This window comes from Pseudomonas sp. GW821-FHT07B01, assembly GCF_059419065.1.
In genome coordinates, this window is the sequence record NZ_JBWKRA010000016.1 from 79,578 (window position 1) to 135,145 (window position 55,568).

At 60.7% G+C, this 55,568-nt stretch carries 47 protein-coding genes; 20 read left to right on the forward strand and 27 right to left on the reverse strand.

Features of this window, described 5'->3' with window-relative positions; all coding sequences use genetic code 11:
- Positions 1–336 precede the first annotated feature (336 nt).
- Positions 337–1,263 (forward strand): transaldolase, encoded by a 927-nt coding sequence (gene tal / locus AC07S6_RS18375; RefSeq protein WP_019818234.1) that lies wholly within the window; start codon positions 337–339, stop codon positions 1,261–1,263.
- A 196-nt stretch (positions 1,264–1,459) separates the two neighbouring features.
- Here tal and rssC read toward each other — a convergent pair whose 3' ends face one another.
- Positions 1,460–1,942 carry an anti-sigma factor antagonist RssC gene (rssC, locus tag AC07S6_RS18380; RefSeq protein ID WP_003172602.1) on the reverse strand — a complete coding sequence of 161 codons (483 nt, stop codon included), beginning with the start codon at positions 1,940–1,942 and terminating at the stop codon, positions 1,460–1,462.
- The gene (gene rssB / locus AC07S6_RS18385) at positions 1,942–3,123 is read right to left on the reverse strand and encodes a two-component system response regulator RssB (protein WP_014717527.1); all 1,182 of its coding nucleotides are present in this window, start codon (positions 3,121–3,123) and stop codon (positions 1,942–1,944) included. The genes rssC and rssB overlap by 1 nt, the downstream gene beginning before the upstream one ends.
- A gap of 276 nt (positions 3,124–3,399) precedes the next feature.
- On the opposite strand from rssB, the gene AC07S6_RS18390 reads away from it, so the two are divergent.
- Positions 3,400–3,696 (forward strand): PilZ domain-containing protein, encoded by a 297-nt coding sequence (locus AC07S6_RS18390; RefSeq protein ID WP_106111564.1) that lies wholly within the window; start codon positions 3,400–3,402, stop codon positions 3,694–3,696.
- Positions 3,697–3,831: 135 nt separating this feature from the next.
- On the opposite strand, the gene AC07S6_RS18395 is transcribed toward AC07S6_RS18390, so the two are convergent.
- Positions 3,832–4,521: an MlaA family lipoprotein gene (locus AC07S6_RS18395; protein WP_003189688.1), complete on the reverse strand. Its 690-nt coding sequence runs from the start codon at positions 4,519–4,521 to the stop codon at positions 3,832–3,834.
- 195 nt (positions 4,522–4,716) lie between these two features.
- On the opposite strand from AC07S6_RS18395, the gene pcrP reads away from it, so the two are divergent.
- Together pcrP and AC07S6_RS18405 are read left to right on the forward strand one after the other, a co-directional pair.
- Positions 4,717–5,325, forward strand: coding sequence for an HAD superfamily inactivated hydrolase PcrP (pcrP, locus tag AC07S6_RS18400; protein WP_003189687.1), 609 nt, complete (start codon positions 4,717–4,719; stop codon positions 5,323–5,325).
- Between the two features lie 111 nt (positions 5,326–5,436).
- Positions 5,437–5,703 carry a DUF4404 family protein gene (locus AC07S6_RS18405; RefSeq protein ID WP_014717525.1) on the forward strand — a complete coding sequence of 89 codons (267 nt, stop codon included), beginning with the start codon at positions 5,437–5,439 and terminating at the stop codon, positions 5,701–5,703.
- 135 nt (positions 5,704–5,838) lie between these two features.
- On the opposite strand, the gene queF is transcribed toward AC07S6_RS18405, so the two are convergent.
- A complete protein-coding gene (gene queF / locus AC07S6_RS18410; protein WP_020302903.1) occupies positions 5,839–6,669 on the reverse strand; it encodes an NADPH-dependent 7-cyano-7-deazaguanine reductase QueF in 831 nt (276 codons plus the stop codon).
- Positions 6,670–6,735: 66 nt separating this feature from the next.
- Entirely contained in the window at positions 6,736–7,257 is a 522-nt protein-coding gene (gene copI, locus AC07S6_RS18415; RefSeq protein ID WP_003189683.1) for a copper-resistant cuproprotein CopI, read from the reverse strand.
- A gap of 156 nt (positions 7,258–7,413) precedes the next feature.
- Here copI and AC07S6_RS18420 point away from each other — a divergent pair, with 156 nt between their 5' ends.
- On the forward strand, positions 7,414–8,094 hold the full coding sequence (locus tag AC07S6_RS18420; RefSeq protein WP_019818238.1) for a heavy metal response regulator transcription factor: 681 nt from the start codon (positions 7,414–7,416) through the stop codon (positions 8,092–8,094).
- Complete coding sequence (locus AC07S6_RS18425) at positions 8,091–9,440, forward strand: heavy metal sensor histidine kinase (protein WP_495112750.1); 1,350 nt, start codon at positions 8,091–8,093, stop codon at positions 9,438–9,440. Before AC07S6_RS18420 ends, AC07S6_RS18425 begins: the two co-directional genes overlap by 4 nt.
- Positions 9,441–9,548: 108 nt before the next feature.
- Here AC07S6_RS18425 and AC07S6_RS18430 read toward each other — a convergent pair whose 3' ends face one another.
- Genes AC07S6_RS18430 through AC07S6_RS18440 form a run of 3 tightly spaced genes read right to left on the reverse strand, consistent with a single transcriptional unit; the run spans position 9,549 to position 12,795 of the window.
- On the reverse strand, positions 9,549–10,793 hold the full coding sequence (locus AC07S6_RS18430) for a lipoprotein-releasing ABC transporter permease subunit (protein ID WP_014717521.1): 1,245 nt from the start codon (positions 10,791–10,793) through the stop codon (positions 9,549–9,551).
- A gap of 60 nt (positions 10,794–10,853) precedes the next feature.
- On the reverse strand, positions 10,854–11,537 hold the full coding sequence (lolD, locus tag AC07S6_RS18435; RefSeq protein ID WP_019818240.1) for a lipoprotein-releasing ABC transporter ATP-binding protein LolD: 684 nt from the start codon (positions 11,535–11,537) through the stop codon (positions 10,854–10,856).
- Positions 11,538–11,544: 7 nt separating this feature from the next.
- Positions 11,545–12,795 carry a lipoprotein-releasing ABC transporter permease subunit gene (locus tag AC07S6_RS18440; RefSeq protein ID WP_003189676.1) on the reverse strand — a complete coding sequence of 417 codons (1,251 nt, stop codon included), beginning with the start codon at positions 12,793–12,795 and terminating at the stop codon, positions 11,545–11,547.
- A 94-nt stretch (positions 12,796–12,889) separates the two neighbouring features.
- Between AC07S6_RS18440 and AC07S6_RS18445 the strand changes: the two genes are divergently transcribed.
- Positions 12,890–13,468 carry a PilZ domain-containing protein gene (locus AC07S6_RS18445; protein WP_197881586.1) on the forward strand — a complete coding sequence of 193 codons (579 nt, stop codon included), beginning with the start codon at positions 12,890–12,892 and terminating at the stop codon, positions 13,466–13,468.
- Positions 13,469–13,512: 44 nt separating this feature from the next.
- Positions 13,513–14,235 carry a glycerophosphodiester phosphodiesterase gene (locus tag AC07S6_RS18450; RefSeq protein ID WP_198714783.1) on the forward strand — a complete coding sequence of 241 codons (723 nt, stop codon included), beginning with the start codon at positions 13,513–13,515 and terminating at the stop codon, positions 14,233–14,235.
- A 42-nt stretch (positions 14,236–14,277) separates the two neighbouring features.
- On the opposite strand, the gene sthA is transcribed toward AC07S6_RS18450, so the two are convergent.
- Positions 14,278–15,672 carry a Si-specific NAD(P)(+) transhydrogenase gene (gene sthA / locus AC07S6_RS18455; protein ID WP_495112751.1) on the reverse strand — a complete coding sequence of 465 codons (1,395 nt, stop codon included), beginning with the start codon at positions 15,670–15,672 and terminating at the stop codon, positions 14,278–14,280.
- A gap of 214 nt (positions 15,673–15,886) precedes the next feature.
- Here sthA and AC07S6_RS18460 point away from each other — a divergent pair, with 214 nt between their 5' ends.
- Positions 15,887–16,420 (forward strand): chalcone isomerase family protein, encoded by a 534-nt coding sequence (locus AC07S6_RS18460; RefSeq protein ID WP_495112752.1) that lies wholly within the window; start codon positions 15,887–15,889, stop codon positions 16,418–16,420.
- A 171-nt stretch (positions 16,421–16,591) separates the two neighbouring features.
- Here the strand turns inward: AC07S6_RS18460 and AC07S6_RS18465 are convergent, their stop codons facing one another.
- A complete protein-coding gene (locus AC07S6_RS18465) occupies positions 16,592–18,055 on the reverse strand; it encodes a glyceraldehyde-3-phosphate dehydrogenase (protein WP_032873405.1) in 1,464 nt (487 codons plus the stop codon).
- 340 nt (positions 18,056–18,395) lie between these two features.
- Between AC07S6_RS18465 and mfd the strand changes: the two genes are divergently transcribed.
- From mfd to AC07S6_RS18480, 3 genes are read left to right on the forward strand one after another with little or no spacing between them, the layout of a single operon-like run.
- Positions 18,396–21,845 carry a transcription-repair coupling factor gene (gene mfd, locus AC07S6_RS18470; RefSeq protein WP_032892840.1) on the forward strand — a complete coding sequence of 1,150 codons (3,450 nt, stop codon included), beginning with the start codon at positions 18,396–18,398 and terminating at the stop codon, positions 21,843–21,845.
- Between the two features lie 10 nt (positions 21,846–21,855).
- A complete protein-coding gene (locus AC07S6_RS18475) occupies positions 21,856–22,422 on the forward strand; it encodes a CsiV family protein (RefSeq protein ID WP_495112753.1) in 567 nt (188 codons plus the stop codon).
- A gap of 9 nt (positions 22,423–22,431) precedes the next feature.
- Positions 22,432–25,122 (forward strand): DEAD/DEAH box helicase, encoded by a 2,691-nt coding sequence (locus tag AC07S6_RS18480; RefSeq protein ID WP_034135100.1) that lies wholly within the window; start codon positions 22,432–22,434, stop codon positions 25,120–25,122.
- Between the two features lie 101 nt (positions 25,123–25,223).
- On the opposite strand, the gene nagZ is transcribed toward AC07S6_RS18480, so the two are convergent.
- Together nagZ and AC07S6_RS18490 are read right to left on the reverse strand one after the other, a co-directional pair.
- Positions 25,224–26,234, reverse strand: coding sequence for a beta-N-acetylhexosaminidase (gene nagZ / locus AC07S6_RS18485; RefSeq protein WP_197881590.1), 1,011 nt, complete (start codon positions 26,232–26,234; stop codon positions 25,224–25,226).
- Positions 26,235–26,369: 135 nt separating this feature from the next.
- Positions 26,370–27,077, reverse strand: a complete 708-nt coding sequence (locus tag AC07S6_RS18490; RefSeq protein WP_034126647.1) for a TetR/AcrR family transcriptional regulator — start codon at positions 27,075–27,077, stop codon at positions 26,370–26,372.
- A 263-nt stretch (positions 27,078–27,340) separates the two neighbouring features.
- Here AC07S6_RS18490 and lexA point away from each other — a divergent pair, with 263 nt between their 5' ends.
- Together lexA and sulA are read left to right on the forward strand one after the other, a co-directional pair.
- On the forward strand, positions 27,341–27,949 hold the full coding sequence (gene lexA, locus AC07S6_RS18495; protein ID WP_003172575.1) for a transcriptional repressor LexA: 609 nt from the start codon (positions 27,341–27,343) through the stop codon (positions 27,947–27,949).
- Positions 27,950–27,959: 10 nt separating this feature from the next.
- On the forward strand, positions 27,960–28,433 hold the full coding sequence (gene sulA / locus AC07S6_RS18500; protein ID WP_020302896.1) for an SOS-induced cell division inhibitor SulA: 474 nt from the start codon (positions 27,960–27,962) through the stop codon (positions 28,431–28,433).
- A 37-nt stretch (positions 28,434–28,470) separates the two neighbouring features.
- Here sulA and AC07S6_RS18505 read toward each other — a convergent pair whose 3' ends face one another.
- The 8 genes from AC07S6_RS18505 to AC07S6_RS18540 all read right to left on the reverse strand — a co-directional run bounded on the left by AC07S6_RS18505 (position 28,471) and on the right by AC07S6_RS18540 (position 37,579).
- Positions 28,471–28,704, reverse strand: a complete 234-nt coding sequence (locus tag AC07S6_RS18505) for a hypothetical protein (protein ID WP_003189656.1) — start codon at positions 28,702–28,704, stop codon at positions 28,471–28,473.
- A gap of 714 nt (positions 28,705–29,418) precedes the next feature.
- On the reverse strand, positions 29,419–29,940 hold the full coding sequence (locus AC07S6_RS18510; RefSeq protein WP_003189653.1) for a DUF6586 family protein: 522 nt from the start codon (positions 29,938–29,940) through the stop codon (positions 29,419–29,421).
- 219 nt (positions 29,941–30,159) lie between these two features.
- Positions 30,160–32,781: a type I DNA topoisomerase gene (gene topA / locus AC07S6_RS18515; protein WP_019818246.1), complete on the reverse strand. Its 2,622-nt coding sequence runs from the start codon at positions 32,779–32,781 to the stop codon at positions 30,160–30,162.
- A 114-nt stretch (positions 32,782–32,895) separates the two neighbouring features.
- The gene (locus tag AC07S6_RS18520; protein ID WP_003189651.1) at positions 32,896–33,132 is read right to left on the reverse strand and encodes a DUF1653 domain-containing protein; all 237 of its coding nucleotides are present in this window, start codon (positions 33,130–33,132) and stop codon (positions 32,896–32,898) included.
- A 98-nt stretch (positions 33,133–33,230) separates the two neighbouring features.
- Positions 33,231–34,406, reverse strand: coding sequence for an acetyl-CoA C-acyltransferase FadA (fadA, locus tag AC07S6_RS18525; protein ID WP_003189650.1), 1,176 nt, complete (start codon positions 34,404–34,406; stop codon positions 33,231–33,233).
- A gap of 29 nt (positions 34,407–34,435) precedes the next feature.
- Entirely contained in the window at positions 34,436–36,583 is a 2,148-nt protein-coding gene (gene fadB, locus AC07S6_RS18530; RefSeq protein ID WP_005786151.1) for a fatty acid oxidation complex subunit alpha FadB, read from the reverse strand.
- A 365-nt stretch (positions 36,584–36,948) separates the two neighbouring features.
- Positions 36,949–37,119, reverse strand: a complete 171-nt coding sequence (locus tag AC07S6_RS18535; RefSeq protein ID WP_169918853.1) for a hypothetical protein — start codon at positions 37,117–37,119, stop codon at positions 36,949–36,951.
- 22 nt (positions 37,120–37,141) lie between these two features.
- Entirely contained in the window at positions 37,142–37,579 is a 438-nt protein-coding gene (locus AC07S6_RS18540; RefSeq protein WP_054898793.1) for a hypothetical protein, read from the reverse strand.
- 105 nt (positions 37,580–37,684) lie between these two features.
- On the opposite strand from AC07S6_RS18540, the gene AC07S6_RS18545 reads away from it, so the two are divergent.
- Positions 37,685–38,125 (forward strand): universal stress protein, encoded by a 441-nt coding sequence (locus AC07S6_RS18545; protein WP_014717508.1) that lies wholly within the window; start codon positions 37,685–37,687, stop codon positions 38,123–38,125.
- 182 nt (positions 38,126–38,307) lie between these two features.
- Here AC07S6_RS18545 and AC07S6_RS18550 read toward each other — a convergent pair whose 3' ends face one another.
- Complete coding sequence (locus AC07S6_RS18550) at positions 38,308–40,230, reverse strand: ATP-binding cassette domain-containing protein (RefSeq protein WP_020302894.1); 1,923 nt, start codon at positions 40,228–40,230, stop codon at positions 38,308–38,310.
- 212 nt (positions 40,231–40,442) lie between these two features.
- On the opposite strand from AC07S6_RS18550, the gene AC07S6_RS18555 reads away from it, so the two are divergent.
- Positions 40,443–42,371, forward strand: coding sequence for a transglycosylase SLT domain-containing protein (locus AC07S6_RS18555; RefSeq protein WP_014717506.1), 1,929 nt, complete (start codon positions 40,443–40,445; stop codon positions 42,369–42,371).
- A gap of 65 nt (positions 42,372–42,436) precedes the next feature.
- On the opposite strand, the gene AC07S6_RS18560 is transcribed toward AC07S6_RS18555, so the two are convergent.
- The gene (locus tag AC07S6_RS18560) at positions 42,437–44,263 is read right to left on the reverse strand and encodes an ABC transporter ATP-binding protein/permease (protein ID WP_495112759.1); all 1,827 of its coding nucleotides are present in this window, start codon (positions 44,261–44,263) and stop codon (positions 42,437–42,439) included.
- A 214-nt stretch (positions 44,264–44,477) separates the two neighbouring features.
- Between AC07S6_RS18560 and AC07S6_RS18565 the strand changes: the two genes are divergently transcribed.
- Entirely contained in the window at positions 44,478–44,651 is a 174-nt protein-coding gene (locus tag AC07S6_RS18565; RefSeq protein ID WP_014717504.1) for a PA1571 family protein, read from the forward strand.
- Between the two features lie 141 nt (positions 44,652–44,792).
- On the opposite strand, the gene pdxB is transcribed toward AC07S6_RS18565, so the two are convergent.
- The gene (pdxB, locus tag AC07S6_RS18570) at positions 44,793–45,935 is read right to left on the reverse strand and encodes a 4-phosphoerythronate dehydrogenase PdxB (RefSeq protein ID WP_495112754.1); all 1,143 of its coding nucleotides are present in this window, start codon (positions 45,933–45,935) and stop codon (positions 44,793–44,795) included.
- Positions 45,936–46,185: 250 nt separating this feature from the next.
- Here pdxB and AC07S6_RS18575 point away from each other — a divergent pair, with 250 nt between their 5' ends.
- Positions 46,186–47,580 (forward strand): MATE family efflux transporter, encoded by a 1,395-nt coding sequence (locus AC07S6_RS18575; protein WP_495112755.1) that lies wholly within the window; start codon positions 46,186–46,188, stop codon positions 47,578–47,580.
- Here the strand turns inward: AC07S6_RS18575 and tusA are convergent.
- Both tusA and rlmM read right to left on the reverse strand, forming a co-directional pair.
- Entirely contained in the window at positions 47,577–47,822 is a 246-nt protein-coding gene (tusA, locus tag AC07S6_RS18580; RefSeq protein WP_020302891.1) for a sulfurtransferase TusA, read from the reverse strand. The two genes, AC07S6_RS18575 and tusA, sit on opposite strands and share 4 nt — an antisense overlap.
- Before the next feature lie 129 nt (positions 47,823–47,951).
- Positions 47,952–49,028, reverse strand: coding sequence for a 23S rRNA (cytidine(2498)-2'-O)-methyltransferase RlmM (gene rlmM / locus AC07S6_RS18585; RefSeq protein WP_495112756.1), 1,077 nt, complete (start codon positions 49,026–49,028; stop codon positions 47,952–47,954).
- Between the two features lie 196 nt (positions 49,029–49,224).
- On the opposite strand from rlmM, the gene acnA reads away from it, so the two are divergent.
- Positions 49,225–51,966 (forward strand): aconitate hydratase AcnA, encoded by a 2,742-nt coding sequence (gene acnA, locus AC07S6_RS18590; protein ID WP_495112757.1) that lies wholly within the window; start codon positions 49,225–49,227, stop codon positions 51,964–51,966.
- A gap of 177 nt (positions 51,967–52,143) precedes the next feature.
- Here the strand turns inward: acnA and AC07S6_RS18595 are convergent, their stop codons facing one another.
- Both AC07S6_RS18595 and cysK read right to left on the reverse strand, forming a co-directional pair.
- Positions 52,144–53,082 (reverse strand): aspartyl/asparaginyl beta-hydroxylase domain-containing protein, encoded by a 939-nt coding sequence (locus AC07S6_RS18595; RefSeq protein WP_005786126.1) that lies wholly within the window; start codon positions 53,080–53,082, stop codon positions 52,144–52,146.
- A gap of 243 nt (positions 53,083–53,325) precedes the next feature.
- Entirely contained in the window at positions 53,326–54,300 is a 975-nt protein-coding gene (gene cysK / locus AC07S6_RS18600) for a cysteine synthase A (RefSeq protein WP_014717498.1), read from the reverse strand.
- A gap of 127 nt (positions 54,301–54,427) precedes the next feature.
- Here cysK and AC07S6_RS18605 point away from each other — a divergent pair, with 127 nt between their 5' ends.
- Positions 54,428–55,504 (forward strand): DUF748 domain-containing protein, encoded by a 1,077-nt coding sequence (locus AC07S6_RS18605; RefSeq protein WP_019818252.1) that lies wholly within the window; start codon positions 54,428–54,430, stop codon positions 55,502–55,504.
- The last annotated feature ends 64 nt before the right edge of the window (positions 55,505–55,568 follow it).

The following is a 55,568-nucleotide window of genomic DNA, read 5'->3' on the forward strand; positions in this document are numbered from 1 at the left end:
CAGTTTGACCGATGGGGGCTAGGTGAATCTCAGTGGCTGGGCTGGCGTCATCGCAGGCAAGCCAGCTCCCACAGTTTGACCGATGGGGGCTAGGTGAATCTCAGTGGCTGGGCTGGCGTCATCGCAGGCAAGCCAGCTCCCACAGTTTGATCGGAGGACATCGAGCAGTTGGGGGGAACCTGTCGGCGATTCTGGCCTCCTAGTTAGCACCACTGCCGATGATTCAAACGGCCGTTTCCAGGTTATTGCCCTCGCAAACGACCTAACGCATTTGCGCCCTTGAGCGCCTGCCAGCGCTCGGGTAATGTCACTAGACCCACAGGACAGAGCACGCCCATGACTTCCAAGCTGGAACAACTCAAGCAATTCACCACCGTCGTAGCCGATACCGGCGATTTTTCCACCCTCGCCAAGCTCAAGCCGCAAGACGCGACCACCAACCCTTCCCTGCTGCTCAAGGCTGCGTCGATTCCTGGCTATGCCAAGCTGCTGGATGAGTGTGTGCAGGATTGCAACGGCGATGTGGGCCTGGCCAGTGACCGCTTTGCGGTGGCGGTGGGTCAAGAGATTCTCAAAGTCGTGCCGGGCCGTATTTCCACTGAGGTGGATGCGCGTCTGTCGTTCGACGAGGCCGCGATTCTCAAGCGTGCGCACCGTCTGATCGACCTGTACGACAAGGCTGGGGTTGGCCGTGACCGCGTGCTGATCAAGATCGCCTCCACCTGGGAAGGCATCCGTGCCGCCGAGAAGCTGGAAAAAGAAGGCATCCAGACCAACCTGACGCTGCTGTTCTCGTTTGCCCAGGCCGTGGCTTGTGCCGAAGCGGGTGTGTTTTTGATTTCGCCGTTCGTGGGCCGTATCTACGACTGGTACAAGAAGGCCAACGGCAACGACTATACCGGCTCCGATGACCCGGGCGTGCAGTCGGTGACGCGCATCTACAACTACTACAAGGCTAACGGCTACAAGACCGTGGTGATGGGTGCGAGCTTCCGTAACCTCAGCCAGATCGAAGAGCTGGCCGGGTGTGATCGCCTGACCATCAGCCCGGACCTGTTGGAGAAGCTGGCAGCCGATGAAGGCAAGCTGGAGCGCAAGTTGGCGCCAGGCCATGCCGGTGAGGCCCGTGTGCATATGACTGAAGCGCAGTTCCGTTGGGAATCCAACGAGGACGCGATGGCGACTGAGAAGCTGGCGGAGGGGATTCGTCAGTTTGCTCGGGACCAAGAGAAGCTGGAGGCGTTGTTGTCGGCCAAGCTGTAAAGGCAGATAGCGGCAAAAAGGGCGGCACCTGTGAGGGTGTCGCCCTTTTTTGTGCGTCGGTGTCACCGCCGTACAGTGTGGGAGCTGGCTTGCCTGCGATAGCGGTGGGCCAGCCAACACTTCATCGACTGACAGTGCGCAATCGCAGGCAAGCCAGCTCCCACATTGGACTGTGTGTGTTTGAGCAGGGAGGCCGTCAGTGCCGCTCGAGGGCGTTGACGAGGTCGTGGAAGGCTTCGCGGTTGGACTCATTCAAGCCCATCAGGATTTTGTGCGCTTCCAGCACCTTGACCCGCACCACTTCCTCGGACTGGTCCTGGGACGGCAGGTCGGTGAGGCATTCCGGGCAGGGGATTGGGCGATCAACGATGTTGAATACCTGGTCAAAACCCATGGACTGCAACAGACGGGTGATGTCTTCGTGGGTGGTGACCACGGTCGGCAACAGGCCGACCTTCTGCCGCGACAGAATGGACAACTTGGCCAACAGGCCCAGGGTGGTGCTATCGATGCTGCGCGTTTCGGTCAGGTCGATCACGATCGCCGAGAAGTTCAGCGCGGTGAAGATCCGCTCGATCGTCGCATCCAGGGCCGAACACAAGGTCAGGCGCACTTCACCGACAAACTTCAGGACGAAGGTCCCGTCTTGCTCGGCGAATTGGATTCTTCCGGTACTCATCAAAGATTCCTGCTCAACACCAATAGGGCGATATCATCCGGCATCTCCCCTAGCGTGGCCAATCCAAAAACCTGCCGCAGGCCATCCAGGCTGCCGCCCGCCGACTTGACCTTTTGGGGCAAGGCGGCTTCTTTCTCTTTGAGTGTAGGCTCTGGCAAAAGGTCCAGGATGCCGTCGGACATCAGCGTCAGGCTGAAGGTCGGCGGCAGTTCCAGGATGTGGTCTTCGTAGGTGGCTTCGTTAAACAAGCCTACGGGCAGGCCACGCCCTTCCAGGTAGCGCACACTGTCAGGAGTGTACAAAACAGGCATCGGCAGGTGACCGCCAATGCTGTAGGTCAAAAGACCGGTTTCTTCGTCGATCACGCCGCCGACCATCGTCACGTGCTTGCCCAGCTTGCAGCTGATCAGGCCCCGGTTGATGTGGCCCAGCACCTCGGAGGGGGTGAACTCCGGCAAGGTGCCATTGCGCTTGGACTCGAACAACAGCCGTGTGGTCATGAACTTCAACAACACGGTGACAAAAGCCGAAGACGCGCCGTGGCCCGAAACGTCGGCCAGGTAGAACGCCACGCGGCGCTCATCGACGCGGAAATAGTCGACGAAATCACCCGACAGGTACAACGACGGGATGATCTGGTGGGCAAACTTGAATTCGTCAATCGTCCAGGGGCTCACCGGCAGCATGTTCATCTGCACCTGGCGACCGGCGTTCTGGTCTTCCTGCAGCAGGTTCAGGCTGGCTTCGAGCTCGCGGTTGGCGGTCTCGAGCTTTTCGCGGTAGCGCTGGTTTTCCAAAAGCAGGCGTGCACGGTCCAGGGCGCGGCGCACCGAGTGCTCCAGCACAGCCAGGTCTTCCAGGGGCTTGATCAGGTAATCGGCAGCGCCCAGGCGCAGGGCTTCGACGGCGTCGTTCATGACCCCGGCACCGGACACGACAATCACCGGCGTTTGCGGGGCAAGGTCGGTCACCTGGCGAATCAGCTCCAGCCCGCCCATCTGGGGCATGCGCAGGTCGCAGATCACAAGGTCGGGCTTGTCGCGCTCGAATACCTGGAGACCCTGTTGGCCATTACTGGCCTGCAGGACGCTGAAGCCACTGTCTTCCAAGTAGGCCGCGAGGCTCGCGCGCACTACTTCGTCGTCATCGATTATCAGCAGCGTGGCACTGGTTTTTTGCATGTGGGCAAACGGCGCCAGAATTAGGTTGGCGTAGGCGGCTCGGCAATGGCCGGGCTCACGTACTGGATTCGCTTTCTAGCCTCTCTGTCCTACAAAGCATTGGGATTTGGCCCATGCACAACGGTAAAGCAGAGGTGCCCTTCTAAGGCGCAGACGGTACTCCCATCCGTGAGGGGTTTCAAGCTCATGCCGATGGTCGCCGGGCGTCTTTACACCGCAAATCACCGGGAGTTATAAGAACCCTCACAACCACAACGCAAAGTAAGGATGGATGCTGTGAGCGAACACGAGCGCGACTACGCCGAAAAACGCGATTTCATCCGCATGCGAATAGATGCCGATGTGTCTTTGATCCATGCCGGGCAGGAGATTGCCGGTACCTGCGTGGACCTCTCCAGTTCCGGCATGCAGGTGCAGGCACCTCGCCAGTTCACGGTGGGTGACCTGCTGACCGTGCGCATTGATTCAGAACACGCTGCCCTCAAAGGCCTTGAGGCCGATACAGAGGTGGTGTGGACCAAGGCGGTAGGCGATGACCAGCATCTGGGCCTCAAGATTCTGAAAATGCGCTAACGCAGCATCCAGCCCCTGCGCAAGGGTGACGCGGAGCGTCACGGGATGCGTTCCCACGCGGAACGTGGGGAACGATCAGCGCGCACAAAAAAGGCGACCCTAAAGGTCGCCTTTTTCATTTCAAAACGTCACAGCTTAAAAGTCGTCAACGACCTTGCCGTCCTTGACCTTGAACTCGCGGTTCTGCAGGTAAGCGTTACGAATGAAGGTGTACTTGTCGCCGCTGATCAGCTTTTCGCTGTCGAGCAGGCTGGCGCGCACGTCGACCACGTTGAGGCCGAAGGTGCTGTTACGCCAGCCGATGTCGTTCATGTAGCGGTACGGTTGGGTGTAGCTGTCGACGTATTTGGACGGCGCATCACGCAAGGTGCTTGGGCCCAGCAACGGGATCATCACGTACGGGCCGCTGCCCACGCCCCAGTAGCCCAGGGTCTGGCCGAAGTCTTCATCGCTGCGCTGCAGCCCCATTTTGGTGCCGACGTCAATAAAGCCCAGAACGCCAAATGTGGTGTTGACCAACAAGCGGGCGGTGTCGACGCCTGCATTGTGCGGCTTGAGTTGCAGCACGTTGTTGGCCAGGTTGCCGACATCACCGATGTTGCGGAAGAAGTTGTGAACGCCGTCCTGCACAAATTGTGGGGTGACGAACTGATAGCCCTGGGCGATTGGCTTGAGGGCATAGGTGTCAACGGTGTCGTTGAAGGTGAAGATGGGGCGGTTGACGCTTTCCCACGGGTCATCTTCCGAGGCCGCTTGGGCAGCGAAAGGCGCCAACAGGATGGTGGCACACACCGATAGCTGAGCGAAGTACTGGCTCCAGCGCATAGCTTTTGCTCCTTGAATGGTCTGTCATGGGCGCTATGCCCTGAATAAGGCTGTCAGTATATGACGGAAGTGCCGACTTAGGCAGCTACCTAGAATCGTCTTAGGGAAAATGCACAAAATTCCTACAAATATCGACAGTGTCATCCCCTTGTCATGCCACCCCGATAGCGTGGCAGCTATTTCAGGGACGTTCAGATGCCACACGCCGAGATTGCCGTCGCCGCCGCCCCCTCATTGACCGCCGTGTTATTTGGCCTGAGTGGCTGCCTGGTGGATTTTGGTTCCCTGGCGCGCACCGACTCACCTTGCGCCGACGCCGAGGCCACGCCAGGCGCGTTGAAAATCCTGCGCAGTCTCAAAGAACAAGGCGTGCCCTGCGCCTGGCTGGACGAACTGCCTCCCGCCGTGACCACGCCACTCTGCGCCGGCCTGCCTGGCTGGCTCAAGGCGGCCTCGCCCTCCTCCATTCGCTGGCCCGCGCCCCACGCTTGCTGGCAAGCCCTGATGGAGTTGAACATCGAACGCCTGGAAGGCTGCGTACTGGTCAGCGGCGAGCCGCGTCTGCTGCAATCGGGCCTGAATGCCGGTTTGTGGACCATCGGCCTGGCCTCCTGCGGTTCGCTCTGCGGCCTGTCGCCCCAGCAATGGCAGGCGCTGACCGAGCAGCAACGCGAACACAAGCGCGGCAAGGCCACGGTGGCGCTCTATGGCCTGGGTGTGCATTCGGTGATCGACCACCTCGGCGAACTCGGCACCTGCCTGGCCGACATCCGCCTGCGCCAGCTCAAGGGCGAGAAGCCCTGATCGAGATCATGCACAGTTGGCCGCAGTGGATTAATCTACAGGTCAGCCCGTAGACCTTTCACGGCGTGCCGCGGTCTATGCCAGTGCCTATCGATAAAAGGAAAGAACGTCATGCCTGATCGCGAGAAGTTACAACAGCAGGCCGATATTGTGCGTGAGCAACTGGAGAACCATCCCGAGTTGCCCGCCGAGAAACGTCAAGCATTGGAAGAGTTGATCGCCAAATTCGAAGTCCAGTTGGAAATGGAACCGGCCACCCAGACGCCCAGCATCGCTGACGATGTGAACCGGGCAGTGGAAGGTTTTGAACTGGACCATCCAGGCATTGCCGGGACGTTGCGCAATATCGTGCTGACCCTTGGCAATATCGGCATCTAACACGAGCCCAAGCCAAACACAAAACCAAATGTGGGAGCTGGCTTGCCTGCGATAGCGGTGTATCAGTCACTTGATGAATGACTGAAAGATCGCAATCGCAGGCAAGCCAGCTCCCACAGTTTTTTGTATGAAGGCTTACTGACGCGCCAGCCGCACGTTCAGGAACTGGGTGTTCTCAGTGCTGCGATACGGGTTGATATCCAACCCACCCCGGCGCACATAGCGTGCATACACCGTCAACTTCTCCGGCTTGAGCAAGCGCTGCAAGTCCAGAAAGATCCGCTCCACACACTGCTCATGAAAGTCCGAGTGCTGGCGAAAGCTGACGATATATTCCAGCAGGCTGGCGTGATCCAGCGCCGCACCACGGTATTCCACCACCACACTGCCCCAGTCAGGCTGGCTGGTCACCGGGCAGTTGGATTTGAGCAGGTGGCTGTGCACGCTCTCCTCCACCACGCGCGAATCATCGCAACGCAGCAGTTCCGGGCGCGGGTGTTCGTAGCTGCTGACGTTGATATCCAGGCCGTCAATGCACACGCCCGGCAACGCCATCACGCCTTCGGCCTCGATGTCGGCCAGGCTGCGAATGCGCACGTTCACGGGCTTGCCGGCCGCAGCGCTGAGGTCGGTGCGCAGGGTGGCTTCAAGGCTGGACGTATCGGCAAACGCGGTCTGGTTCAGCGAGTTGAGGTACAGCTTGAACGACTTGGACTCGATGATGTTTGGCGAGTCGGCCGGAATGCTGAATTCACCGATGGCTACCACCGGCTTGCCCGAGGGCAACAGCCAGGACAGTTCGAAGCAGTTCCAGAAATCCACGCCCTTGTACGGCAGGGTCTCGGCGCTCAGGCCCAGCTCGGCCCACTTGGCGGCGCGTGGAATCGGGAACAACAACGAAGGCGTGTAAGTGCTGATGTATTCACTGGACTTGCCCAGCGGCGAATGTTCGGCTGCGGGATGCATGGCGGAAACCTGGCTAAATAAACCGCGCCAGTCTACCAGCCTTTGCTCCCGCCCTTAACAAACGCCTCACTCAACGGTCAGTTTGCCGACCATGCCCGCCTGGTAATGCCCAGGCAGGTTGCAGGCGAACTCAAGGCCTGTGGCCTGCTTGAACGTCCAGGTCAGTTCGGCCGTCTTGCCCGGCTCCACCAACACACTGTTGGGATCGTCGTGCTTCATGCCGCCCATGTCGCCGTGGCCCATGGCGCTGTGATCCATCTTGCCCATGCCGGTGGCGGTGAGCATGCCACTGGCTTGCATCTGCAACATCTCTTTCTGGTGGGCGGCATGCATGGCCGCGTCACCCAGGTTGAACTCATGCAGCAACTGGCCTTTGTTGACCAGCACGAAGCGCACGGTTTCACCGGCCTTGACGTCCAGGGACTTGGGCTCAAAGGCAATGTCCCGCAGCGTGACTTCAACGGTGCGCGTGGCTTTATCCGCCGGGGCCGGCTGGCCGAACGCGTAGGTGTGAGTCGCATCCGCCAGTGCATTGAAACTCAACGCCAACAGGCAGCCCGCCAATAACTGGGGTGTACGCAACGCCATCTTTCACTCTCCAAAATAGGTATCCAGCTTGGGCAACACTTTAAGATGGCCTCGCTGCCAGCCAGCTGACTGCTAGATTACAACTTTGTCAGCTTGCGCCCATACCCCGGAGCCCAGGGTATAAAGGCCGGCGTCCACCTTGACCAAGAGCCCTACATGAAACTGCTGATCGTCGAAGACCAACCCAAAACCGGTCATTACCTGCGTCAGGGCCTGGCCGAAGCGGGCTTTACCACCGAACTGGTGGCCGACGGCACCAGTGGCCAGCACTTGGCGCTAACGGGCGACTATGACTTGTTGATCCTCGATGTGATGCTGCCCGGCCGCGATGGCTGGCAAATCCTGCAGGCGGTGCGCAGTGCCGGCCTGGACATCCCGGTGCTGTTCCTCACCGCTCGCGATGCCGTAGAAGACCGAGTACATGGCCTGGAGCTGGGCGCCGACGATTACCTGGTCAAACCCTTCGCGTTTTCCGAACTGCTGGCGCGGGTGCGCACCTTGTTGCGCCGTGGCAGCAGCATGCCGCAGGAGACCACGCTGCAACTGGCCGACCTGAGCCTGGACTTGATCCGCCGCCGTGTCGAGCGCAGCGGCCAGCGCATCGACCTCACCGCCAAGGAGTTCGCCTTGCTGGAGCTGCTGCTACGCCGCCAGGGCGAAGTGCTGCCCAAGACGCTGATCGCCTCCCAGGTGTGGGACATGAATTTCGACAGCGACACCAACATCATCGAAGTCGCCATTCGCCGCCTGCGCCTGAAAGTCGACGACAATTTCCCCAATAAGCTGATCCACACCGTGCGCGGCATGGGTTACGTGTTGGAGGAACGGTTCACGTGATCAAGCGCCTGTCCCTGACCAGCCGCCTGGCGCTGCTGTTTGCCGCCTGCACGGCGGTGGTCTCGTTGATCGCCGGGGTGTTGTTCAACCGGGCCAGCGAGGCGCATTTCATGGAGCTGGACCAGCAACAGCTCGAAAGCAAACTGGTGGCCCTGCGCAGCACCTTGCAGGGTGTCGCCTCACCGGAAGACCTCGCCCGGCGAACCCCTCAACTGCGCGCCGAACTCGATCACCAGCCCGACCTCGCCTTGCGCATCACCGGAGCTGGGCAACGTTGGCTGGACGGCGCGCCACACCTTCCCTTGCCCCAAGCACCCGGCCTGCACAGCCTGCAATACGCAGGCACCGACTATCGCGTATTCATCGCGCCCTTGACGCCCAGCCAACTGGATTCGCCACAACTGACCCTGATCCTCGACATCACCCACCACCAGCACTTTCTGCAACGCATGCAACGCTTGATCTGGCTGACCGTCGGCCTCTCGGCCCTGGCCACTGCCCTGCTCGGCGCCTGGGCTGCGCGCAGTGGCTTGCGACCGCTGCGGCGCATGGGCGAAGTGGCCGCCAGTGTCTCCGCCCACTCCCTCACGCAACGCTTACCCCAAGAACAAATGCCGGTGGAGCTCGCGGAACTGGCCCAGGCCGTCAACGCCATGCTGGCCCGCCTCGATGATGCGTTCCAGCGCCTGTCCGCCTTCAGCGCAGATATTGCCCACGAACTGCGCACACCGCTGTCTAACTTGCTGACCCAGACCCAAGTCATCCTCACCCAGCCACGCCCGCTGGAGGATTACCGCGAGGCGCTGCACAGCAACCTGGAAGAGCTGCAATGGATGGCGCAACTGGTCAACGACATGCTGTACCTGGCCAAAGCTGACCACGGCTTGCTGATGCCCAGCCGAGAAGCTCTGGATTTGGGCGATGAGGTCGACGCACTGTTGGAGTTCTTTACCCTGCTGGCGGAGGACGCACAGGTGACGCTGGTGCGCGAAGGCACCGCCCAGACGATGGGCGATCGCGGTATGTTGCGTCGGGCCTTGTCGAATCTGCTGGATAACGCGCTGCGGTTTACCCCACCGGGCGGTGAAGTGCGGGTGCGGATCGAGAGTGGCGTGACACTGACGGTTGAGAACAGCGGGGAAGGCATTCCTGCGTCGTTACTGCCGAGGCTGTTTGACCGGTTCTACCGAGCCGACCCGTCGAGGCGCGCAGGCAGCAGTGAACATGCGGGGCTGGGGTTGGCGATTACCCAGTCGATTGTACGGGCGCATGGCGGGAGGATTTATTGTGAGTCGCAGGCGGGCTGGACAAGGTTTGTGATTGAGTTGCCCAAGGGCGACTGCTGATCGTTCCCACGCTCCGCGTGAGAATGCATTCCGGGACGCTCTGCGTCCTAACAGCGGACGCGGAGCGTCCGGTGAGGCGTTCCCACGCAGAGCGTGGGAACGAGCGGGTTACGAATACCTGAGGGCGTGCGCCGGCTCAATCTTCGCCGCCCGATACGCTGGGTAAATCGTCGCCAAGAAGCTCAACACAAACCCCGCCGAGCAAATCAGCAACACATCCCCACCTTGCAGCTCCGAAGGCAGGTTGCTGACAAAGTACACATCCGAGCTGAAGATATGCTGCCCGCTCACCCGCTCCAGCCAGCCCACCAGCTCACTCACGTTCAGCGCCGCAATCACCCCCAGCACGCCGCCGATCAAGGTGCCGACCACACCAATCACGGTACCCTGCACCATGAAGATCGCCATAATCTGCCGAGGTGTGGCGCCGATGGTACGCAGGATGGCGATGTCCGCGCCCTTGTCGTTCACCACCATGATCAAGGTGGCGATGATGTTGAACGCGGCCACGGCGACGATCATCAGCAGCAGCAGGCCGATCATGGTCTTTTCCATTTTCATCGCGCTGAACAGGCTGCCCTGGGTGTGGGTCCAGTCATCCGGCTTGTAAGCCGCGCCCAGGCTGGCGGCGATATCTGCCGAGACTTTGGGCGCTGCATACAGGTCCTTCACCGCCAGGCGCACGCTTTGCACCTGGTTGGGCTGCCAATGCTGGATTTCAGCGGCGTCGGCCATGTGGATCAGGGCCATGGAGCCATCCAGTTCGGCGCCGACCTTGAAGATGCCCACCACATTCAGGCGCTGCATGCGCGGGGTGATACCGCCCGGGGCGCTGCTGAGCTCCGGCACGATCAGGGTCAGCTTGTCGCCCACGTTCAGGCGAAAACGCCGCGCAGTGATATCACCGACCACCACACCGAACTCGCCAGGTTTGAGGTCGTCGAGTTTGCCGCGCACGATGTGCTGGGCCACGATCGACACCTTGCCTTCCTGGGCCGGGTCGACGCCACTGATCTCGATCGGCTGCATCGCGCCCTTATAGGAAAACATGCCATCCATCTGGGTGAAGGGCACAGCGGCGGTGACTTGCGGATTCTTCATCGCGGCCGCGGCCACCGGCTGCCAATCATCAATCGGCTTTACGCCGACGATGGTGGCGTGGGGCACCATGCCGAGGATGCGCGAGCTCATTTCACGCTGAAAGCCGTTCATTACCGAAAGCACCACGATCATCGCCAGTACGCCCAGGGCGAGGCCGATCATCGAGGTCATCGAGATAAACGAGACAAAACGGTTGCGGCGCTTGGCGCGGGTATAGCGCGTGCCGATAAAAATCGATAACGGTCTGAACATTCGCGGGCACCGTTGGAAAAATGAAAAAGCCCGGCCTCAAAAAACCGGGCTTGCAACAGGTCAGATAGCGACCAGATGACCTTCCTGCAAATGCAGTACGCGGTCCATCTGCCGGGCCATGCTCATGTCATGGGTCACCACCAGGAACGCGGTGCGCATCTGGGTGCTCAACTCCAGCATCAAGTCCTTGATGCCCTGGGCGGTGTGGGAGTCGAGGTTGCCGGTCGGCTCGTCGAGCATCACCAGGCCCGGGTTGTTCACCAGGGCACGGGCAATCGCCACGCGCTGGCGCTCACCACCGGACAACTCCGCCGGTTTGTGCTCCAGGCGATGACCCAGGCCGACGCGCTCGAGCAAGGCCGTGGCACGCTGACGCGCTTCAGGAATCGCGGTCTTGCCGATCAACAGCGGCATGCACACGTTTTCCAGGGCGGTGAATTCCGGCAGCAAGTGGTGGAACTGGTACACAAAGCCCAACGAGCGATTGCGCAGTTGGCCGCGGGCCTTTTCATTCAACGCCGACAGTTCTTCACCGGCCAGCCATACGCTGCCCTGGGACGGCGTATCGAGGCCGCCCAGCAGGTTGAGCAAGGTACTCTTGCCGGAACCGGAACTGCCGACGATCGCCACACGCTCGCCAGGGTGCAGTTCAAGCTGCAGGTTGGACAGCACCACCACCGACTCCGGGCCTTCCTCGTAGGATTTGCCCAGGTTGCGGCAGCTCAGGATTGCTTTTTCACTCATGCCCGATTCACTCATAACGTAATGCCTGTGCTGGCTGGGTACGTGCCGCGCGCCAGGCTGGATACAGGGTGGCAAGGAAGCTCAGGACCAACGCAGCGCCGCCCACCATCAGCACGTCCTGGGTTTGCACCTGGGACGGCAAGTAATCGATGAAGTAGACGTCGGCGTTGAGAAACTTGTGGCCGATCACCTTTTCAAGCAGGGCGATGGCGGCGCTGACGTTCAGCGCGGCCAAAATGCCCACCGCCGTGCCGATCAAGGTGCCAACCACGCCGATCACGGTGCCCTGCACCATGAAGATCGCCATGATCTGCCCCGGCGTGGCGCCCAACGTACGCAGGATGGCGATGTCGCCCTTCTTGTCGTTCACCACCATCACCAGCGTGGAGATGATGTTGAAGGCCGCCACGGCGACGATCAGCAACAACAACAGGCCGATCATGGCTTTTTCCATGCGGATGGCCTGATACAGGTTGCCGTGGGTGCGGGTCCAGTCGCGGGCGTAGTACTCGGTCTCACCCAGGTGCTGGGCAATTTCCCAGGCACCGCGCGGCGCATCGAACAGGTCGTTGAATTTCAGGCGCAGGCCCTGCACCTGGTCGGGCTGCCAGCGATGCAGGCGGGCTAGGTCGGTGAGGTTGGTCAGGCCGATGTAACCGTCGATCTCGCCAGCGCCGACGTGGAAGGTGCCCACCACGGTAAAGCGCTTCATGCGCGGGAACATGCCGGCCGGGGTCACGGTGACTTCCGGGGCGACGAAGGTCAGCTTGTCGCCAACCCCCACGCCCAGCTTGGCCGCGGCCTTGTCACCGATGACGATGCCAAAGCTGCCGGGCGCCAGCGCGTCGAGCTTACCTTGCAGCATGAACTTGTCGATGATCGAGACGTTGTGTTCCTGGGCCGGGTCGATGCCGTTGAGCAGGATCTTCTGCACTTTGCCGTCGTTGGTCAGCAACCCCTGCATCTGGGTAAACGGCGCGACCGCCACCACCTTGGGGTTCTGCTGGACCTTGGCGGCCAGGCTTTGCCAGTCGTTGATGGGCGCATCGCCCTCGATGGTCGCGTGGGGCACCATGCCCAGCACGCGGGTGCGCATCTCATGATCGAAGCCGTTCATCACCGACAGCACCACGATCATCACGACCACGCCCAGGGCGAGACCGATCATCGAGGTCAAGGAAATGAACGACACAAAATGATTGCGACGCTTTGCACGGGTATAACGCGTGCCGATAAATACGAAGAGAGGTCTGAACATGTCGGGGCTTGTTCGGAGGAAAAGAAGACGTCCCGGTGGCGGGGTCTGGTCAGCAGCTTTACACTCAGACCATTACCGTTACCTGGGGTTCGCCATGTCGACATTAGATGAAGAAGAGCGCCGCGAATACTACCGTATCGACGACATGATCGCACTTCAAATCAAACCCCTGTCGGGCCCCGACGCGGCGAGCAAGGAAGTGTTGCTGGATGATTCACCGCTGTTCAATCTGCTCAGCGAGCTGCACTTGAGCGAATTCGAAGCCCAGCACCTGCTGCGCCAGATCAGCGAGAAAGACCGCAGCCTGGCGGCCTTCCTCAAAGTGCAGAACAAACGCCTGGATCTGCTCAGCCAGGTCATGGCTCGCGGCTTGCTGAACGAGGTGGGTGCGCCGCAACCGGTGATCCTCTCCGAGGGCGGTGTCGACTTCCAGCACCCGACACCGCTGGCCGCCGACACTCACCTGGCGGTCAAGCTGGTGCTGATGCCCCAGGCGCTTGGCCTGTTGCTGCGCGCGCGGGTGACCCATTGCGACCCCAAGGGCGACGGCTTTGATGTGGGCACGGAGTTCGAGTCCATGACCGATGCTCAGCGCCAACTACTGGCGCGCTATATCCTGCAGAAACAGGCCCAGGAACGCCGCCTGGCGCGAGAACAAAGCGAAGACCTCTGAATGCGTATTCACGACGCCAGCCATCCTGGCGCAAAGGAGCAACTGTGACCCTGATTTACGGCCACCGCGGTGCCAAAGGCGAAGCACCGGAAAATACCCTGACCAGTTTTCAGGAATGTCTCAAGCACGGCGTACGTCGGTGCGAACTGGACCTGCACCTGTCCATGGACGGCGAGCTGATGGTCATCCACGACCCGACCCTCAAGCGCACCGCCGACCGGCGCGGCAAGGTGGTCGAGTACTCGGCGGCCGACCTAGTGAAGATGGACGCGCGCAAAGGCGGCCCAGGCTGGGTAAGCCCCTGCCCGATTCCACGCCTGGAGGAGTTGTTCGAACAGTGCGACTTCGATCACTGGCAACTGGAAGTCAAAAGCGCCTCGCGCACCCGTGCCGCCACCACTGTGCTGGCGATTCGCGAAATGGCTGTGCGCTTTGGCTTGATGGACAAGGTCACGGTCACGTCAAGCTCGCGGGAAGTGCTCAAGGCCGCCGTGGAACTCACCCCGGACCTGTCACGCGGGCTGGTCGCCGAATATGCCTGGCTCGACCCGCTGAAGGTCGCGCAGAACTACGGCTGTGAGTATTTGGCATTGAACTGGACGCTGTGCACCCCCGAGCGGCTGGAAAAAGCCCAGCGCCAGGGCTTGCATGTGTCCGTGTGGACAGTCAACGAACCTGCGCTGATGCGCAGGCTCGCCGACTTCGGCGTAGATAGCCTGATTACAGACTTTCCCGGTTTGGCCACTGCCACCCTCGAGAATTACTGAAATCGGTCTCCCCGGCCGGCTCAGGCCACCGGCCGGAGCCGCTCAAAAAAGCCGGTTGAGGCCGTCGTAGGCCGCTACCCGATAGGCTTCGGCCATGGTCGGGTAGTTGAAGGTGGTGTTGACGAAATACTTGAGGGTATTTTGCTCACCTGGCTGGTTCATGATCGCCTGGCCGATGTGCACGATCTCCGAGGCCTGGTAGCCGAAGCAATGCACGCCGAGTACTTCCAGGGTTTCGCGGTGGAACAGGATTTTCAGCATGCCTTGCGGCTCACCGGCAATCTGCGCACGCGCCATGCTCTTGAAGAACGCCTTGCCCACTTCGTAAGGCACCTTGGCCTTGGTCAGTTCGTGCTCGTTCTTGCCGATCGAGCTGATCTCGGGAATCGTGTAGATCCCGGTCGGCACGTCGTTCACGTAGCGCCAGCTGCCATTGTCGACAATGCTGCCAGCGGCCGAGCGGCCCTGGTCATGGGCGGCACTGGCCAGGCTTGGCCAGCCGATCACGTCACCGGCGCCGTAGATGTTCGGCACGCAGGTGCGGTAGTTCTCATCCACTTCGATCTGGCCACGGCTGTTGACCTTGACCTCGATGTTTTCCATGCCCAGCTTGTCGGTGTTACCGGTACGGCCGTTGCACCACAGCAAGGCGTCGGCCTTGATCTTCTTGCCGGACTTGAGGTGCAGGATCACCCCGTTGTCCAGGCCCTCGACCCGCTCGTACTCTTCGTTATGGCGCACGGTGATGTTGTTGTTGCTGAAGTGGTAGCTCAACGCCTGGGAGATTTCCGAGTCGAGGAAGCTGAGCAACTGGTCACGGTTGTCCACCAGTTCGACCAGTACACCCAGGCCACTGAAGATCGAGGCGTATTCACAGCCGATCACGCCGGCGCCGTAGATGATCAGTTTGCGCGGGGTATGGCCCAGGCTCAGGATGGTATCGCTATCGTAGATACGCGGGTGGTGGAAATCGATATCCGCCGGGCGATACGGGCGCGAACCGGTGGCGATGATGATGTGCTTGGCCACCAGCTTCTCGACCACGCCGTTGGCGCAGACCACTTCGACGGTTTGCTCATCGGCAAAACTGCCGGTGCCGAAGAACAGGTCGACGCGGTTACGGGCGTAGTAGCCGGTACGCGAGGCGACTTGCTTGGAGATGACTTTTTCAGCGCTTTTCAGTACGTCCGGGAAGGAGAACCAGCGCGGCTCACCAATGGCCCGGAACATCGGGTTGGTATTGAACTGCATGATCTGCCGTACCGAGTGACGCAATGCCTTGGACGGGATGGTACCCAGGTGGGTGCAGTTACCGCCGACCTGGCGACGGCTATCGACCATCGCCACCTTGCGCCCTGCTTTGGCAGCGTTCATCGCCGCACCTTCTCCAGCTGGGCCGGAACCCAGTACCACCACGTCGTAGTTGTAGACAGCCATGCGTACTCCTCAGAACAGGCCAGGCGTACGATTGGACGCCGGGCTAAATCATGCCGCGGCCAGCGAGCATGAAGGACAATTTGGCTCAAGTGTGTGAACCGGGGCACAGTCTATAGAAGGCCGAGCGCCGCGAACATTAACCCTTGGTCGCGTCGTAGGCCAGTGTTGCCATACTACAGGACGCACATCAGCGCCGAATTCAGGATGAGCCATTATGCGACAACTATTTTTCTGTTTGATGCTGATGGTGTCGCTCACGGCGCACGCCAACGACGCACAGCGGCTCAAGCAAGCAAGCTTCCCCGCACAGGTCGCGGGGCTGGCCCTGAAAAACCAGGCGGTGTTCAACTATCTCTGGGCGGATGTGTATGCCGCCGCGCTGTATGCACCCGCTGACCTGCCGGCAAAGCAGGCCTGGGACCAGCAGAAGGCTGTGCGCCTGGCGCTGTATTACTTTCGCGACATTGACCGCGATGATGTGATCAAGGCGGCCACCGTCACCTTGGAGCGCCAGCAAGCCAATGCCGGGTTGAACCCAGAGATAGCCAAGCTGCACGCGCGCTTTCGGGATATTCGCAGCGGTGATCGCTATGCCCTGGATTTTCGTCCGGGGCGCGGGTTGAATCTGGAAATTAATGGGCAGGTGGTGTTCAGCAGCCCAGATGCTGAGTTAGCGAAGGCCTACCTGGGTATCTGGCTGGCGTCCAAAGGGCTGTCGGACAGTTTGCGCAACACGCTACTCAAGTGATGGAGGTCTTGACCTTTCCATCGTCATCGCGGGCAAGCCCGCTCCCACAGGTAAATGCATTTCAACTGTGGGAGCTGGCTTGCCTGCGATAAGGCCCTCCCAGACACCACAAAACCCACAGGCATAAAAAAGCCCCGAACCAGTCGGGGCTTTTTCATTCAGCGCACAGGCTTAGCGCGGAAACGCAGGCGGGTTGACCCCAGCCATGTCTTCCATCACGCGAACCACCTGGCAGCTGTAGCCGAACTCGTTGTCATACCACACGTACAGCACAACACGGTTGTCCTGGGTGATGGTCGCTTCGGCGTCCACCACACCGGCGTGGCGCGAGCCAACGAAGTCGGTGGAGACCACTTCCTGAGAATTGACGAAGTCGATCTGCTTATGCAGGTCGGAGTGCAGCGCCATGTAGCGCAGGTACTCGTTCATCTCTTCACGGGTGGCGGCTTTCTCAAGGTTGAGGTTGAGAATGGCCATCGACACGTTCGGCGTCGGTACACGGATCGCGTTACCGGTCAGCTTGCCGGCCAGTTCAGGCAGGGCCTTGGCAGCAGCGGTGGCAGCACCGGTCTCGGTGATCACCATGTTCAACGCGGCGCTACGGCCACGGCGATCGCCCTTGTGGAAGTTGTCGATCAGGTTCTGGTCGTTGGTGTACGAGTGAACGGTTTCAACGTGGCCGTTAACGATGCCGAACTTGTCATTCACCGCCTTGAGCACCGGCACGATGGCGTTGGTGGTGCAGGACGCGGCGGACACGATCTTGTCGTCAGCGGTGATTTCAGCGTGGTTGATGCCGTGCACGATGTTCTTGAGCTTGCCTTTGCCAGGCGCGGTCAGCACAACGCGGTCAACACCCGGGCAAGCCAGGTGCTGGCCCAGGCCCTCGGCATCACGCCATACGCCGGTGTTGTCCACCAGCAGGGCGTTCTGGATGCCGTACTGGGTGTAATCCACCTCGGTCGGGTTCTTCGCGTAGATCACCTGGATCAGGTTACCGTTGGCGGTGATGGTGTTGTTTTCTTCGTCAATGGTGATGGTGCCATTGAACGAGCCGTGTACGGAGTCGCGACGCAGCAGGCTGGCGCGCTTGGTCAGGTCGTTCTCGGCGCCTTTGCGCACCACGATGGCACGCAGGCGCAGGCCGTCGCCGCCACCGGTTTTCTCGATCAGGATGCGCGCCAGCAGGCGGCCGATACGGCCAAAGCCGTACAGCACCACGTCGGTGCCTTTACGGGCGGCAGCGTTTTGCTGGCCAACCACATCGGCCATTTCTTCACGCACGAACTGCTCGGCGGTGCGGCCAGCGCCTTCTTTGCGGAATTTGTAGGCCAACTTGCCCAGGTCTACCGAAGCCGCGCCGAGCTTGAGCTCGCTCATGGCTTTGAGCAGCGGGAATGTTTCGTGGACGGAGAGTTCGCTGTCGTCGGCGGAGCGATGGCGCGCAAAGCGGTGAGCTTTGAGAATCGCGATGACAGACTGGTTGATCAGGCTGCGGCCATAGATCGAGCTCACCACATTGTTATTGCGGTACAGCTGACCGATAAGCGGAATCATCGCTTCAGCGAGTGCTTCACGGTCGATCCATTCACCAAGACACTGGTCGGGCTTCTGAGTCACGGGAACCTTCCACATGTAGGGGCAGAAAAAAGGGGCTACATTATGTCGCCCGACTGAGCGTTGAGCAATGCGCGAAGGGCAACAAAAAGCCCTTGCAAAAAAATACCACCGCGCTACAGCCCAGGAAACACGCGGGTTCCAGAAGGCCACTAGTTTGGTGAGCAGGCCGACTTGTCCGTAACCCTCCTAAACATTCGCGCATTTTGGCACTACATATTGAGTCAAAACCCGCCATTGTTTGTCTTAGCCACTACATTTCCTACAAACCGTAATAGGCACAGTCAGCAACTGACAGGCGGCACCTGGGGCCGTTACAATTACCGACTTTGTCGCAACGCTTGGAGCTCAACCTTCCGTGCCCGTTCTGCGTCTACCGCTACTCCCTGCCGCGGCAGGTAAACAGCACTGGGGCAACCTGCCCGGTGCCGCCCTGAGCCTGGCCATTGCCGAGGCTGCCAGCGCAGCCAAGCGCTTTACCCTGCTGCTCACCGCCGACAGCCAAAGTGCCGAACGGTTGGAGCAGGAGCTGAGCTTCTTCGCTCCGGATTTGCCGGTGCTGCATTTTCCCGACTGGGAAACCCTGCCTTACGATCTGTTCTCGCCGCACCAGGACATCATCTCCCAGCGCATCGCCAGCCTGTACCGCTTGCCGGAACTGGCCCACGGCGTGCTGGTGGTGCCGATCACCACCGCCCTGCACCGCCTGGCGCCGACCAAGTTCCTGCTCGGTAGCAGCCTGGTGCTGGACGTGGGCCAGAAGCTCGACGTCGAGCAGATGCGCACGCGCCTGGAAGCCAGCGGCTACCGCTGCGTCGACACGGTGTACGAGCACGGTGAGTTTGCGGTGCGCGGCGCCTTGATCGACCTGTTCCCGATGGGCAGCAAGTTGCCGTACCGCATCGACCTGTTCGATGACGAAATCGAGACGCTGCGCACCTTCGATCCGGAGAACCAGCGTTCTATCGACAAGGTCGACTCGATCAAGCTGCTGCCGGCGCGGGAGTTTCCGCTGCAAAAAGACGCGGTAACACGCTTCAAGGCGCGCTTTCGTGAGCGCTTCGATGTGGATTTCCGTCGCTGCCCGATCTTCCAGGACTTGAGCAGCGGGATTACACCTGCCGGTATCGAGTACTACCTGCCGTTGTTCTTCGACGAGACCTCCACCCTCTTCGACTACCTGCCCCAGGACACCCAGGTGTTCTCGCTGCCGGGTATCGAACAGGCGGCGGAAAACTTCTGGAACGATGTGCGCAACCGCTACGAAGAACGTCGCGTCGATCCATCCCGGCCTTTATTGCCGCCCGCTGAACTGTTCCTGCCAGTTGAAGACTGCTTCGCGCGCCTGAAAAACTGGCCGCGTGTAGTAGCCAGCCAGCAGGACGTGGACGCCGGCAGTGGCCGCGAGCGTTTCCCAGCGAGCGCGTTGCCCGATTTGGCGATCCAGGCCAAAGCCACGCAACCGCTGGAGGCGCTGTCGAACTTCCTCGGCGACTTCCCGGGCCGCGTGCTGTTTACCGCCGAATCCGCCGGGCGTCGCGAAGTGCTGCTGGAGCTGTTGGAACGCCTGAAGCTGCGACCAAAAACCGTCGACAGCTGGCCTGACTTTGTCGCCAGCAAAGAGCGCCTGGCGATCACCATCGCGCCGCTGGACGAAGGGCTGCGGTTGGATGACCCGGCGCTGGCCTTGATCGCCGAAAGCCCGCTGTTCGGCCAGCGCGTGATGCAGCGCAGGCGCCGGGAAAAACGCGCCGATGCCAACAACGACGCGGTGATCAAGAACCTCACCGAGCTGCGCGAAGGCGCGCCGGTGGTGCATATCGACCATGGCGTGGGCCGCTACCTGGGCTTGCAGACCCTGGAGATCGACAACCAGGCCGCCGAATTCCTCACCATGGAATACGCCGAGGGCGCCAAGCTCTACGTGCCGGTGGCCAACCTGCACCTGATCGCCCGCTATACCGGCAGCGACGACGCCTTGGCGCCGTTGCATCGCCTGGGCTCCGAGACCTGGCAGAAAGCCAAGCGCAAGGCCGCCGAACAGGTGCGCGACGTGGCCGCCGAACTGCTCGACATCTATGCCCGCCGTGCTGCCCGCGAAGGTTATGCCTTCGCTGACCCCAAAGCCGATTACGCCACCTTCAGTGCGGGCTTCGCCTTCGAGGAAACCCCGGACCAGCAAACCACCATCGAAGCGGTGCGCGCCGACATGCTCGCGCCCAAGCCGATGGATCGCCTGGTGTGCGGCGACGTGGGCTTCGGCAAGACCGAAGTGGCCATGCGTGCAGCCTTTATTGCGGTACACGGCGGTCGCCAGGTGGCGATCCTGGTGCCAACCACCCTGCTCGCCCAGCAGCACTACAACAGCTTCCGCGACCGCTTTGCCGACTGGCCCGTGACCGTAGAGGTGATGAGCCGCTTCAAGTCCGCCAAGGAAGTGAACGCCGCCGTTGCCGACTTGGCCGAGGGCAAGATCGACATCGTCATCGGTACTCACAAGCTGCTGTCGGACGATGTGAAGATCAAGAACCTGGGCCTGGTGATCATCGACGAAGAACACCGCTTTGGCGTGCGCCAGAAAGAACAGCTCAAGGCCCTGCGCAGTGAAGTCGACATCCTCACCCTCACCGCCACGCCAATTCCGCGCACGCTGAACATGGCGGTGTCGGGCATGCGCGACCTGTCGATCATCGCCACGCCACCGGCGCGTCGCCTGTCGGTGCGCACCTTCGTGATGGAGCAGAACAAGAGCACGGTCAAGGAAGCCCTGCTGCGCGAACTGCTGCGCGGCGGCCAGGTGTATTACCTGCACAACGATGTGAAAACCATCGAGAAATGCGCCGCCGACCTCGCCGAACTGGTACCTGAGGCCCGTATCGCCATCGGCCACGGGCAGATGCGCGAGCGCGAACTCGAACAGGTGATGAGCGACTTCTACCACAAGCGCTTCAACGTGCTGATCGCCTCGACCATCATCGAGACCGGCATCGACGTGCCGAGCGCCAACACCATCATCATCGAGCGTGCCGACAAGTTCGGCCTGGCGCAGCTGCACCAACTGCGCGGTCGCGTCGGGCGCAGTCACCACCAGGCCTATGCCTACCTGCTCACACCGCCGCGCCAGCAGATCACTTCCGATGCGGAAAAACGCCTGGAAGCGATCGCCAATACCCAAGACCTCGGGGCCGGCTTTGTATTGGCCACCAATGACCTGGAAATCCGGGGTGCCGGTGAATTGCTCGGCGACGGCCAGAGCGGGCAGATCCAGGCGGTGGGTTTCACGTTGTATATGGAGATGCTCGAACGCGCGGTAAAAGCCATCCGCAAAGGCGAACAACCGAACCTCGACCAACCCTTGGGCGGCGGCCCGGAGATCAACCTGCGCTTGCCGGCGTTGATTCCCGAAGACTACCTGCCGGATGTGCATGCACGGTTGATCCTGTACAAGCGCATTGCCTCGGCGGCCGACGAAGAAGGCCTCAAGGACTTGCAGGTAGAGATGATCGACCGTTTCGGCCTGCTGCCGGAACCGACCAAGAACCTGGTGCGCCTGACCCTGCTCAAGTTGCAGGCCGAGCAGTTGGGCATCAAGAAAGTCGACGCCGGGCCCCAAGGCGGGCGTATCGAATTCGAAGCGCAGACGCCGGTCGACCCGTTGGTGCTGATCAAGCTGATCCAGGGCCAGCCCAACCGCTACAAGTTCGAAGGGGCTACGCTGTTCAAGTTCATGGTGCCGATGGAACGCGCCGAAGAACGCTTCAACACTTTGGAGGCGCTGTTTGAACGCCTCATTCCGAAATCCGTTTAAGGACGCCCCCATGCGCGTGTTCCGCATTTTGAGCCTGTTGTTGGTGGTACTCGCACCTTCGGCCTTTGCCGACAGCCTGTATCAGGTGGAAATGATCCTGGTGCGCCAGAATGCAGAGCCGGTGATCAGCAGCCGCGCCGCGCCGGAAAACTGGGATGCCGGAGCGCCGCGCCTGGGTGAGCGGATGAGCCCGCCGCGCCTGGGCAATATCGTCGACAAGCTGCGCGCCGACACCAACTACACGGTGCTCGCCCACAAGGCCTGGGAACAGAACCTAGGCGAGCAAGCGGTGAAAGTGGCGATCACCGACGGTCAGGAGCAGTTCGGCCAGTTCCCTATCGAAGGGGTGTTGAGCCTGCAACTGGGGCGCTTTACCGATATCGACGCGGATTTCTGGATCAACCAGTTCGACGGCAACGGCAGCGTGATCGCCAGCGAACACTTGAGCCAGAAAGACGTGCGCACCAAGAACAACCAGCTCAACTACCTGGACGGCGGCCACCTGGCGCTGCTGATCAAGATCACCTCGCTGACCGCCAAGCCACCCAGCGCACCACCGTCCGACCTTCAGGACTGATTGCGCGCCATGCCCCTGACGTCGTCGTTGACCAAACCCCTGGCCCCTTCGTGGGCCAATCGCTTCAAAGAGCAAAGCCTCGAGCGCGGGCGACGCTACGCCCTGGAGAACCGCGTGCGCATCGTCGAGTGCGGCGACAGCACCATCACCGCCAGTTGCGAAGGCTCGGGCGGTAATGTTTACCGCCAGACCATCTCACTGCGCGAATCGGCCAAGGGCCTGCTGATCCTGGTGGACAGCCGCTGCACCTGCCCGGTGCACACCAACTGTAAACACATCGCGGCGGTGCTGCTCAAGGTCCAGGAAACCCTGGCCTACCCGGCAGCGGCTCAGGATGCGCAGCTGCTGGAGAAGCTCCAGGCGGTGCTCGATAACCGCGTGGTCCTGCCGCAAGTGGTGATGGACGACGTGCAGCCGGTGCCACGCCTGTGGCTGGCCAGCGTGGAGTTCAGCGCGTTCGAACCGCGCAACGGCAAGATGCAGCGCTATATCCAGCACCGTGCAGCGTTGTCGTTCAACTACCTGGGCAACTATGTCAGCGGGCAAAAAAATGCCGACATTATTGTGCGCCAGGAGACGCAGAGCCTGCGGATCAAGCGCCATCCCGAGCAAGAACAGGCCTATCGCGAACACCTGCGCCTGCTTGGCTTCAAGATCGCCACGCGCCAGAGCAAGGCCCTGCCGGAAAGCGCCGGCGAGCTGTTCGAAATGGTCAATGACAGTGCCTGGCTGAACTTCACCCTCAATGTGTCGCCCACTTTGCGTGCCGAGGGCTGGGAGCTGCAGATCGATGAAGACTTCGGCTTTGATCTCAGCCCCGTCGATGACTGGTATGCCACGGTCGATGAAGGGCCGGAACGCGATTGGTTCGACCTGGAGCTGGGCATTATCGTCAACGGCGAACGCTTGAGCCTGCTGCCGATCCTGCTGAACCTGATGCGCTCCCACACCGAGATCCTCAACCCGGAGAAACTCGCGCGGCGCCGCGATGAAGAGCTGATCCTGGTGAACATCCCCGGCCTGCCCAACGGCCACGGCCCGCTGCAAGTGGCGCTGCCCTACGGCCGCTTGAAGCCGGTACTGGCGACCCTCGGCGAGTTTTACCTGCAGGAAGCCGGCACCACCGCGCTGCGCCTGGCCAAGGCCGACGCCATACGCCTCAACCCGCTGGAAGACCTGCCACTGCAATGGGAAGGCGGCGAGAAGATCCGCAACTTCGCCCAGCGTCTGCGCGACATCAAGGATTTCACCTGCGTGGCGCCCGAAGGCCTGAATGCGACCTTGCGCCCCTACCAGTTGGAAGGTCTGAGCTGGATGCAGTCGCTGCGCCAACTGGAGGTGGGTGGGATACTCGCGGATGACATGGGCCTGGGCAAAACCTTGCAGACCCTGGCGCACATCCTTACCGAAAAAAACGCAGGGCGCCTTGATCGGCCGTGCATGGTCGTAATGCCTACCAGCCTGATTCCAAATTGGCTCGATGAGGCGGCGCACTTCACCCCGCAGTTGAGAGTGCAGGCACTTTATGGCGCAGGACGTAAGAAACATTTCGCCAACCTGAATGACTACGACCTGTTGCTGACCACCTACGCCCTGCTGCCCAAGGACATTGAACAGCTCGCCGCCCTGCCCTTGCACGTCTTGATCCTGGATGAAGCGCAGTACATCAAGAACCCGTCCAGCAAGGCGGCCCAGGCCGCACGCGAGCTGAATGCCCGCCAGCGCCTGTGCCTGAGCGGCACGCCTTTGGAAAACCACTTGGGCGAACTGTGGTCGCTGTTCCACTTCCTGCTGCCGGGCTGGCTGGGCGACGTGAAGAGCTTCAACCGTGATTACCGCGTGCCGATTGAAAAACGTGCCAGCGAGGTGCGATTGCAGCACCTCAACGGTCGGATCAAACCCTTCCTGCTACGCCGCACCAAGGAACAAGTGGCAACCGAACTGCCACCCAAGACCGAAATCATCCACTGGGTCGACCTCAACGAGGCCCAGCGCGACGTGTACGAAACCATGCGCCTGGCCATGGATAAAAAGGTCCGCGACGAGATCACCCGCAAGGGCGTGGCTCGCAGCCAGATCATCATTCTTGAAGCCCTGCTCAAACTGCGCCAGGTATGCTGCGACCTGCGCCTTGTAAACGACGCCACCCTGCCCGCCCGTGGCAGCAGCTCGGGCAAGCTCGACAGCCTGATGGACATGCTCGACGAGCTGTTTGCCGAAGGCCGCCGGATCCTGCTGTTCTCGCAGTTCACCTCGATGCTGAGCCTGATCGAGGCCGAACTGAAAAAGCGGGGCATTGCCTACGCCCTGCTGACCGGCCAGACCCGGGATCGACGTACACCGGTGAAGGATTTCCAGAGCGGTAAGTTGCAGATCTTTTTAATCAGTCTGAAGGCTGGCGGCGTGGGCTTGAACCTGACCGAAGCCGACACGGTTATCCACTATGACCCCTGGTGGAACCCGGCCACGGAAAACCAGGCCACCGACCGTGCATACCGCATCGGGCAGGAAAAGCCGGTATTCGTGTACAAGATGATTGCCCGGGGCACGGTGGAGGAGAAAATCCAGCATTTGCAGAAGGAGAAGTCCGATCTGGCTGCGGGCGTGCTGGATGGGCGAACCACGGGGGATTGGCAGTTGGGCAATGACGAGATTGAAGCGTTGTTTGCGCCGTTGCCCAACAAGCAAGAGAAGCGCTGACTGTTAGGCCGCCTTCGCGAGCAAGCCAGCTCCCACACCTGAATGTATTCACAAATCAAAATGTGGGAGCTGGCTTGCCTGCGATGGCCGCGCTTCGGTTTTCAGTCGATCAACTGCGCATCACGCAACGCAGTAAGCGCTGTCAGCCAACGCGGATCCTGTTTGTAATCAGTCGACGCAACCGCCTGCCCACGCATACGCGCAATCCGCGCCGATGGCGTGACCTTCATCCGCTGTGCTGCACTGAGCGCCAGCTCGGCCGCCGCACGGTCATTGCACACCAAGCCCATGTCACAACCAGCGGTCAGCGCCGCTTCGATCCGACTGGCCGCATCGCCGACCACATGGGCGCCGGCCATGGACAGGTCATCGCTGAAGATCACCCCGGCAAACTGCAACTCACCGCGCAGGATGTCCTGCAACCAGCGACGCGAAAAACCAGCAGGCTGGGCATCGACCTGCGGGTAGATGACGTGCGCCGGCATCACGGCGGCCAATTGCTTGCTCAGGCGTGCGAAAGGCACCAGGTCGTTGGCGCGAATCTGCTCCAGGCTGCGCTCGTCATTGGGAATGGCGACGTGGGAATCGGCCTCGGCCCAACCATGGCCAGGGAAGTGCTTGCCGGTGGCGGCCATGCCGGCGCTGTTCATGCCACGGATAAAGGCACCCGCGAGCACGGCAGCGCGCTCGGGGTCGCCTTCGAAAGCACGGGTACCGACCACGGCGCTGCGTTGGTAGTCGAGGTCCAGCACGGGGGCAAAACTCAGGTCCAGGCCCACCGCCAGCACCTCGGTGGCCATGATCCAGCCGCACTGTTCGGCCAGGTATTCAGCGTTGGGGTTATCCGCCAGCGCACGCATGGCCGGCAGGCGCACGAAGCCTTGGCGCAGACGCTGCACGCGACCGCCCTCCTGGTCCACGGCCAACAGCAAGTCCGGGCGCACTGCACGAATCGCGGCGCTCAACTCGCGAACCTGGCGCGGGTGCTCGATATTGCGCGCAAAAATGATCAGGCCGCCCACTTCCGGTTGGCGCAACAGATGACGATCCTCGGCCGTGAGCCAGGTACCGGCGACGTCGACCATCAAAGAACCTTGCAGGGCAGCAGTCATAAACCTTCCTTAAATAACGCACACAACCCGTGGTCCCTGCCAGGCAGGGCAAGGACGACGGGTTGCGAATAAATAGCTGAAATCGGCATGGCGGCTAGCTTAGCGGATGCAAGCGACCGCGCCCACCCGCAGCGATCAAACCTTGGCGGCGACCGGTACGGTTTTACTGCGCGGGCGCAACTGCGCGGTGGCCATGGCCGGGTCGGTGACGCCGGTTTCGGCGCGCATGCCAGCGGCAAGGAACGGCACCATAAGGCGCATGACTTGCTCGATGGACGTGTTCACACCGAAATCGGTCTCGGCAATTGCCCGCAACGCCTTGATACCCGACATGCTGAAAGCTGCGGCACCGAGCATGAAATGCACACGCCAGAACAGCTCGATAGGCGGAATACGCGGCGCTGCTTCGTTGACTAGCAGCATATAACGGCGGAACACCTTGCCGTACATATCTTCCAGGTAACGGCGCAAGTGGCCCTGGCTCTGGCTGAACGCCAGGCCAAGCAGGCGCATGAAGATCGATAAATCGTTGCCGCTGCGGGGCTGCACGACCAACGCTTGTTCCACGAGGATTTCCAGCAGCTCTTCCAGGCTGGGCTTGTGATCGGCCTTGGCCTGGCGGCGTTCCAGCTCACGGTCGAGGCTGGCGCAGAACGGGCCCAGAAAGCGTGAGAACACCGCCTGGATCAGGGCCTTTTTCGAGCCGAAGTGGTAATTCACGGCGGCCAGGTTGACCCCAGCCTTGCTGGTGATCAGACGCAATGAAGTTTCAGCAAATCCTTTTTCCGCGAACAATTGCTCGGCAGCATCGAGAATGCGTTCAACGGTTTCCGACTGGGCCATGGCTACTCCGCCTGACAAACACTTGTTTGAAACATACGTTTCAGAGTGTGTCTTGTCAAGCCTGCGGGTCCGCTTTGCGGCTGGTCGGTCATCTGTTTCACCGCTATTTAATCATATCCTCGCAGCTCTGTAGGCAGCGCCGCTTCTGCTCTGTAGGACGGCTGACGGATGACCGTCCAGCGGAGCCGCCAAAAAGGATGATTGCCAAGCGCAGTTCACTGTATATAATCCCAGTCACTGTATAAAAAGACAGAGCGATCAACATGCTAAAACTGACGCCACGCCAAGCTGAGATTCTGGCTTTTATCAAGCGCTGCCTTGATGACAATGGTTACCCGCCTACCCGTGCGGAGATTGCCCTGGAATTGGGGTTCAAGTCCCCGAACGCCGCCGAGGAACACCTCAAGGCACTCGCTCGCAAAGGTGCGATCGAGATGACCCCCGGTGCTTCGCGGGGTATTCGCATCCCTGGCTTCGAAGCCAAGGCAGACGAGTCGACATTGCCGATCATCGGTCGCGTCGCCGCAGGTGCGCCGATCCTGGCGCAGCAGCACGTCGAGGAATCCTGCAACATCAACCCGACCTTCTTCCATCCGCGTGCCGACTACCTGTTGCGTGTGCACGGCATGAGCATGAAGGACGTGGGCATCTTTGACGGTGACCTGCTGGCCGTGCATACCACCCGCGAAGCCCGCAATGGCCAGATCGTCGTGGCCCGTATCGGCGACGAGGTCACGGTCAAACGCTTCAAGCGCGAAGGCAGCAAGGTCTGGCTCCTGGCCGAAAACCCTGAGTTTGCCCCGATCGAAGTCAACCTGAAAGACCAGGACCTGGTGATCGAAGGCTTGAGTGTTGGCGTCATTCGCCGTTAAAGGAGGCATCATGCAGCTCGTGCACACCCCACAACACACACAACTGTCGCTGTTCGAGGCCTTCATGGCCCAGCCCCTTGCGCCAATCCTCAAGGAAACGGTCGAAGCCCCCTGGGGCGGCGAACCTGAGGCGTTCAGTGAATTGTCGTTGCGCGGTGCGGCTGAGAGCTGCCTGAACCTGCTGGCACCTATCCTGCGCGAATTGAGCGAAGATCAGGACGCCCGCTGGCTGACACTGATCGCCCCGCCCGCCAGCCTCACCCAGGCCTGGCTGCGGGACGCCGGACTCAACCGCGAGCGCATCCTGTTGCTGCAACCACGCGGCGCACAAAGCGCCCAGCAACTAACCTGCGAAGCCTTGCGCCTGGGCCGTAGCCATACGGTGGTGAGCTGGTTGAGCCCGCTGAATGCCAGCGCCAAGCAGCAACTGATCAGCGCTGCGCGCACGGGTGATGCACAGAGTTTGAATATTCGATTGGGGTAATGATGGGCGCGCCACAGAAGCAGCCTTCACGAAGGACTCAGTGAAGAACGCGCGGCCCTTCTTCTTTCTCCGGCTCGCCTTCAGCAAGGCGACCTGCCATCTGCACGCCCACGCTCAACATGGCTTTAGCCACTTCGACGTGCTGGCCTTGCAGGAAGACCTTGGCGTCTTCGGAGAAATCCAGAATAACCAGAGAACCCTCGTCCTCCGCCCGGCGCAGTTCGATTCGGCCGTCAGGCAGTTCAACAATTTCCAGAAAGGACGTTGGCATAAAAGTCTGTTCTCCACGAAAGGCCTGGGATTATATCAGTCATCCACCCAGCCTCGCAGGGGATATGGACAGGTTTGTTGACGGCTTGATGAATGGTGCCCTGGCAAAACGCTAATCAATGTGGGAGCTGGCTTGCCTGCGATGGCGGTGGGTCAGTTATCTCAGGGCTTTTCTGACTCGCCTCTATCGCAGCATGGGCATTCACAGAACTTTGCAAGCTGTAGCAGCCAACGGTAACCACGATGCGAAGCGAGCCGCTCTTGATCTTGATCTGGCTTTTGATCTTAGGCGCCCCGTTAAACCACGCTGGCCGAGCGCAGGCTTTAATTCGTGGGTAACCCGGCAGGACGCCGGGTTAGCCGCCCCGCGCCATGGATGGCGCGTGGCGGCGGCCCACGGATTCAAGCCTGTGTTCGGGCACACCGAGCCTAGGCGAGGTGCCGAGTGGTGGGGCAAGAGCGCTTTGGTTACTTTCGCGCTTTTCGAAAGTGACCCGCCGTCAGGCGGAACCCAAAGTGGCCGTTACCGCAGGAATGGATATGTACTCGGTATAACAGGGTCGCCTGTCAGGCGGCCATCGCAGGCAAGCCAGCTCCCACATTTGGATCCTAGGGCGTCAGGTAGATAAGCGTCGGCCATCCGGCCGTCGCGGGAGCAAGCTCCATTGCCACAGGTTCAGCGTCGCTGCGCAGCCAGCCCCCCTCATTTACTCCTTCAGCACTCGTTGAGCCCTTCACGAAAGCGCAGCGCCATCTTCTTCAACTCCTGGCGCCAGCCTTCCAACTCCTCACGGCTCAAAGGCTTAGGCTCATCCTGTTCCAAGGCCACGGCGACGATCAGCGGCTGGGTGACATCACCTTTGGGCACATGGGGAATACGCGGCGGCTGAAACATATCCGCATGGGCTTTGAGCAGCCGCGCCACCCAACTGTCGGGGCTCTGGGCCATTTCCACCAGCTCGGCCAACTCGGGGATCGCCATGGAATCCAGCACTTCACGATTCATGATCATTTCTGCACGCGGCGCACCGGCCTGGGGTAGGCGGTAGAACCCGGCGATTTCATGGCACAGCCCCAGCAAGGCACCGTACAGGTGGAACAACGCCGCTTCGCGCCCCGCCTGTACCAGCGCGATGGCGTTCATCTCTTTCCCTTCCTCGGCACGGCCAAGGGCCTCCAGGGATAAACCCGCGAAGTAAATTTTCTGATTGGTACGGGTATAGAGTTCGTTGGCCATGACGGCAATCTCCACAACGAATAGGCGTGATGCTGGCTGGGTAGGAGCGAGCTTGCTGTGGCGAGGGAGCTTGCTCCCGCTCGACTGCGTAGCAGTCGCCAGCTATTGGGGGCGCTTCGCACCCCAGCGCAAGCAAGCTTGCTCGCCACAACAAGCTCAATCCTACAGTAAGCGAAAGCCGTCTATACAGACGGCTTTTGGCGTTAACAGACTAGCGGATCAAGCGCCCTGGCGCTTGTCCTCGACCTTCCACTTGCCGCCGTCGTAGAACGCTTTCCAGCCAGTAGGCTTGCCGTCCACTTCGGTCTGCACGTACTGCTCCTTGGTCTTGCGGCTGTAGCGGATCACGGCTGGGCGACCATCCGGGTCCTTCTTCGGCGCTTCACACAGGAAGTGGTACTTCGGATCGATCTCGTCCTTGTGCGGCACGATCTCCATCACCAGTGGCGCACGGGTCTCGCGGTTTTTCGGGAACTGGCTCGCAGCCAGGAACAGCCCCGAAGCGCCGTCACGCAGGATGTAGGTGTCGTTGACCTTTTCGCACTTGAGCTCGGGCATCTTAACCGGGTCCATCTTCGGCGGCGCCGCATCACCGCTTTTCAGCAGTTTGCGGGTGTTCTTGCAGGTTGGGTTGGTGCACCCGAAGAACTTGCCGAAACGGCCAGTCTTGAGCTGCATCTCGCTGCCGCACTTGTCGCATTCCAGGCTCGGGCCTTCATAGCCCTTGATGCGATAGGTGCCCTCTTCGATCTCGTAGCCGTTGCAATCCGGGTTGTTACCACAGATGTGCAGCTTGTGCTTCTCGTCCAGCAGGTAGGCGTCCATCGCCGTGCTGCAGATCGGGCAGCGATGCTTGCCACGCAGCACCAGCGACTCGGACTCACCCTCGTCGTCAGCCGCGATTTCATCGCCCGGTACCAGGTTGACGGTCGCCTTGCAGCGCTCTTTGGGCGGCAGGCTGTAGCCCGAGCAACCGAGGAACACGCCGGTGGAGGCGGTACGAATCTGCATCGGTCGACCGCAGGTAGTGCACGGAATATCCGTCATCACCGGCTGGTTGGCGCGCATCCCGTTCTCGGGGTTCTCAGCCACTTCGAGCTTTTTCTTGAAGTCGCCGTAGAACTCGTCCAGTACGTTTTTCCAGTCGCGTTCGCCCTGGGCCACGTCATCGAGATTCTCTTCCATGCCGGCAGTGAAGCCGTAGTCCATCAAGTTGGAGAAACTCTCCGACAGACGCTCGGTGACGATGTCACCCATCTTTTCCGAATAGAAACGACGGTTGTGCAGCGCAACGTAGCCACGGTCCTGGATGGTGGAGATGATCGCCGCGTAGGTCGACGGACGACCGATACCGCGCTTCTCCATCTCTTTCACCAGGCTGGCTTCGGAATAACGCGCCGGCGGCTTGGTGAAGTGCTGGGACGGGTCGAGCTTGATCAGCTTCAGCGTGTCGCCCTGGGCCATGTCCGGCAGCACATCATCATCGCCAGGCTTGGCGATCTGCGGCATCACACGGGTGTAGCCATCGAACTTGAGGATACGGCCCTTGGCACGCAGCTCGAAATCGCCCGCGCCCACGCTGACGGTAGTAGACAGGTATTGCGCCGGCAGCATCTGGCAAGCCAGGAACTGGCGCCAGATCAGCTCGTAGAGGCGCTCAGCGTCGCGCTCCATGCCGCTCAGCTTGGCAGGCGTGGTGTTGGCGTCAGACGGACGAATCGCTTCGTGAGCCTCTTGTGCGCCTTCCTTGCTGCTGTAGACGTTCGGCTTCTCCGGCAGGTAGGTCTTGCCGAATTCGTTTTCAATATAAGTACGCGCCATCGCCACCGCGTCCTGCGACAGGTTGGTGGAGTCCGTACGCATATAGGTGATGTAGCCAGCCTCATACAGACGCTGGGCCATCATCATGGTCTTCTTCACCCCGAAGCCCAGGCGGTTGCTCGCGGCCTGTTGCAGGGTGGAGGTGATGAACGGCGCCGACGGCTTGCTGCTGGTCGGTTTGTCTTCACGCTTGACGATGCTGTAGCTGGAGGCCTTGAGCTTCTCCAGCGCGGCCATGGCCTGGGCTTCGTTCAGCGGCTTGAAGGCTTCGCCTTTTTCACGGGCCACTTCAAAGCGCACATTGGCGCCCTTGGCAGTGCCGAGGTCGGCGTGGACTTCCCAGTATTCTTCAGGGATGAACGCACGGATCTCGCGCTCACGCTCCACCACCAGCTTGACCGCTACCGATTGCACACGGCCGGCGGACAGGCCACGGGCGATCTTCGCCCACAGCAGTGGCGAGACCATGTAGCCGACGACGCGGTCGAGGAAGCGACGGGCCTGCTGGGCGTTGACACGGTCGATGTCCAGCTCGCCCGGCTTGGAGAAGGCTTCCTGGATGGCTTTCTTGGTGATTTCGTTGAACACCACGCGCTTGTAGCGGCTGTCATCACCGCCGATGGCTTCGCGCAGGTGCCAGGCAATGGCTTCCCCTTCGCGGTCCAAGTCCGTCGCGAGATAGATGGTGTCAGCATCTTTGGCGAGCCGGCGCAGCTCTTCGATGACCTTTTCCTTGCCCGGAAGGATTTCGTACTTGGCCTTCCAGCCATGGTCCGGGTCCACACCCATGCGCGAAACCAGTTGCTTGCGCGCTTTTTCTTTAGGCGTGAGTACCGGACCTTCGCCCGCGGCGGCCTTGCCGCGCTTGGCGGCAGGCTCCTTGCTGGCGCTAGCCGAACCGCTGGTGGGCAGGTCTCGGATATGGCCGATACTCGACTTCACCACGTACTCGTTGCCCAAGTACTTGTTGATGGTCTTGGCCTTAGCCGGGGATTCCACAATGACCAGCGATTTGCCCATGGATCGGAAAATTCCTGAATTCGAGAAGTGAAAGGCAGTTGGCGCCTGACGCGGCAACGCTATATATAGTGGCAACCGGATGAGGTCAAGCGCAGCATTCTGCGCGACCTGCCGTTATTGCCCTGTAAAAAGACTGGGTTCGGCCGTGACCAAAGCAAAGCGCGGGACCTGCTCGCCGTCAACTTCGACGGTCTCCAGGAACATGCTCAAAGGGCGCACCCAAAAGCCGTATTCGCCATACAGCGCTTGGTAAAACACCACTTCTTCTTCGGTTTCAGAGTGGCGCGCCACGCTGAAAACACGGTACTGCGGCCCCTTGTAATGCTGGTAGAGCCCTGGTTCGACTTTCATGCTCTGGCCCTCATGCAAAATTTGTTGAAAAAAAATATTTAAAAGTTCCAAAAAACAAAAACCGGGGCACTGGGCCCCGGCTTCCGTCAACCGAACGTTTAGACGCGTTCGAAGACGGTAGAGATGCCTTGGCCGAGACCAATGCACATGGTTGCAACCCCAAGGTTGCCGCCATTTTGCTTCATCACGTTAAGCAAAGTGCCAGAGATACGCGCACCGGAGCAACCGAATGGGTGGCCCAGGGCAATCGCACCGCCGTGCAGGTTAACCTTCTCGTTCATCTTGTCGAGTACTTTCAGATCTTTCAGCACTGGCAAGGCCTGTGCGGCGAAAGCTTCGTTGAGCTCGAAGAAGTCGATATCGGAGATGGAAAGGCCTGCGCGCTTCAAGGCTTTCTGTGTGGCCGGTACTGGACCATAGCCCATGATCGCCGGATCCACACCCGCCACTGCCATCGAACGAATCACGGCCAGCGGCTGGATACCCAGGTCCTGGGCACGCTGCGCCGACATCACGATCATGCACGAAGCACCATCGGTGATTTGCGAGGAAGTACCGGCTGTCACGGTGCCGCCCTTTGGATTGAAGGCTGGCTTGAGGGCCGCCAGGCTTTCCAGGGTAGTGTCCGGACGAATGGTTTCGTCGTAGTCGAACAGTTTCAGGAAACCATTCTCGTCGTAGCCGTTCATCGGGATGATTTCATCCTTGAACTTGCCTTCCACAGTCGCCTTGTGGGCGAGCTGGTGGGAGCGCAGGCCGAAGGCGTCTTGGGCTTCACGGGTGATGCCGTGCATTTTGCCAAGCATTTCCGCGGTAAGGCCCATCATGCCCGAGGCTTTCGCCGCGTAGAGGGACATGTGCGGGTTAGGATCGACGCCGTGCATCATGCTGACGTGGCCCATGTGCTCCACGCCGCCGACCACGAACACATCGCCGTTGCCGGTCATGATCGCTTGCGCAGCGGTGTGCAGCGCGCTCATCGACGAACCACACAGACGGCTGACGGTCTGGCCGGCCGCAGTGTGCGGGATCTGGGTCATCAACGACGCCATGCGCGCGATGTTCCAGCCCTGCTCCAGGGTCTGGTTGACGCAGCCCCAGATCACATCCTCGACTTCGTTCGGGTCGACCTTGGTGTTGCGCTCCAGCACTTTGCTGATCAGGTGCGCCGACATGTCTTCGGCGCGGGTGTTGCGGTGCATGCCGCCCTTGGAGCGGCCCATCGGCGTACGACCGAAGTCGACAATCACGACGTCTCTTGGATTCAAGCTCATAAATATTCTCGCTCTAGTCGATTGGGCGCTTAACCGAAGAAGCTCTGGCCATTCTTGGCCATTTCACGCAGCTTCGCGGTCGGGTGGTACAGCGGGCCCAAATCAGCGTATTTGTCAGCCAGGGCAACGAACTCGGCCACACCGATCGAATCGATGTAACGCAACGCGCCACCACGGAATGGAGGGAAACCAATACCGTACACCAGGCCCATATCGGCTTCGGCGGCGGTTTCAACGATGCCGTCTTCCAGGCAACGCACGGTTTCCAGGCACAGGGCGATCATCATCCAGTTGATGATGTCTTCGTCGGACACCTCACGCTGTTCGTAGATGACCGGAGCGAGCACTTCGTGCACCGACGGGTCGGCCACTTTCTTCTGCTTGCCCTTCTTGTCGGCCTCGTAGGCGTAGAAGCCCTTGCCATTCTTCTGGCCCAGGCGCTTGGCCTCGTACAGCGCGTCAATCGCCGAGCGGCGGTCGTCTTTCATGCGGTCCGGGAAGCCTTCAGCCATGACGTCGCGACCGTGGTGGCCGGTGTCGATACCGACCACGTCCATCAGGTACGCCGGGCCCATGGGCCAGCCGAACTTCTCCATGACCTTGTCGATGCGCACGAAGTCCACACCGGCGCTGACCAACTTGGCGAAACCGCCAAAGTACGGGAACAGCACGCGGTTGACCAAGAAGCCCGGGCAATCGTTGACGACGATCGGGTTCTTGCCCATTTTCTTGGCGTAGGCAACAGTGGTGGCCACGGCCAGCTCGCTGGACTTCTCGCCACGGATCACTTCCACCAGCGGCATCATGTGCACCGGGTTGAAGAAGTGCATGCCGACGAAGTTTTCCGGACGCTTGAGGGCCTTGGCCAACAGCGAGATGGAAATGGTCGAGGTGTTGGAAGCCAGGATGGTGTCATCTTTGACCTGAGCTTCCACTTCAGCCAGTACCGCCTGCTTGACCTTCGGGTTTTCGACAACCGCTTCGACCACCAGGTCGACGTGGCCGAAATCACCGTAGGACAGCGTAGGACGAATGCCGTTGAGCACTTCAGCCATTTTTGCAGCGGTCATGCGACCTTTATCAACGCGGCCCACCAGCAGCTTGGCGGCTTCGGCCAGGCCCTGTTCGATACCGTGCTCGTTGATGTCTTTCATCAGGATCGGCGTGCCTTTGGACGCCGATTGATAGGCGATACCGCCGCCCATGATACCGGCGCCGAGTACGGCGGCCTGTTTCACGTCCTTGGCGATTTCGTCGTAGGCCTTGGCCTTTTTCTTCAGTTCCTGATCGTTCAGGAACAGGCCGATCAGGCTCTGGGCCGCCGAGGTTTTCGCCAGTTTGACGAAGCCTGCCGCTTCCACTTCCAGGGCTTTGTCGCGACCAAAGTTCGCGGCCTTCTGGATGGTCTTGATCGCTTCAACCGGCGCCGGGTAGTTCGGGCCGGCCTGGCCTGCCACGAAACCTTTGGCGGTTTCGAACGACATCATCTGTTCGATGGCGTTGAGCTTGAGTTTTTCCAGCTTCGGCTGACGCTTGGCCTTGTAGTCAAATTCGCCGCTGATGGCGCCTTTGATCAGGTTCAGCGCGGCTTCGGCCAGCTTGTCCGGGGCCACCACAGCGTCGACGGCACCGACTTTCAGTGCGTCTTCAGCCTTGTTTTCCTTGCCGGCGGCGATCCATTCGATCGCGTTGTCGGCACCGATCAGGCGCGGCAGGCGCACGGTACCGCCAAAGCCTGGGTAGATGCCCAGCTTGACTTCCGGCAGGCCGATCTTGGCCGTCGCGGACATGACACGGAAGTCTGCCGCCAGGCACATTTCCAGGCCGCCGCCCAACGCGATGCCATTGATGGCAGCAACGGTCGGCACGTTGAGGTCTTCGAAATCGCTGAAGATCTTGTTGGCTTCGAGGTTGCCAGCCACCAGCTCGGCATCGGGCAGCTTGAAGTTGTCGACGAATTCGGTGATGTCAGCGCCGACGATAAACACGTCCTTGCCGCTGGAGACGATCACGCCCTTGACCGAAGCATCTGCTTTGATGGTGTCTACGGCCTGACGCAGTTCGTTCAGGGTTAGACGGTTGAACTTGTTGACGGACTCACCCTTGAGGTCGAATTTGAGTTCGACGATGCCACTTTCAAGAGCCTTAACCGTGATGGCTTTACCTTCGTAAATCATCAACTGATCTCCACGATATGGAAGCTGAACAGTACACACTGGACGCTGGTCTCTGGTTTGACATTGACAGTTGAATCAATGCTCACGCCAATCCGCCAGGCACACCCGCCAGTGCGATAGTCGGGTTTTGTATGAGTCGTCTGACAGGCAAACGCTCAATTCATACGCCCGTTTGATTTGGGTACGCCACCTTCATCCAATTCCGAGCAATTGTCAATCGCTCCAAAGGCTAGGAAAAACGCGACTTTCCAGTCATTTCAGAACCCGGCCCAAAGGCTGGCCACCCGTCAATATTCAAATATTCACAGGATCAATAATAGAAAAGATGGGGGAAAAGACTGCACAGAAAGCAATACACGGCTAGGCTAGCGGCAACCTACAGATTTACCGGCCTGCCTGGCCATCTCCAGCCCGATGATGATGTCGGGCTTTTTATTGCCCGGCTTTTCTGTAGGAGCGAGCTTGCTCGCGAAAACCTGGAGAGCGCCGCGTATAGCCTGATTATCCGCGTTATCGTTGGCGATTTTCGCGAGCAAGCTCGCTCCTACAAGGTGTGGGTCAGGCCAGGGCCTTGAGCAGCGCATCGATGTCTTTCAGCACACTTGCTTCGCCCTTTTCGCCCCAATACAGGGCAATCATTTGTTTGTCGGCCTCGACCTTGTAGACGTTTGCCGGCAGCGTTGCAAAATGCGGCAACAACTTCTCATCCACACAGGGTTCACGCCACTGATTGACCCACAGCCCTGGCTCCAGCTGCCAGTAGCTCCAGGTTGCGGGCGTGTTGCCGCGCCGCGGTCGACAGTACTGCGCACAGGGGCTCGGCGGCTCCTGCTTGAGCCAGTGCGGCCACTCCTGAGGCGCCAACTGCATGGCCAACCCGATGCGGCGCGCCTCCATGCGCAGGGCCATGCGCCCACTCTGCTGGCGCGAAGGGCGCAGCCATACCAGGGGGCTTAAAACCACCGCAAGGATTGACACCACTATCCAGACCGTCATATGTGTACTCCCGAATTTCTAGATGAGCGGATTTGATCTGCGGCAACCCCATCCGCTTGAAAGCAGCCATACTGAACTTATTGCAGTCCTCTGGAGGAACGCCTCATGCCCTACGAACATATTCTGGTCGCTGTCGACCTGACCGAAGAGTGCGATCCAGTGATCAAGCGCGCACAGGAATCCGCGATTGCCAATGGCGCCAAACTGTCGTTGGTACACATCGTCGAGCCCATGGCCATGGCCTTTGGTGGTGACGTGCCGATGGACCTTTCCCAGCTGCAGCAACAACAATTTGACCAGGCCAAGGAGCGCCTTGACCGTTTGATTCTCAAATACCCGCACCTGAAAAAGGAAGACTGCCACCTGACATACGGCCAACCGCGCCAGGAAATTCACCACCTGGCCAAGGAAAAGGCTTGCGACTTGATCGTGGTGGGTAGCCATGGTCGTCACGGTTTGGCGTTGTTGCTGGGCTCGACCGCCAATGATGTATTGCACGGCGCGCCGTGCGATGTATTGGCCGTCAAACTGATAAAGAGTCCGTAAGACCGATAAAGGTCTAATGTGGGAGCTGGCTTGCCTGCGATAGCGGTGTATCAGCCACCCGATGCATCAACTGGCAGACTGCTATCGCAGGCAAGCCAGCTCCCACAGTTGAATCGCATTTCATATTAAAAAGCCCGGCGCTCATAGAAGAGCGCCGGGCTTTTTTATTGCGGCTCGATCACTCAGGCATCCAGCTCGGCCCAACGCTCAACCAACGCTTCCAGTTCCTGGTTCAACGTCTCCAGGGAGGCGATAACCTTGGCGGTTTCTGCCGCAGGGCGCAGGTAGAAGCCGGCGTCAGCCATTTCCGCTTCGACCGCAGCGATCTGCTGTTCCTTGGCGTCGATATCGCCTGGCAAGGCTTCCAGCTCGCGCTGCAACTTATAGCTCAGCTTCTTCTTGGCCGGCGCAGCGTCAGCAGCCGGTGCAGGCGCCTCGGCAGCGGCGGGAGCCACCACCGCCGTGTTCAGGTCCGCCTTGCCCGACTTGCTCTCGGTCACGCCCAGCAGGCGCGGCGAGCCGCCCTGGCGCAGCCAGTCCTGATAACCGCCCACGTATTCACGCACCTTGCCTTCGCCTTCAAAGACCAGGGTACTGGTGACCACGTTGTCGAGGAATTCCCGGTCGTGGCTGACCATCAGCACGGTGCCGTTGAAGGTCAGCAAGACCTCTTCCAACAGTTCCAGGGTTTCCACGTCGAGGTCGTTGGTCGGTTCGTCGAGCACCAGCAGGTTGGCCGGCTTGCTGAACAGCTTGGCCAGCAGCAGGCGCGCGCGCTCACCACCAGACAGAGCCTTGACCGGCGTGCGCGCACGTTGCGGGCTGAACAGGAAGTCGCCCAGGTAGCTGAGTACGTGGCGGCTCTGGCCGTCGATGTCGATAAAGTCGCGACCTTCGGCGACGTTGTCGATCACGGTCTTTTCCAGGTCCAACTGGTGGCGCAACTGGTCAAAGTAGGCCACGTCGATGCGAGTGCCCTCTTCCACCTTGCCGCTGGTCGGTTGCAGGCCGCTGAGCATCAGCTTGAGCAAGGTGGTCTTGCCGGTACCGTTGGCGCCCAACAGGCCGATACGGTCGCCGCGCTGCAGGACCATGGAGAAGTCCTTGATCAGGAACGGGCCGTCCGGGTGATGGAAGCTGACGTTCTCCAGCACCATCACTTGCTTGCCCGACTTGTCGGCAGTATCGAGCTGGATATTGGCCTTGCCGGTACGCTCGCGGCGCTCACTGCGCTCCACGCGCAAGGCTTTCAAGGCACGCACGCGGCCTTCGTTACGGGTGCGACGGGCCTTGATGCCCTGGCGGATCCAGACTTCTTCCTGGGCCAGCTTCTTGTCGAACAGCGCGTTGGCGGTTTCTTCGGCCGCCAGGGCGGCTTCCTTATGCACCAGGAAGCTGGCGTAGTCGCCGTTCCAGTCGATCAGGCCGCCACGGTCCAGCTCGAGGATGCGCGTAGCCAGGCTCTGCAGGAAAGCACGGTCGTGCGTGATAAACAGCACGGCGCCCTGGAAGTCCTTGATGGCTTCTTCAAGCCAGGCGATGGCGCCGATGTCCAGGTGGTTGGTCGGTTCGTCGAGCAGCAGCAGGTCCGGCTCGGACACCAGGGCCTGGGCCAGCAGCACACGGCGACGCCAGCCGCCGGACAATTCGGCGAGGGTCTTGTCTGCCGGCAGTTGCAGGCGGCTCAGGGTGCTGTCCACCAGTTGCTGCAAGCGCCAGCCGTCACGGGCTTCGAGGTCTTGCTGGACGTGCATCAGTTTGTCCAGGTCTTCTTCAGTGACGCAGTTCTGTGCCAGGTGATGGTATTGCGCGAGCAACTCGCCAACACCGTCCAGGCCTTCGGCTACCACGTCGAACACTGTCCGTCCGTCGGCCACCGGCAATTCTTGCGGCAATTCGCCGATCTTGAGGCCCGGGGCACGCCAGACAGAACCGTCATCGGGCTTCTGGTCGCCTTTTACCAGCTTCATCATGCTGGACTTGCCGGTGCCGTTGCGGCCGATGATGCACACCCGCTCACCACGGGCGATCTGCCAGGACACCTTGTCCAACAACGGCATGGCGCCGAAAGCAAGGGACACATCGCTGAATTTGAGCAGGGTCATACGCTTCTCCAAAACTGGGCGCGCATTCTACCTGATGTGAGGGTGGGATGCGGTCGGCATTTTCTCTATTGACACGTTCTGTAGGACATTTCCGGTGAACTTGAACGAACCAGCCGGCAAAGCTTTCGCGGGCCGCTGGCAAAAGGCTAAGCTAGGGGCAATCAGTGTCGGCAGTGCCGGTGCTAGTCGTGATTTCTCTGCACGGACGTCTCATGCGCAGTCGCCTTTTCAACTTTTTATCTTGTCTGCTTCTTTCCGCCACTGCCGTTCAATCCGCCCAGGCGGTGGACCTCACCACTCAACGCCAGTATTACGATCAAGCCAAACGTGCCCTGGCCAAGGGCGACAGCGGCCCCTATATGCAATACAGCCAGGCCCTGGCCGATTACCCGCTCACGCCCTACCTGGCCTACGACGAACTGACCGCGCGCCTGAAAACCGCAAGTAACGAGGAAATCGAACAATTCCTCGCCAAACACGGCGACTTGCCCCAGGCCAACTGGATGAAACTGCGTTGGCTGCGCTGGCTGGCCGAACGCGGCGATTGGCAGACTTTTGAAAAGTACTACGACACCAAGCTCAATTTCGTCGAGCTGGACTGCCTGCATGGCCAATACCAGCTCAGCCACAACCTGAAGGCCGAAGGCTACAAGACTGCCGAAAAGCTGTGGATGACCGGCAAATCCCAGCCAGCCGCCTGTGACGCCACGTTTGGCCAATGGGCCGCTGCCGGCCAGCTCACCGAGCAGAAGATCTGGGAGCGCACCAAGCTCGCCGCCGAAGCGCGTAACTACGCGCTGGCCAACAGCCTGGTGAAAACCCTACCCACCCTCGGCGCCCAAGGCCGCTTGATGGTGGATGTTGCGCAAAAGCCCGACATGCTCAGCGACCCGTCACGCTTCCAGCCGGCCACCGAGGCCATGTCTGACGCCGTGGGCCTGGGCCTGCGTCGCCTGGCGCGGCAGGATCCGGACAAAGCCATGTCGCTGCTCGACGGTTACGCCAGCAGCATGCACTTCTCCCGTGACGAAAAGGTGTCGATTGCCCGCGAGATCGGCTTGACCCTGGCCAAGCGCTTCGACCCGCGCGCGCTGGAGGTCATGACCAAGTACGACCCCGAGTTACGCGACAATACGGTTTCCGAGTGGCGTCTGCGCCTGCTGTTGCGCCTGGCGCGCTGGGAAGACGCCTACCAGTTGACCCGCAAACTCCCACAGGACCTGGCCACCACCAACCGTTGGCGCTACTGGCAGGCACGCAGCCTGGAGCTGGCCGAGCCGAAAAACCCGCAGGCTTTGGTGCTGTACAAAAACGTGGCCAAGGAGCGGGACTTCTACGGTTTCCTCGCTGCTGACCGCTCCAAAGCCCCTTACCAGTTGAACAACAAGCCGCTGGTGATGAGCCAGGCGCTGGTCAACAAGGTGCGCAATACCCCTGGGGTGCGGCGTGCCCTGGAGTTCTACGCCCGTGGCCAGATCGTCGACGGTCGCCGTGAGTGGTACCACGTCAGCCGTCATTTCAACCGTGACGAGATGGTCGCCCAGGCCAAGTTGGCCTACGACATGAAGTGGTACTTTCCGGCCATCCGCACCATCAGCCAGGCGCAGTACTGGGACGATCTGGACATCCGCTTCCCGATGGCCCACCGCGACACCCTGGTGCGCGAAGCCAAGGTACGTGGCCTGCACTCCAGCTGGATCTTTGCCATCACCCGTCAGGAAAGCGCGTTCATGGACGATGCCCGCTCCGGCGTCGGCGCCAGCGGCCTGATGCAACTGATGCCCGGCACCGCCAAGGAAACTGCACGCAAGTTCAGCATCCCCCTGGCCTCCCCGGCCCAGGTGCTGGACCCGGATAAAAACATCCAGCTCGGCGCTGCTTACCTGAGCCAGGTGCACAGCCAGTTCAACGGCAACCGCGTGCTCGCCTCCGCTGCCTACAACGCCGGCCCAGGCCGCGTGCGCCAATGGCTGCGCGGCGCAGACCACCTGAGTTTCGACGTGTGGGTGGAAAGCATCCCCTTCGACGAAACCCGCCAGTATGTGCAGAACGTGCTGTCTTATTCGGTGATCTACGGGCAGAAGCTCAACTCACCGCAGCCGTTGGTGGATTGGCATGAGCGGTACTTCGACGACCAATAAGGCTCTGAACCTGCTTCTAATGTGGGAGGGGGCTTGCCCCCGATTGCAGGCTGTCAGTCACACGTCTATTGCTGATCCGCCGCTATCGGGGGCAAGCCCCCTCCCACAGGGTCCGCACTGAACTGCAACGCCGCCAACCGCGCATACAGCGGATTGCTCGCAATCAACTGCTGATGCGTGCCCACCGCCACCAGCTTGCCCTGGTCCATCACCGCAATGCGGTCGGCATTCTTCACCGTGGCCAAACGGTGGGCGATCACCAGCGTGGTGCGCCCCTGCATCAGCTGCGGCAGCGCTTGCTGGATAAGGTGTTCACTCTGGGCGTCGAGGGCGCTGGTGGCTTCGTCCAGCAGCAGGATCGGCGCGTCGACCAGCAAGGCGCGCGCGATGGCCAGGCGTTGGCGCTGACCGCCGGAGAGGCCTTGGCCACTTTCGCCGAGGTGGGTTTGGTAGCCGTCGGGCATTTGCAGGATGAAGTCGTGGGCGTGGGCAATACGCGCGGCGGCTTCCACCTGGGCGGTGGTGGCGGACGGGTTGCCGTAGCGGATGTTGTCCTCGACGCTGCCGAAGAACAACGCTGGGCTCTGGGACACCAGGGCGAAATGGCGCCGCAGGTCCAGGGGGTCTAGCTCGGTCAACGGCTGGCCTTCGAGCAGGATTCGGCCTTGCTGGGGGTCGTAGAAGCGCAGCAGCAGATCGAAAATCGTCGACTTGCCCGCACCGGACGGCCCTACCAACGCCAGGGTTTCGCCCGGGTTGATGGTCAGGTTCAAGCCGTCGATGGCGTAGCTGTCCGGTCGCGAAGGATAGGAAAAGCGTAGGTCCTGCAGTTCCATGCGGCCACTGACCCGATCCGGCAAACGTACGCCGCCAGTGGCCGGCGCCTGGATCTCGTTGCCTGACTGCAACAGCTCACCGATACGCTCGGCTGCACCAAAGGCACGCTGCAACTCGCCAAGCACTTCGCTCAGGGTGCCGACGGCGCTGCCGACAATCAGGCTATAGAACACGAACGCCGCCAGCTCACCGCCGGAAATGCGTCCGCTGATCACGTCCATGCCGCCCACCCACAGCATCACGCCTACCGCGCCGAGCACCAGCATGATCACCAAGGTGATCAGCCAGGAGCGCTGCAAGATGCGTTTACGTGCTGTGACAAAGGCGTCCTCGACGGTGACGGCAAAGCGTTGTTCGTCCTGCACCTGATGGTTATAGGCCTGCACGGTCTTGATCTGGCCCAACGTCTCGGCGACATAGCTGCCGACGTCCGCGATACGGTCCTGGCTCAAACGCGACAGGCTGCGCACCCGGCGCCCGAAGATCAGAATCGGCGCCAGCACCAGCGGCAACGCCACCACCACGATGCTGGTGAGCTTGGGGTTAGTGATAAACAGCAACACGATGCCGCCGATCACCATCAGGGCGTTGCGCAGAAACAGCGACAGTGATGAGCCGATCACCGATTGCAGCAAGGTGGTGTCGGTGGTCAGCCGCGACTGGATTTCCGAGCTGCGGTTGTTCTCGTAGAAGCCTGGGTGCAGGTAGATCAGGTGATTGAACACCTGCCTGCGAATATCGGCCACCACCCGCTCGCCAATCCACGACACCAGGTAAAACCGCGTGAAGGTGCCCACGGCCAGGCCGAGCACCAGCAGCATGAACAGGCCTATAGACTGGTTGAGCAGATGCGGCGACTGGGTCATGAAGCCCTGGTCCACCAACAGGCGTATGCCCTGCCCCATGGACAAAGTGATGCCAGCGGTGACGATCAGCGCCAACAGTGCGCCAAGCGCCTGCCAGCGGTAGGGCGCGATAAAGCGGCTGGCCAGGCGAATCGCACGGCGTTGACGGATTGAGAACATGGAAGGATCACCAATGGAGAGTCTATCCATCAACATTGGGGGAACTTGCACAAATAACAATGAGTCAGGTTAATTATGCCCGCCGATGCAGGCCGCTAGAGGCTATCGGTCTAAGCCTGATCTGGAAATATGTACCGGTTTCTGGTGGACTGGGTGTTCGAACCGATGAGCGTGTAAGGAGTTGTAACAGCGCGTTCATGAGGGGGAATTAAAGTAGGTACACAACCTGATGAGGAGACAGGCCATGACCTTGCAAAATAGCAGCGACGCCAAGATTGAAGTGATCCGCCAGCCGCAGCAGCTGCCTTGCTCGTACATCGATGCCAAGGGCCGGGAAGTGCAGATTACCGAAGAAATGATCCAGCAAGCCTGCAGCGAGCTGGAACAGCGACTGGTCAAGCCTGCCCAGCAAGGCTGAAGCGCCCACGCTCTTTCAAACCCTGCCCAGCAAGGCTGAAGCGCCCACGCTCTTTCAAACCCGGCCCAGATGGCCGGGTTTTTTATGCCCGCTGTAGAAGCGAGCTTGCTCGCGAAGGCCTCAAGAGCACCGCGATAACCGTTACAGCTGTTCGGCACCCAGAGCAGTCACGATCTGTGACAGCACCGCCGACTCCCCCTTGATGCGCACCTTCAAGCCATCGACCTCGCGACGTTCCGGGTAATGCTTGCGCAGCAGGTCGAAGGCCTGGCGCTGCTCCTGCACAGTGCCCACCAGGCTGCGACGGAAATCCGCGTCGTCACGGCGTGGGTCGTACACACTGCGGCACAAGGTCGCCAGCGCCCAGGCCGGGTCAGTCTCAGGATGCAGGTGCATCTCGGCCAGCCAGGGGGCCGGCAGCAAATCACTCAGTCGAATACTCGGTTCATGGCCCAGGTGCGCGCACAGCGCCTGGTAAATCTGCGCAGTGCCACGCTGCTTGCCATCAAGGCTGTAACCAGCGATATGGGGCGTGGCCAGCACGCACAGGTCAGCCAGGTCGACGTCCACCTCGGGCTCGCCTTCCCACACGTCCAGCACCGCTTGCAGGTCTTCGCGCGCCAGCAAAACCTCGCGCAGCGCGGCGTTATCCACCACCGCACCCCGGCTGGCGTTGATCAGCCATGTGCCTGGCTTGAGCTGTTCCAGGCGCTGGCGATCAAGCAGGTGCCAGGTAGAACCGTTGCCGGACTTGATCAGCGGCGTATGCAAGCTGATCACGTCACATTGCTCGATGACCTGCTGCAGGCTGACGAAATTACTGCCCTCGGTAATCTGGCGCGGCGGATCGCACACCAACACATTCCAGCCCAGGCCCTTGAGCACCTTGACCAAGCGCCCGCCGACTTCGCCGGCACCGACGATGCCATAGGTACGCTGCTTGAGGTCAGCGCCTTCGATTTCAGCCAGGGTCTGCAAGCTGCCAAGCACGTAGTCCACCACCCCACGCGCATTGCAGCCCGGCGCGCTGGACCACTGGATACCCGCTTGCTTGAAGTAGTCGAGGTCCAGGTGGTCGGTGCCGATGGTGCAGGTGCCGACAAAGCGCACGTTACTGCCCTCAAGCAAGGCACGGTTGACGTTGGTCACCGAGCGCACCAGCAGTACATCGGCCTGCTCGACGGTGGCGCGGTCGATGGAACGGCCGGGCACGCGGCGAATCTCGCCAAACCCTTCGAAGAATGCATCGAGCAGCGGGATATTTTCGTCGGCAACAATCAGCATGGCAGGCTCCTTTGGCGGATTGGCAGTGTACAGAAGATCCTGTGTAGGAGCTGGCTTGCCTGCGATTGCATCGACCCGGTTTGCCTGATGGACCGAGGTGCCCGCATCGAAGGCAAACCAGCTCCCACAGGGGTCAGCGCTGGCCTGGGCGCATCGCTTACAAATCCCTAACACAGGTTTTTTCCTGACCGCTGCGTCAACGCGTAGAATCCGCCGTCCTTGCGACTGCCTTTTTATTGGACACCTGTACGTGAACACTGCCACCGCTACCCTCTCCCGCCCCGCCCGCATCAGCCGGGAAGTGCGCGGCCTGCTGACGCTGGCCTTGCCGATCATGATCGGCCAACTGGCCACCACCGCGATGAGCTTCGTCGACGCGGTGATGGCCGGGCGCGTGAGCCCGCAGGACCTGGCGGCGGTGGGCCTGGGTAATTCGATCTGGATCCCGGTGTACCTGTTGATGACCGGTACTCTGCTGGCCACCACGCCGAAAGTCGCCCAGCGCTACGGTGCGGGCCAGTTCAGCGAGATCGGGCCCTTGGTGCGTCAGTCATTGTGGCTGGCCGTCGTGGTTGGCATCGCAGGGGCGCTGTTGTTGCTATGCGCCGAGCCGATCCTGCATGCGATGAAGGTCGAACCCGACTTGATCGAGCCGTCCATGGGCTACCTGCATGGCATCGCCGCCGGTATGCCGGCGGTGGCGTTGTACTACGTGTTTCGCTGTTTCAGTGACGGCCTGGGCCGCACACGGCCGAGCATGGTCATGGGCTTGTGCGGGTTGGCGCTGAATATTCCGCTGAACTACATCTTCATCTACGGCCACCTGGGCGTACCGGCCATGGGCGGCGTGGGTTGTGGCTGGGCTACCGCGATTGCAATGTGGGTGATGATGATCGGCCTGGCCATCTGGACGCGCTGGGGCGCGGCCTATCAAAGCAGCGAGTTGTTCAAGCGCTTCGACTGGCCGCAGTGGGCGGTGATCAAGCGCGTGTTGGGCATTGGCCTGCCGATAGGCGTGGCGATCTTTGCCGAATCGAGTATTTTTGCGGTGATCGCCTTGTTGATCGGCAGCCTGGGCGCCACGGTGGTCTCCGGTCACCAGATCGCGCTGAACGTCAGCTCCCTGGTGTTCATGATCCCTTACTCCCTGAGCATGGCCGTCACCGTGCGCGTCGGCCAGGCGCTGGGGCGCGGCGAACCTCGGGAAGCACGCTTCGCCGCCGGCGTCGGCATGGGCACCGCACTGGCGTATGCCTGCTTTTCCTGCAGCTTGATGCTGTTGTTTCGCGAGCAGATTGCAGCGATCTACACCCCCGATCCGGTAGTGATCCACCTGGCGTCGATGCTGATCGTGTTCTCGGCGCTGTTCCAGTTCTCTGACTCGATCCAGGTCACCGCCGCCGGCGCATTGCGCGGCTATCAGGACACCCGGGTGACCATGGTGCTGACCTTGTTCGCCTATTGGGGCGTGGGCCTGCCGGTGGGTTACGCCCTGGGCCTGACCAACTGGCTCGGCGAACCCAGCGGCCCGAGCGGTTTATGGCAAGGCCTGATCGTGGGCTTGAGCTGTGCGGCGGGGATGTTGGTGGTGCGCCTGGCGCGCAGTGCACGCCGACGCATTCGGGCCGTAAAGGCGCAGGCTTAATCGGCTTTCTTGCGGATCCAGTACAGGTAGGTGCCAGCATCTTCCTGCTGATCCACCAGTTCGTGGTCGAGAAACACGCAGAACTTGGGGATATCGCGACGGGTCGACGGGTCGGTCGCGATGACCTTGAGCAGGCCGCCCGCCGGCAGGTCGCGGATGTGCTGGTGCAGCATCATCACGGGTTCCGGGCAGTTGAGGCCGGTGGCGTCGAGGGTGCCGTCAACCGGCTGTTCAAGACTCATACTTCACTCCTAAAACTGGCACCGCTCAACAATGTGGGAGCGGGCTTGCCCGCGATGACGGGGGCACATTCAACATAAACTTCGACTGTTATACCGCTTTCGCAGGCAAGCCAGCGCCCACATTTAATATCAGCGGCCTTTGGATTTCTTTACATCTACCAGGCGGCGCAGGTGACAGGTCACTTCTTCGCGATCATGGTAGAGCTGCTTGCAGCCGATCTCCACACGAATGCCACGCGCCTTGAAGCCCTCTTCGATGCGCTCCAGCAAACGCTTCACTTCGGCGTAACGCTGTTTCATCGGCAACTTCAGGTTCACCACCGCCTCGCGGCAATGCCCTTCGCCAATCCACGTTTCCAAGAGTGCCGCGTTGCGAGCGGGCTTCTCAACGATGTCGCAGACCATCCAGTCTACCGGCTGCTTGGGCACGAAGGTGAAGCCGTCGGCCATCAGATGCTGCACCAGGCCGGTGTCCATCAGGCTTTCGGCCATGGGGCCGTTGTCGATGGCAGTCACCAGCATGCCACGGTTGACCAGTTGCCAGGTCCAGCCGCCCGGTGCGGCGCCGAGGTCGACGCCGGTCATGTCGCCGTGCAGGCGCTCGTCCCACTGGTCACGGGGGATAAAGTTGTGCCAGGCTTCCTCCAGCTTGAGCGTCGAGCGGCTGGGCGCGTCACGCGGGAACTTGAGGCGCGGGATGCCCATGGGCCACATCGCCGAGTTGTTCGACTCAGCCAGGCCCATGAACACTTCGCGGCCGCTCTTGAAGGTCAGCAGCAGGCGCGGCTTGCTCGGGTCGTCCACCAGCTTGCCGGCGTTAAGCAGGGCTTTGCGCAGGTGCACTTCGAATTTCTTGCAGAAGTTGGACAGTTCCTTGCCGTCGTTGGTGTCGACCATCTCCAGCCACAGGCTGCCGCACACGGGGAATTCACGCAGGTGGGCGAGGATCACGCTGATGCGGTCGGTGTCCGGCAGGTCGATAAACACCCCGCGCGCCCACTGCCTTGGGAAGATCAGCTCGGCAAAGCGCTGGCCGTGCATCAGGCGCTGGGCGCCGTCTTCTTCGGTGCAGACAAATTCGGCGCAGGCGCTGCCGGTCTTGGCCTTGGCGTAGCCGGACACGTTCAGGCGCGCGGCGTGCTCCGCGATCTCGGAACAGACTTCGCCTTCAAAACCCGGGCGGCAGTGCATAAAAAGGGTGTTCATTGAATCTCCTGGTGAATCAACTGGCCTTGCGCTATCGCAATACCTGTCATGAAAACGCGCGCATGATAGCCGAGTTCGGAACCTTGGACTCAGCGATAGAGTCCAGTTATTAGCCTGCTAATGAAAACAGCGCTAACGTGATAGCTCTGTTCGTCCCGTCAGGTCCGTAGCCGTGCGGACCATAAGGAGTCATGTAATGTCATCCCTTGATAGCCTGAGAACCCTTAAGACACTGCAAATAGACAGCAAAATCTACCACTACTTCAGCCTGCCCGAAGCCGCCAAGAGCCTGGGTGACCTGGACAAGCTGCCGATGTCCCTCAAGGTGCTGCTGGAAAACCTGCTGCGCTGGGAAGACGCCAAGACCGTCACCGGCACCGACCTCAAGGCCATCGCCGCCTGGCTCAAAGAACGCCAGTCCGACCGCGAGATCCAGTACCGCCCCGCTCGCGTGCTGATGCAGGACTTTACCGGGGTACCCGCGGTGGTCGACCTGGCCGCCATGCGCGCCGCCGTGGCCAAGGCCGGGGGCGACCCACAGCGCATCAACCCGCTGTCACCGGTGGACCTGGTGATCGACCACTCGGTGATGGTCGACAAGTTCGGCAGCACCAGCGCCTTTGAGCAGAACGTCGATATCGAGATGCAGCGCAACGGCGAACGTTACGCCTTCCTGCGCTGGGGCCAGAGCGCTTTCGACAACTTCAGCGTGGTACCGCCGGGTACCGGCATCTGCCACCAGGTCAACCTGGAATACCTGGGCCGCACCGTGTGGACCAAAGAAGAAGACGGCCGCACCTACGCCTTCCCCGACACCCTGGTAGGCACCGACTCCCACACCACCATGATCAACGGCCTCGGCGTATTGGGCTGGGGCGTGGGCGGGATCGAAGCCGAGGCGGCGATGCTCGGCCAGCCGGTGTCGATGCTGATCCCGGAAGTGATCGGCTTCAAGCTCACCGGCAAGCTCAAGGAAGGCATCACCGCCACCGACCTGGTGCTGACCGTCACGCAAATGCTGCGCAAGAAAGGCGTGGTGGGCAAGTTCGTCGAGTTCTACGGCGACGGGCTGGCCGATTTGCCCCTGGCCGACCGTGCCACGATCGCCAACATGGCCCCGGAATACGGCGCGACCTGTGGTTTTTTCCCGGTGGATGAAGTGACCCTGGACTACCTGCGCCTGTCCGGCCGCCCGGCTGAGACGGTCAAGCTGGTGGAAGCCTATACCAAGGCCCAGGGCCTGTGGCGCAACGCCGGCCAGGAGCCGGTGTTCACCGATACCCTGGCCCTGGACATGGGCACTGTCGAGGCCAGCCTTGCCGGGCCCAAACGCCCCCAGGACCGCGTCGCCCTGCCGAATGTAGGCCAAGCGTTCAGCGATTTTCTCGACCTGCAATTCAAGCCCACCAGCAAAGAAGAAGGCCGCCTGGAAAGCGAAGGCGGAGGCGGCGTTGCCGTGGGCAATGCCGACCTGGTCGGCGAGGCGGATTATGAATACGAAGGTAACACCTATCGCCTGAAAAACGGCGCGGTGGTGATCGCCGCGATTACCTCCTGCACCAACACCTCCAACCCCAGCGTGATGATGGCGGCCGGGCTGGTGGCGAAAAAAGCCGTGGAAAAAGGCCTGACCCGCAAGCCCTGGGTGAAAAGCTCCCTGGCGCCAGGCTCCAAAGTGGTCACCGACTACTACAAGGCTGCGGGCCTCACCCAGTACCTGGACAAGCTTGGCTTCGACCTGGTGGGCTACGGCTGCACCACCTGTATCGGCAACTCCGGGCCCCTGCCCGAGCCGATCGAAAAAGCTATCCAGAAGGCCGACCTCACCGTGGCCTCGGTGCTGTCCGGCAACCGTAACTTCGAAGGCCGCGTGCACCCACTGGTGAAAACCAATTGGCTGGCCTCGCCACCCCTGGTCGTCGCCTACGCGCTGGCCGGTACCGTGCGCATCGACATCAGCAGCGAGCCGCTGGGCAATGACCAGCAGGGTAATCCGGTGTACCTCAAGGACATCTGGCCCAGCAGCCAGGAAATCGCCGAAGCGGTGGCCCAAGTCAGCACCAGCATGTTCCACAAGGAATATGCCGAAGTGTTTGCCGGCGACGAGCAATGGCAAGCCATTGAAGTACCGCAGGCAGCCACCTACGTATGGCAGCAAGATTCCACTTACATCCAGCACCCGCCGTTCTTCGACGACATTGCTGGCCCGCTGCCGGTGATCGAGGACGTCAAGGGCGCCAACGTGCTGGCCCTGCTGGGGGATTCGGTAACCACCGACCACATCTCCCCTGCCGGCAATATCAAGGCCGACAGCCCGGCCGGGCGCTACCTGCGCGAACAGGGCGTGGAGCCGCGTGACTTCAACTCCTACGGCTCACGCCGGGGCAACCATGAAGTGATGATGCGCGGCACTTTCGCCAATATCCGTATCCGCAATGAAATGCTCGGCGGCGAAGAAGGCGGTAACACGCTGTATATCCCTACGGGCGAGAAAATGGCGATCTACGATGCCGCCATGCAGTACCAGGCCTCGGGTACACCGCTGGTGGTGATCGCCGGCCAGGAATACGGTACCGGCTCCAGCCGCGATTGGGCGGCCAAGGGCACTAACCTGCTAGGGGTCAAGGCGGTGATCGCCGAGAGTTTCGAGCGTATCCACCGCTCCAACCTGGTAGGCATGGGCGTGTTGCCGTTGCAGTTCAAGCTGGATCAGAACCGCAAGACACTCAAGCTCACCGGCAAGGAGAAGATCGATATCCTCGGACTGACCGATGCCGAGATCGAGCCGCGGATGAACCTGACGTTGGTGATCACTCGGGAGGATGGCAGCAGCGAGAAGGTTGAGGTGCTGTGCCGGATTGATACCTTGAATGAAGTGGAGTATTTCAAGGCGGGCGGGATTCTGCACTACGTGCTGCGCCAGTTGATCGCCTCTTAAGAAAAACGCAGATCTAAGGTGGGAGCTGGCTTGCCTGCGAAAGCGGTGGGTCAGCCAACATTTTTATAGCTGATACTCCGCCATCGCAGGCAAGCCAGCTCCCACAGTCTTGATCACATTCCAGGCATGAAAAAGGCGCTGTATCTGTCGATACAGCGCCTTTTTACGGTGTGCGGTTTAGCCGAACAGCCACTTCCAGAGCAGCACCAGCACCACCACCGCCAGCACCGGCCGCGCAATGCGGTAGGCTTTGGGATGCTTGCGCTTCCACTGTTTGACCTGGCCGCTGAACTTGTCGCTGAAGGTCTTGCTCCAGGCGTACGCCTGGTTGATGCCGCCCACGCGCTCGTCATCGAGGTTCTGCGGTGCGGTTGCGCGGCCCAGTTGCTTGCTGACCCAGCGGTTGATGCGGGTCATCACGCGGTTGCTCAATGGGCGCTCAATGTCGCAGAACAGGATCACTCGGGTCTGTTCGGTTTCGTTTTTCACCCAGTGCACGTAGGTTTCGTCGAACATCACGTCTTCACCGTCACGCCAGGCGTAGACCTGGCCGTCGACGAAGATACGGCAGTCGTCGGAGTTCGGCGTGGACAGCCCCAGGTGATAACGCAGGGAACCGGCAAACGGGTCGCGGTGCGGGTTGAGGTGACTGCCGCCCGGCAACAGCGCAAACATCGCGCCCTTGACGTTAGGGATGCTGCTCACCAACGCCACGGTCTTGGGGCACAGCGCCTCGGCCGATGGCAGCGGTTTGTCGTACCACTTGAGGTAGAAACGCTTCCAGCCCTTCTTGAAGAACGAACCGAAACCGGCGTCGTTGTTCTTTTCAGCGGCGCGGATGTAGCCCTCGTCGAACAGGTGCATGGCCTCTTCGCGGATCACTTCCCAGTTGTCCTTGAGCACATCCAGTTCCGGGAACTTGCTGCGGTCCAGGTAGGGCTTGGACGGCACCGCGGAAAACAGGTACATCAGGGCGTTATATGGGGCGAACAGCGCCGAATGGTTGACGAACTGACGCAACATCGGCAAACGGGCCTTGCCACGCAGGTGCACATACAGCGTGCTGCCGATGAACAGCAGCAACACCGACAGTTTGGCGGCCAAAGAAAAGGTCATGCAGCAACTCCTGGAAATAAGCGCCTGGCCAGCAAATTTCCGTCAATGGGAAACCAGACGTAACAGCCGGCCATGATAAACACTTGAGCCATTATGCAGAAGGCCCAGACCGACCGGGTGACATACATCAACCTTGTGGCGAGGGAGCTTGCTCCCGCTGGAGTGCGAAGCGCTCCCAGAATAATGGGGCCGCTGCGCAGCCCAGCGGGAGCAAGCTCCCTCGCCACAGGGTTGCTCTTAAGATCAGGCCTGGTTTTCCTGCTCGGTAAACAAATCGCTGAACAACATGCTCGACAGGTAGCGCTCACCGGAGTCCGGCAAGATCACCACAATAGTCTTGCCCTGCATCTCCGGCTTCTCGGCCAGGCGCACGGCCACGGCCATGGCGGCGCCACAGGAGATTCCGCACAAGATGCCTTCTTCCAGCATCAAGCGTCGGGCCATGGCCTTGGACTCCTCGTCGGTCGCCAGTTCCACGCGGTCGACCATCGACAGGTCGAGGTTTTTCGGCACGAATCCGGCGCCGATACCCTGGATCTTGTGCGGACTGGGCTTGATCTCTTCACCCGCCAAGGCCTGGGTGATCACCGGCGAAACCATGGGTTCCACGGCCACCGACAGAATCGGCTTGCCCGCCGTGTTCTTGATATAGCGTGATACCCCGGTGATCGTGCCGCCGGTCCCCACGCCTGCCACCAGCACGTCCACGGCGCCATCGGTGTCGTTCCAGATTTCCGGGCCGGTCGTTTTCTCGTGGATCGCAGGGTTTGCCGGGTTATCGAACTGGGCCGGCATAAAGTAGGTGGCCGGGTCGCTGGCGACGATCTCGGCAGCCTTGTCGATGGCGCCCTTCATGCCCTTGGCCGGCTCGGTCAGCACCAGTTCGGCGCCCAGAGCCTTGAGCACTTTACGGCGCTCAAGGCTCATGGACGACGGCATGGTCAGCAACAATTTGTAGCCACGGGCGGCGGCGACAAACGCCAGGCCGATACCGGTGTTGCCCGAAGTCGGCTCGACTATGGTCATGCCCGGCTTGAGTTTGCCGCTGCTTTCCGCATCCCAGACCATGCTGGCGCCAATGCGGCACTTCACCGAATAGCCGGGGTTACGCCCTTCGATCTTGGCCAGGATCGTCACGCCCCGCGGTGCGATGCGGTTGATCTGAACCAGAGGCGTGTTGCCGATGGAGTGCGCGTTGTCTGCGAAGATGCGGCTCATGGCGATTCCTGTTGTCGGGACTTTGGGAAAGGCCCCAAGGGTATGCCTCGTGCTCCCAAGCGTCCAGAAGGAGGAACGTTGCGACGATCAGAACAGTCAATCCCCTACAAGCTAGGAGAACTGCCCAATGAAACGTCGCTACAGTTGGCCGTTAGGGACAATCGCCGCTCTGGTGCTGGTCCTGATTGCCGTGCACATCGCGCTGCCCTACCTGGTGCGCAACTACCTGAACGACAAACTCGCCAACATGGGCGATTACCGTGGCGAGATTGCCGATGTGGACCTTGCGCTATGGCGCGGCGCCTACCGGATCAACGGCCTGCAAATCGTCAAGGTGGACGGCAAGGTCCCGGTACCGTTCGTCAAGGCGCCGCTGATCGAGTTCGCCGTGAGCTGGCATTCACTCTGGTACGACCACGCCGTCGTGGCCGAGGGGCATTTTGTGCGCCCGCAGATCAACTTCGTCGATGGCGGTGCCAACAAGCAGGCGTCCCAGACCGGTAAAGGCACCGACTGGCAGGAACAACTGCGCAAGCTGCTGCCGATTACCCTCAATGAAGTACGCATCGAAGACGGCGAGATCGCCTTCCATAACTTCAGCTCCAAGCCTCAGGTGAATATCAACGCCACCGGGGTCAACGCCAGCTTCTATAACCTGACCAATGTGGTGGATGTCAAAGGCAAGCGTGATGCACGCTTTGAAGGCAAGGCACTGCTGCAAGGCCAGGCGCCCCTGGAAGCCAACGCCACCTTTGACCCGCTGAGCGATTTCGAAGAGTTCGAGTTCCGCTTCCGCGCCCGCGACCTGCAACTCAAACGCATGAACGACTTCGCCTCTGCCTATGGCAAGTTCGACTTCAAGGCAGGCACGGGTGATGTGGTGATCGAAGCCCAGGCTGAAAATGGCCGGCTCACCGGCTATATCAAGCCGCTGCTGCGCGATGTGGAGGTGTTCGACTGGCAACAAGACGTTGAAAACCAGGACAAGAATATCTTCCGTTCGATCTGGGAAGCCGTGGTGGGCGCCAGCGAAACCGTGCTGAAAAACCAGCGTAAAAACCAGTTCGCCACCCGTGTGGAGCTGAGCGGTAGCGTGCATCAGCAAAATATCAGTGCGTTTTCTGCGGTGATCGCGATTCTGCGCAATGGTTTCATCCAGGCGTTCAATGCTCGTTACGAACAGCCCAAGCCCAGCGCTGATTAACCCTGTGGGAGCTGGCTTGCCTGCGATGGCGGTGGGTCAGCCAACTCATCTGTCACTGATACCT

Excerpts from the sequence above, each read along its gene's own strand:
- tal (WP_019818234.1), top strand. The coding sequence starts at position 337 with ATGACTTCCAAGCTGGAACAACTCAAGCAATTCACCACCGTCGTAGCC.
- rssC (WP_003172602.1), bottom strand. The coding sequence starts at position 1,942 with ATGAGTACCGGAAGAATCCAATTCGCCGAGCAAGACGGGACCTTCGTC.
- rssB (WP_014717527.1), bottom strand. The coding sequence starts at position 3,123 with ATGCAAAAAACCAGTGCCACGCTGCTGATAATCGATGACGACGAAGTA.
- AC07S6_RS18395 (WP_003189688.1), bottom strand. The coding sequence starts at position 4,521 with ATGCGCTGGAGCCAGTACTTCGCTCAGCTATCGGTGTGTGCCACCATC.
- pcrP (WP_003189687.1), top strand. The coding sequence starts at position 4,717 with ATGCCACACGCCGAGATTGCCGTCGCCGCCGCCCCCTCATTGACCGCC.
- AC07S6_RS18405 (WP_014717525.1), top strand. The coding sequence starts at position 5,437 with ATGCCTGATCGCGAGAAGTTACAACAGCAGGCCGATATTGTGCGTGAG.
- queF (WP_020302903.1), bottom strand. The coding sequence starts at position 6,669 with ATGCATCCCGCAGCCGAACATTCGCCGCTGGGCAAGTCCAGTGAATAC.
- copI (WP_003189683.1), bottom strand. The coding sequence starts at position 7,257 with ATGGCGTTGCGTACACCCCAGTTATTGGCGGGCTGCCTGTTGGCGTTG.
- AC07S6_RS18420 (WP_019818238.1), top strand. The coding sequence starts at position 7,414 with ATGAAACTGCTGATCGTCGAAGACCAACCCAAAACCGGTCATTACCTG.
- AC07S6_RS18430 (WP_014717521.1), bottom strand. The coding sequence starts at position 10,793 with ATGTTCAGACCGTTATCGATTTTTATCGGCACGCGCTATACCCGCGCC.
- lolD (WP_019818240.1), bottom strand. The coding sequence starts at position 11,537 with ATGAGTGAAAAAGCAATCCTGAGCTGCCGCAACCTGGGCAAATCCTAC.
- AC07S6_RS18440 (WP_003189676.1), bottom strand. The coding sequence starts at position 12,795 with ATGTTCAGACCTCTCTTCGTATTTATCGGCACGCGTTATACCCGTGCA.
- AC07S6_RS18445 (WP_197881586.1), top strand. The coding sequence starts at position 12,890 with ATGTCGACATTAGATGAAGAAGAGCGCCGCGAATACTACCGTATCGAC.
- sthA (WP_495112751.1), bottom strand. The coding sequence starts at position 15,672 with ATGGCTGTCTACAACTACGACGTGGTGGTACTGGGTTCCGGCCCAGCT.
- AC07S6_RS18460 (WP_495112752.1), top strand. The coding sequence starts at position 15,887 with ATGCGACAACTATTTTTCTGTTTGATGCTGATGGTGTCGCTCACGGCG.
- AC07S6_RS18465 (WP_032873405.1), bottom strand. The coding sequence starts at position 18,055 with ATGTGGAAGGTTCCCGTGACTCAGAAGCCCGACCAGTGTCTTGGTGAA.
- AC07S6_RS18475 (WP_495112753.1), top strand. The coding sequence starts at position 21,856 with ATGCGCGTGTTCCGCATTTTGAGCCTGTTGTTGGTGGTACTCGCACCT.
- AC07S6_RS18480 (WP_034135100.1), top strand. The coding sequence starts at position 22,432 with ATGCCCCTGACGTCGTCGTTGACCAAACCCCTGGCCCCTTCGTGGGCC.
- nagZ (WP_197881590.1), bottom strand. The coding sequence starts at position 26,234 with ATGACTGCTGCCCTGCAAGGTTCTTTGATGGTCGACGTCGCCGGTACC.
- AC07S6_RS18490 (WP_034126647.1), bottom strand. The coding sequence starts at position 27,077 with ATGGCCCAGTCGGAAACCGTTGAACGCATTCTCGATGCTGCCGAGCAA.
- lexA (WP_003172575.1), top strand. The coding sequence starts at position 27,341 with ATGCTAAAACTGACGCCACGCCAAGCTGAGATTCTGGCTTTTATCAAG.
- sulA (WP_020302896.1), top strand. The coding sequence starts at position 27,960 with ATGCAGCTCGTGCACACCCCACAACACACACAACTGTCGCTGTTCGAG.
- AC07S6_RS18505 (WP_003189656.1), bottom strand. The coding sequence starts at position 28,704 with ATGCCAACGTCCTTTCTGGAAATTGTTGAACTGCCTGACGGCCGAATC.
- AC07S6_RS18510 (WP_003189653.1), bottom strand. The coding sequence starts at position 29,940 with ATGGCCAACGAACTCTATACCCGTACCAATCAGAAAATTTACTTCGCG.
- topA (WP_019818246.1), bottom strand. The coding sequence starts at position 32,781 with ATGGGCAAATCGCTGGTCATTGTGGAATCCCCGGCTAAGGCCAAGACC.
- AC07S6_RS18520 (WP_003189651.1), bottom strand. The coding sequence starts at position 33,132 with ATGAAAGTCGAACCAGGGCTCTACCAGCATTACAAGGGGCCGCAGTAC.
- fadA (WP_003189650.1), bottom strand. The coding sequence starts at position 34,406 with ATGAGCTTGAATCCAAGAGACGTCGTGATTGTCGACTTCGGTCGTACG.
- fadB (WP_005786151.1), bottom strand. The coding sequence starts at position 36,583 with ATGATTTACGAAGGTAAAGCCATCACGGTTAAGGCTCTTGAAAGTGGC.
- AC07S6_RS18540 (WP_054898793.1), bottom strand. The coding sequence starts at position 37,579 with ATGACGGTCTGGATAGTGGTGTCAATCCTTGCGGTGGTTTTAAGCCCC.
- AC07S6_RS18545 (WP_014717508.1), top strand. The coding sequence starts at position 37,685 with ATGCCCTACGAACATATTCTGGTCGCTGTCGACCTGACCGAAGAGTGC.
- AC07S6_RS18550 (WP_020302894.1), bottom strand. The coding sequence starts at position 40,230 with ATGACCCTGCTCAAATTCAGCGATGTGTCCCTTGCTTTCGGCGCCATG.
- AC07S6_RS18555 (WP_014717506.1), top strand. The coding sequence starts at position 40,443 with ATGCGCAGTCGCCTTTTCAACTTTTTATCTTGTCTGCTTCTTTCCGCC.
- AC07S6_RS18560 (WP_495112759.1), bottom strand. The coding sequence starts at position 44,263 with ATGGATAGACTCTCCATTGGTGATCCTTCCATGTTCTCAATCCGTCAA.
- AC07S6_RS18565 (WP_014717504.1), top strand. The coding sequence starts at position 44,478 with ATGACCTTGCAAAATAGCAGCGACGCCAAGATTGAAGTGATCCGCCAG.
- pdxB (WP_495112754.1), bottom strand. The coding sequence starts at position 45,935 with ATGCTGATTGTTGCCGACGAAAATATCCCGCTGCTCGATGCATTCTTC.
- tusA (WP_020302891.1), bottom strand. The coding sequence starts at position 47,822 with ATGAGTCTTGAACAGCCGGTTGACGGCACCCTCGACGCCACCGGCCTC.
- rlmM (WP_495112756.1), bottom strand. The coding sequence starts at position 49,028 with ATGAACACCCTTTTTATGCACTGCCGCCCGGGTTTTGAAGGCGAAGTC.
- acnA (WP_495112757.1), top strand. The coding sequence starts at position 49,225 with ATGTCATCCCTTGATAGCCTGAGAACCCTTAAGACACTGCAAATAGAC.
- AC07S6_RS18595 (WP_005786126.1), bottom strand. The coding sequence starts at position 53,082 with ATGACCTTTTCTTTGGCCGCCAAACTGTCGGTGTTGCTGCTGTTCATC.
- cysK (WP_014717498.1), bottom strand. The coding sequence starts at position 54,300 with ATGAGCCGCATCTTCGCAGACAACGCGCACTCCATCGGCAACACGCCT.
- AC07S6_RS18605 (WP_019818252.1), top strand. The coding sequence starts at position 54,428 with ATGAAACGTCGCTACAGTTGGCCGTTAGGGACAATCGCCGCTCTGGTG.